Annotated in this window: 58 protein-coding genes and 1 pseudogene (1 of these 59 running past the window's edge); 30 read left to right on the top strand and 29 right to left on the bottom strand. The window is 65.3% G+C overall.

Annotation, left to right across the window (positions count from 1 at the left end):
- On the top strand, nucleotides 1–383 hold the 3' portion of the coding sequence (locus tag Q0964_RS03715; RefSeq protein WP_299263549.1) for a DUF555 domain-containing protein. The gene continues 115 nt to the left of window position 1, outside the view; 383 of the gene's 498 nt are visible here — the last part of the coding sequence; its start codon lies off the left edge, out of view; it ends in the stop codon at nucleotides 381–383.
- Between the two features lie 101 nt (nucleotides 384–484).
- Here the strand turns inward: Q0964_RS03715 and Q0964_RS03710 are convergent, their stop codons facing one another.
- Nucleotides 485–721 carry a UPF0058 family protein gene (locus Q0964_RS03710; protein WP_299263547.1) on the bottom strand — a complete coding sequence of 79 codons (237 nt, stop codon included), beginning with the start codon at nucleotides 719–721 and terminating at the stop codon, nucleotides 485–487.
- 222 nt (nucleotides 722–943) lie between these two features.
- Between Q0964_RS03710 and Q0964_RS03705 the strand changes: the two genes are divergently transcribed.
- A complete protein-coding gene (locus Q0964_RS03705; protein WP_299263545.1) occupies nucleotides 944–1348 on the top strand; it encodes a translation initiation factor IF-2 subunit beta in 405 nt (134 codons plus the stop codon).
- Here the strand turns inward: Q0964_RS03705 and Q0964_RS03700 are convergent.
- The 6 genes from Q0964_RS03700 to Q0964_RS03675 form a co-directional block, all read right to left on the bottom strand.
- Entirely contained in the window at nucleotides 1345–1524 is a 180-nt protein-coding gene (locus Q0964_RS03700) for a DUF7836 family putative zinc-binding protein (RefSeq protein WP_299263543.1), read from the bottom strand. The two genes, Q0964_RS03705 and Q0964_RS03700, sit on opposite strands and share 4 nt — an antisense overlap.
- Before the next feature lie 83 nt (nucleotides 1525–1607).
- Nucleotides 1608–2588 (bottom strand): transcription initiation factor IIB, encoded by a 981-nt coding sequence (locus Q0964_RS03695; RefSeq protein WP_299263541.1) that lies wholly within the window; start codon nucleotides 2586–2588, stop codon nucleotides 1608–1610.
- A 228-nt stretch (nucleotides 2589–2816) separates the two neighbouring features.
- Nucleotides 2817–3626: a DUF4397 domain-containing protein gene (locus Q0964_RS03690; protein WP_299263539.1), complete on the bottom strand. Its 810-nt coding sequence runs from the start codon at nucleotides 3624–3626 to the stop codon at nucleotides 2817–2819.
- A gap of 120 nt (nucleotides 3627–3746) precedes the next feature.
- The gene (locus Q0964_RS03685) at nucleotides 3747–4049 is read right to left on the bottom strand and encodes a DUF8036 family membrane protein (protein WP_299263537.1); all 303 of its coding nucleotides are present in this window, start codon (nucleotides 4047–4049) and stop codon (nucleotides 3747–3749) included.
- 54 nt (nucleotides 4050–4103) lie between these two features.
- Complete coding sequence (locus tag Q0964_RS03680) at nucleotides 4104–4379, bottom strand: ArsR/SmtB family transcription factor (protein ID WP_299263567.1); 276 nt, start codon at nucleotides 4377–4379, stop codon at nucleotides 4104–4106.
- Between the two features lie 479 nt (nucleotides 4380–4858).
- Complete coding sequence (locus Q0964_RS03675) at nucleotides 4859–5140, bottom strand: DUF357 domain-containing protein (protein ID WP_299263535.1); 282 nt, start codon at nucleotides 5138–5140, stop codon at nucleotides 4859–4861.
- 120 nt (nucleotides 5141–5260) lie between these two features.
- Between Q0964_RS03675 and Q0964_RS03670 the strand changes: the two genes are divergently transcribed.
- On the top strand, nucleotides 5261–6313 hold the full coding sequence (locus Q0964_RS03670) for an NAD(P)/FAD-dependent oxidoreductase (RefSeq protein ID WP_299263533.1): 1053 nt from the start codon (nucleotides 5261–5263) through the stop codon (nucleotides 6311–6313).
- Nucleotides 6314–6552: 239 nt separating this feature from the next.
- Nucleotides 6553–6843, top strand: a complete 291-nt coding sequence (locus Q0964_RS03665; RefSeq protein ID WP_299263531.1) for a DUF7545 family protein — start codon at nucleotides 6553–6555, stop codon at nucleotides 6841–6843.
- 28 nt (nucleotides 6844–6871) lie between these two features.
- Here Q0964_RS03665 and Q0964_RS03660 read toward each other — a convergent pair whose 3' ends face one another.
- Both Q0964_RS03660 and Q0964_RS18560 read right to left on the bottom strand, forming a co-directional pair.
- Nucleotides 6872–7534 carry a 2,5-diamino-6-(ribosylamino)-4(3H)-pyrimidinone 5'-phosphate reductase gene (locus tag Q0964_RS03660; RefSeq protein WP_299263529.1) on the bottom strand — a complete coding sequence of 221 codons (663 nt, stop codon included), beginning with the start codon at nucleotides 7532–7534 and terminating at the stop codon, nucleotides 6872–6874.
- Nucleotides 7535–7565: 31 nt separating this feature from the next.
- A complete protein-coding gene (locus Q0964_RS18560) occupies nucleotides 7566–7970 on the bottom strand; it encodes a DUF7513 family protein (protein ID WP_422653634.1) in 405 nt (134 codons plus the stop codon).
- 146 nt (nucleotides 7971–8116) lie between these two features.
- Between Q0964_RS18560 and Q0964_RS03655 the strand changes: the two genes are divergently transcribed.
- From Q0964_RS03655 to Q0964_RS03625, 7 genes are all read left to right on the top strand, one after another.
- Complete coding sequence (locus Q0964_RS03655) at nucleotides 8117–9391, top strand: Single-stranded DNA binding protein (protein ID WP_299263527.1); 1275 nt, start codon at nucleotides 8117–8119, stop codon at nucleotides 9389–9391.
- Nucleotides 9388–11016, top strand: a complete 1629-nt coding sequence (locus tag Q0964_RS03650) for a hypothetical protein (RefSeq protein ID WP_299263525.1) — start codon at nucleotides 9388–9390, stop codon at nucleotides 11014–11016. The genes Q0964_RS03655 and Q0964_RS03650 overlap by 4 nt, the downstream gene beginning before the upstream one ends.
- On the top strand, nucleotides 11016–11762 hold the full coding sequence (locus Q0964_RS03645; protein WP_299263523.1) for a metallophosphoesterase: 747 nt from the start codon (nucleotides 11016–11018) through the stop codon (nucleotides 11760–11762). Before Q0964_RS03650 ends, Q0964_RS03645 begins: the two co-directional genes overlap by 1 nt.
- Before the next feature lie 611 nt (nucleotides 11763–12373).
- Complete coding sequence (locus Q0964_RS03640; protein WP_414652128.1) at nucleotides 12374–15208, top strand: DEAD/DEAH box helicase; 2835 nt, start codon at nucleotides 12374–12376, stop codon at nucleotides 15206–15208.
- A 30-nt stretch (nucleotides 15209–15238) separates the two neighbouring features.
- Entirely contained in the window at nucleotides 15239–15736 is a 498-nt protein-coding gene (locus tag Q0964_RS03635; RefSeq protein WP_299263520.1) for a macro domain-containing protein, read from the top strand.
- A 70-nt stretch (nucleotides 15737–15806) separates the two neighbouring features.
- Nucleotides 15807–16373 (top strand): DUF8121 family protein, encoded by a 567-nt coding sequence (locus Q0964_RS03630; protein ID WP_299263518.1) that lies wholly within the window; start codon nucleotides 15807–15809, stop codon nucleotides 16371–16373.
- 25 nt (nucleotides 16374–16398) lie between these two features.
- The gene (locus tag Q0964_RS03625) at nucleotides 16399–16665 is read left to right on the top strand and encodes a DUF8145 family protein (protein WP_299263516.1); all 267 of its coding nucleotides are present in this window, start codon (nucleotides 16399–16401) and stop codon (nucleotides 16663–16665) included.
- Here Q0964_RS03625 and Q0964_RS03620 read toward each other — a convergent pair.
- Nucleotides 16648–17757, bottom strand: coding sequence for an alpha/beta hydrolase (locus tag Q0964_RS03620; RefSeq protein ID WP_299263514.1), 1110 nt, complete (start codon nucleotides 17755–17757; stop codon nucleotides 16648–16650). The two genes, Q0964_RS03625 and Q0964_RS03620, sit on opposite strands and share 18 nt — an antisense overlap.
- Complete coding sequence (locus Q0964_RS03615) at nucleotides 17754–18728, bottom strand: aldo/keto reductase (RefSeq protein ID WP_299263512.1); 975 nt, start codon at nucleotides 18726–18728, stop codon at nucleotides 17754–17756. Before Q0964_RS03615 ends, Q0964_RS03620 begins: the two co-directional genes overlap by 4 nt.
- A gap of 46 nt (nucleotides 18729–18774) precedes the next feature.
- Here Q0964_RS03615 and Q0964_RS03610 point away from each other — a divergent pair, with 46 nt between their 5' ends.
- Both Q0964_RS03610 and Q0964_RS03605 read left to right on the top strand, forming a co-directional pair.
- Nucleotides 18775–19275 (top strand): hypothetical protein, encoded by a 501-nt coding sequence (locus Q0964_RS03610; RefSeq protein WP_299263510.1) that lies wholly within the window; start codon nucleotides 18775–18777, stop codon nucleotides 19273–19275.
- Between the two features lies 1 nt (nucleotide 19276).
- Nucleotides 19277–19687: a hypothetical protein gene (locus tag Q0964_RS03605; RefSeq protein WP_299263508.1), complete on the top strand. Its 411-nt coding sequence runs from the start codon at nucleotides 19277–19279 to the stop codon at nucleotides 19685–19687.
- 5 nt (nucleotides 19688–19692) lie between these two features.
- Here Q0964_RS03605 and Q0964_RS03600 read toward each other — a convergent pair whose 3' ends face one another.
- From Q0964_RS03600 to Q0964_RS03590, 3 genes are read right to left on the bottom strand one after another with little or no spacing between them, the layout of a single operon-like run.
- On the bottom strand, nucleotides 19693–20751 hold the full coding sequence (locus tag Q0964_RS03600) for an ABC transporter permease (protein WP_299263506.1): 1059 nt from the start codon (nucleotides 20749–20751) through the stop codon (nucleotides 19693–19695).
- A complete protein-coding gene (locus Q0964_RS03595; protein WP_299263504.1) occupies nucleotides 20738–22594 on the bottom strand; it encodes a PrsW family intramembrane metalloprotease in 1857 nt (618 codons plus the stop codon). The genes Q0964_RS03600 and Q0964_RS03595 overlap by 14 nt, the downstream gene beginning before the upstream one ends.
- Entirely contained in the window at nucleotides 22591–23466 is an 876-nt protein-coding gene (locus Q0964_RS03590) for an ABC transporter ATP-binding protein (protein WP_299263502.1), read from the bottom strand. Before Q0964_RS03590 ends, Q0964_RS03595 begins: the two co-directional genes overlap by 4 nt.
- 93 nt (nucleotides 23467–23559) lie before the next feature.
- Between Q0964_RS03590 and Q0964_RS03585 the strand changes: the two genes are divergently transcribed.
- On the top strand, nucleotides 23560–23982 hold the full coding sequence (locus tag Q0964_RS03585; protein ID WP_299263500.1) for an SRPBCC family protein: 423 nt from the start codon (nucleotides 23560–23562) through the stop codon (nucleotides 23980–23982).
- Between the two features lie 20 nt (nucleotides 23983–24002).
- On the opposite strand, the gene Q0964_RS03580 is transcribed toward Q0964_RS03585, so the two are convergent.
- The 5 genes from Q0964_RS03580 to Q0964_RS03560 all read right to left on the bottom strand — a co-directional run bounded on the left by Q0964_RS03580 (nucleotide 24003) and on the right by Q0964_RS03560 (nucleotide 29826).
- Nucleotides 24003–24239, bottom strand: a complete 237-nt coding sequence (locus Q0964_RS03580; RefSeq protein ID WP_299263498.1) for a transcriptional regulator — start codon at nucleotides 24237–24239, stop codon at nucleotides 24003–24005.
- A 192-nt stretch (nucleotides 24240–24431) separates the two neighbouring features.
- Nucleotides 24432–26657 (bottom strand): PAS domain S-box protein, encoded by a 2226-nt coding sequence (locus Q0964_RS03575; RefSeq protein ID WP_299263496.1) that lies wholly within the window; start codon nucleotides 26655–26657, stop codon nucleotides 24432–24434.
- A 105-nt stretch (nucleotides 26658–26762) separates the two neighbouring features.
- Nucleotides 26763–27632 (bottom strand): succinate--CoA ligase subunit alpha, encoded by an 870-nt coding sequence (gene sucD / locus Q0964_RS03570; protein WP_299263494.1) that lies wholly within the window; start codon nucleotides 27630–27632, stop codon nucleotides 26763–26765.
- Between the two features lie 73 nt (nucleotides 27633–27705).
- The gene (sucC, locus tag Q0964_RS03565; RefSeq protein ID WP_299263492.1) at nucleotides 27706–28851 is read right to left on the bottom strand and encodes an ADP-forming succinate--CoA ligase subunit beta; all 1146 of its coding nucleotides are present in this window, start codon (nucleotides 28849–28851) and stop codon (nucleotides 27706–27708) included.
- 321 nt (nucleotides 28852–29172) lie between these two features.
- Nucleotides 29173–29826: a DUF7979 domain-containing protein gene (locus Q0964_RS03560; protein ID WP_299263490.1), complete on the bottom strand. Its 654-nt coding sequence runs from the start codon at nucleotides 29824–29826 to the stop codon at nucleotides 29173–29175.
- Between the two features lie 176 nt (nucleotides 29827–30002).
- On the opposite strand from Q0964_RS03560, the gene Q0964_RS03555 reads away from it, so the two are divergent.
- On the top strand, nucleotides 30003–30971 hold the full coding sequence (locus tag Q0964_RS03555) for a transcription initiation factor IIB (RefSeq protein ID WP_299263488.1): 969 nt from the start codon (nucleotides 30003–30005) through the stop codon (nucleotides 30969–30971).
- A 10-nt stretch (nucleotides 30972–30981) separates the two neighbouring features.
- On the opposite strand, the gene Q0964_RS03550 is transcribed toward Q0964_RS03555, so the two are convergent.
- The 3 genes from Q0964_RS03550 to Q0964_RS03540 form a co-directional block, all read right to left on the bottom strand.
- Nucleotides 30982–31695, bottom strand: coding sequence for a bacteriorhodopsin (locus tag Q0964_RS03550; protein ID WP_299263486.1), 714 nt, complete (start codon nucleotides 31693–31695; stop codon nucleotides 30982–30984).
- Nucleotides 31696–31697: 2 nt separating this feature from the next.
- Nucleotides 31698–34001: a methyl-accepting chemotaxis protein gene (locus Q0964_RS03545; RefSeq protein ID WP_299263484.1), complete on the bottom strand. Its 2304-nt coding sequence runs from the start codon at nucleotides 33999–34001 to the stop codon at nucleotides 31698–31700.
- A 618-nt stretch (nucleotides 34002–34619) separates the two neighbouring features.
- Nucleotides 34620–35282 carry a glycerophosphodiester phosphodiesterase gene (locus tag Q0964_RS03540; RefSeq protein WP_299263482.1) on the bottom strand — a complete coding sequence of 221 codons (663 nt, stop codon included), beginning with the start codon at nucleotides 35280–35282 and terminating at the stop codon, nucleotides 34620–34622.
- A gap of 127 nt (nucleotides 35283–35409) precedes the next feature.
- Here Q0964_RS03540 and Q0964_RS03535 point away from each other — a divergent pair, with 127 nt between their 5' ends.
- Nucleotides 35410–36117 carry an SDR family NAD(P)-dependent oxidoreductase gene (locus tag Q0964_RS03535; RefSeq protein ID WP_299263481.1) on the top strand — a complete coding sequence of 236 codons (708 nt, stop codon included), beginning with the start codon at nucleotides 35410–35412 and terminating at the stop codon, nucleotides 36115–36117.
- Between the two features lie 52 nt (nucleotides 36118–36169).
- Here the strand turns inward: Q0964_RS03535 and Q0964_RS03530 are convergent, their stop codons facing one another.
- A complete protein-coding gene (locus Q0964_RS03530) occupies nucleotides 36170–36448 on the bottom strand; it encodes a zinc ribbon domain-containing protein (RefSeq protein WP_299263480.1) in 279 nt (92 codons plus the stop codon).
- Here Q0964_RS03530 and Q0964_RS03525 point away from each other — a divergent pair.
- The 8 genes from Q0964_RS03525 (at nucleotide 36386) to Q0964_RS03490 (ending at nucleotide 45780) form a co-directional block, all read left to right on the top strand.
- Nucleotides 36386–36685 carry a hypothetical protein gene (locus Q0964_RS03525; RefSeq protein WP_299263569.1) on the top strand — a complete coding sequence of 100 codons (300 nt, stop codon included), beginning with the start codon at nucleotides 36386–36388 and terminating at the stop codon, nucleotides 36683–36685. The two genes, Q0964_RS03530 and Q0964_RS03525, sit on opposite strands and share 63 nt — an antisense overlap.
- A 13-nt stretch (nucleotides 36686–36698) precedes the next feature.
- Complete coding sequence (gene acs / locus Q0964_RS03520; protein WP_299263478.1) at nucleotides 36699–38660, top strand: acetate--CoA ligase; 1962 nt, start codon at nucleotides 36699–36701, stop codon at nucleotides 38658–38660.
- A 124-nt stretch (nucleotides 38661–38784) separates the two neighbouring features.
- Entirely contained in the window at nucleotides 38785–40605 is a 1821-nt protein-coding gene (locus tag Q0964_RS03515) for a bacterio-opsin activator domain-containing protein (protein WP_299263476.1), read from the top strand.
- Nucleotides 40606–40848: 243 nt separating this feature from the next.
- Nucleotides 40849–42828: an acetate--CoA ligase gene (gene acs, locus Q0964_RS03510; protein ID WP_299263474.1), complete on the top strand. Its 1980-nt coding sequence runs from the start codon at nucleotides 40849–40851 to the stop codon at nucleotides 42826–42828.
- A gap of 79 nt (nucleotides 42829–42907) precedes the next feature.
- On the top strand, nucleotides 42908–43378 hold the full coding sequence (locus tag Q0964_RS03505; protein ID WP_299263472.1) for a DUF4212 domain-containing protein: 471 nt from the start codon (nucleotides 42908–42910) through the stop codon (nucleotides 43376–43378).
- Nucleotides 43375–45012, top strand: coding sequence for a VC_2705 family sodium/solute symporter (locus tag Q0964_RS03500; RefSeq protein ID WP_299263470.1), 1638 nt, complete (start codon nucleotides 43375–43377; stop codon nucleotides 45010–45012). The genes Q0964_RS03505 and Q0964_RS03500 overlap by 4 nt, the downstream gene beginning before the upstream one ends.
- 4 nt (nucleotides 45013–45016) lie before the next feature.
- A complete protein-coding gene (locus tag Q0964_RS03495) occupies nucleotides 45017–45499 on the top strand; it encodes a universal stress protein (protein ID WP_299263465.1) in 483 nt (160 codons plus the stop codon).
- A 65-nt stretch (nucleotides 45500–45564) separates the two neighbouring features.
- Complete coding sequence (locus Q0964_RS03490; protein ID WP_299263460.1) at nucleotides 45565–45780, top strand: DUF8119 family protein; 216 nt, start codon at nucleotides 45565–45567, stop codon at nucleotides 45778–45780.
- A gap of 189 nt (nucleotides 45781–45969) precedes the next feature.
- Here the strand turns inward: Q0964_RS03490 and Q0964_RS03485 are convergent, their stop codons facing one another.
- Nucleotides 45970–46848 carry an isocitrate lyase/PEP mutase family protein gene (locus Q0964_RS03485; protein ID WP_299263458.1) on the bottom strand — a complete coding sequence of 293 codons (879 nt, stop codon included), beginning with the start codon at nucleotides 46846–46848 and terminating at the stop codon, nucleotides 45970–45972.
- 187 nt (nucleotides 46849–47035) lie between these two features.
- Between Q0964_RS03485 and Q0964_RS03480 the strand changes: the two genes are divergently transcribed.
- Both Q0964_RS03480 and Q0964_RS03475 read left to right on the top strand, forming a co-directional pair.
- Entirely contained in the window at nucleotides 47036–48586 is a 1551-nt protein-coding gene (locus Q0964_RS03480) for an acyl-CoA carboxylase subunit beta (protein ID WP_299263456.1), read from the top strand.
- Nucleotides 48567–48890: a DUF8022 family protein gene (locus Q0964_RS03475; protein ID WP_349254427.1), complete on the top strand. Its 324-nt coding sequence runs from the start codon at nucleotides 48567–48569 to the stop codon at nucleotides 48888–48890. Before Q0964_RS03480 ends, Q0964_RS03475 begins: the two co-directional genes overlap by 20 nt.
- A 1-nt stretch (nucleotide 48891) precedes the next feature.
- Here the strand turns inward: Q0964_RS03475 and Q0964_RS03470 are convergent, their stop codons facing one another.
- Together Q0964_RS03470 and Q0964_RS18425 are read right to left on the bottom strand one after the other, a co-directional pair.
- On the bottom strand, nucleotides 48892–49140 hold the full coding sequence (locus Q0964_RS03470) for a hypothetical protein (protein WP_299263454.1): 249 nt from the start codon (nucleotides 49138–49140) through the stop codon (nucleotides 48892–48894).
- A gap of 73 nt (nucleotides 49141–49213) precedes the next feature.
- Nucleotides 49214–49333 (bottom strand): annotated as a pseudogene (locus Q0964_RS18425) (cupin domain-containing protein); the annotation flags it as partial.
- Between the two features lie 317 nt (nucleotides 49334–49650).
- Between Q0964_RS18425 and Q0964_RS03465 the strand changes: the two are divergent.
- Nucleotides 49651–51504, top strand: coding sequence for an acetyl-CoA carboxylase biotin carboxylase subunit (locus Q0964_RS03465; RefSeq protein ID WP_299263452.1), 1854 nt, complete (start codon nucleotides 49651–49653; stop codon nucleotides 51502–51504).
- A 10-nt stretch (nucleotides 51505–51514) separates the two neighbouring features.
- Here Q0964_RS03465 and Q0964_RS03460 read toward each other — a convergent pair whose 3' ends face one another.
- Nucleotides 51515–51955 (bottom strand): MaoC/PaaZ C-terminal domain-containing protein, encoded by a 441-nt coding sequence (locus Q0964_RS03460; RefSeq protein ID WP_299263450.1) that lies wholly within the window; start codon nucleotides 51953–51955, stop codon nucleotides 51515–51517.
- Between the two features lie 102 nt (nucleotides 51956–52057).
- Here Q0964_RS03460 and Q0964_RS03455 point away from each other — a divergent pair, with 102 nt between their 5' ends.
- Nucleotides 52058–52993 carry a biotin--[acetyl-CoA-carboxylase] ligase gene (locus tag Q0964_RS03455; protein WP_299263448.1) on the top strand — a complete coding sequence of 312 codons (936 nt, stop codon included), beginning with the start codon at nucleotides 52058–52060 and terminating at the stop codon, nucleotides 52991–52993.
- Here the strand turns inward: Q0964_RS03455 and Q0964_RS03450 are convergent.
- Both Q0964_RS03450 and Q0964_RS03445 read right to left on the bottom strand, forming a co-directional pair.
- Nucleotides 52990–53463 (bottom strand): universal stress protein, encoded by a 474-nt coding sequence (locus tag Q0964_RS03450; RefSeq protein WP_299263446.1) that lies wholly within the window; start codon nucleotides 53461–53463, stop codon nucleotides 52990–52992. The two genes, Q0964_RS03455 and Q0964_RS03450, sit on opposite strands and share 4 nt — an antisense overlap.
- Before the next feature lie 118 nt (nucleotides 53464–53581).
- The gene (locus tag Q0964_RS03445) at nucleotides 53582–54799 is read right to left on the bottom strand and encodes an HD domain-containing protein (protein WP_299263444.1); all 1218 of its coding nucleotides are present in this window, start codon (nucleotides 54797–54799) and stop codon (nucleotides 53582–53584) included.
- A gap of 504 nt (nucleotides 54800–55303) precedes the next feature.
- Here Q0964_RS03445 and Q0964_RS18295 point away from each other — a divergent pair.
- Nucleotides 55304–55507, top strand: a complete 204-nt coding sequence (locus Q0964_RS18295) for a hypothetical protein (protein ID WP_157688186.1) — start codon at nucleotides 55304–55306, stop codon at nucleotides 55505–55507.
- A 16-nt stretch (nucleotides 55508–55523) separates the two neighbouring features.
- Nucleotides 55524–55871 (top strand): hypothetical protein (locus tag Q0964_RS03440; RefSeq protein ID WP_299263442.1); only part of this gene is annotated, 348 nt, incomplete at its 3' end.

The raw sequence follows: 55871 nt of genomic DNA, 5'->3' as shown, positions 1-55871 counted from the left end.
ACTACGTCGAGATTAATATGGGACAACGTTCCTGTCCGCACTGTGGGGAGGAGCAGGAACCGGCGTTCATCGCCGCAGACGAGAGTCTGGTCGCCCTCGAACTGGAGATGACCGTGTTCAACGTCGAGCGGGAGGAACACGCCGCCCGGATCGCTCGCAAAGAGATCGGCCAGCGTCTGGAGAACATCCCGCTCGACGTTCTCGAAATCGAGCCGATCGACGAGGAGTCAGAGGACGACGACACGGCAGAGACGGAAGACGAGACGGCGGAGAGAGAGGCCGAGACCACGATCGACGAGATCACGTCGGACACGGAGACCGGAGAGCGGGAGGAAGAAGACGGCGAAGTGCTGCCGGAGTTCGAGGAACTCATCGACGAGTAACGCTGCCTTCGACGGATTTCCAGCTACTCGGGCACGTGACGGGACGACCCGTGGCCAGTGCTGTCCGTGTACGGGTCGTCGCGAGAACGGAGAGAGACTGTTCAGTCGGCAGCGGCTGGAACCTGTTCGGACTTCTCTTCGCCCATTTCCGAGGTGATGCCCCCGGCCAGCGCGAAGACGGCGTCCTTGTGGTCGTCCTTGGACATGTGGATCGAGGTCGGCTGAACGCTTACACGCTCGTACTCGTCGTGCTCGACGTCGTTCCCTGTTTTTTCTTCGTAGTGGTTCTGCACCTGTGCAAGCAGGCCGTGAAGATGGATGAGCTCCTGCTTTTTCATAGTCACCAATTCGTAACATCTGAAGAGTTATAGTACTACTCTGAGTCTCGTTAACATACGGCCCTGCGGTAGCGCCGTCCATGCACGGGTTTTCAAATATTTTGCAGCCGGGACGGAACCAGTAACGAGTTGTTTACTCTCCGACAATGAGTGTATTTTTGTGTTCGACGCTGGCGCGCGCTCGGCTGAAAGGTTTTTGACTCGCGCACGGCAACCCCGGATATGGACTACGAGGACCAACTCGACCGGGCGATGGAACGGACACCCGACATCGAGGGGAGCAGCGACCGGTTCGACGTCCCCGAACCGGAGGTCCGCCAGGAGGGGAACATGGCCGTCTACGAGAACTATCAGGACACGACAACACGTCTGGGGCGCGAGGACGACCACGTCATGAAACACCTGCAGAACGACCTCGGGACCAGCGGACACATCGACGAGAGCGGGCGTGCGCGACTGACGGGGGAGTTCGGTCAGCGTCGCATCCAGGAGGCACTCGACGAGTACGTCGACGAGTTCGTCCTCTGCTCGGAGTGTGGACTGCCAGATACGAACCTCGAACGCGAACGTGGGGCACTGGTCCTACGGTGTGAGGCCTGTGGCGCGATTTCTGCCACGAGCGGCTAACCCAGTGTTTTCAGTGTCTCCAAGTCGTGCTCCGTGCGCGTGAACTCCGCGAGTCGCCGACTCGCGCGGCAGTTCGGGCAGTGAAACGTCCGCTTGTGCGGGGGGAGGTCCTTCGGAGACGACTCCCATTCCTTCTTACACTCGGGGCAGAGCAACCGGACGTAGGTCTCGGTCATATGTGACCTGTTGACAAGCGGCAGGGGCAAAAAAGTTGCCGCTGGTTCGCACGCTGTGTCTGCCCCAGGAGCGAAACGGCCGTTCAGGCCGCCGTCAGGTCGTGTTCGGCTTCCAGCAGTTCCTTGTACCGATTACGGATAGTTACCTCGGAGATGCTGGCGACCTCGGAGACTTCCGACTGGGTCACCTTCTCGTTGGTGAGCAGCGAGGCGGCGTAGACGGCGGCGGCCGCCAGACCGACCGGTGACTTCCCGGATAGTAGACCGGTTTCGCGGGCGCTGTCGAGTAGCTCCCGTGCGCGACGCTCCGTCTCGTCCGAGAGGTCGAGGTCGGACGCGAACCGTGGAACGTAGCTCTCGGGGTCGGCGGGCTGGATTTCGAGGTTCAGTTCGCGGACGATGTAGCGGTACGTCCGGGTCATCTCCATCTCACCGACCCGGGAGACCGTGATCATCTCGTCGATGCTCCGGGGGGTGTTGGCCTGGCGGGCCGCCGCGTACAGCGCCGCGGTGGCGACGCCCTCGATGGAACGGCCAGGCAGGAGGTCCTCGTCCAGCGCGCGTCGGTAGATGACGCTGGCGGTCTCGCGGACGTTCTTTGGGAGGCCGAGCGCGGAGGCCATGCGGTCGATCTCGCCCAGTGCCTGCTTGAGGTTGCGCTCCTTGGAGTCGCGGGTCCGGAACCGCTCGTTCCAGGTGCGCAGCCGCTGCATCTTCTCCCGCTGGCTCGAGGACAGGGAGTTTCCGTAGGCGTCCTTGTCCTGCCAGCCGATGTTGGTCGACAGCCCCTTGTCGTGCATCATGTTCGTGGTCGGGGCGCCAACGCGGGACTTCTCGTCGCGTTCGCTGGCGTCGAACGCCCGCCACTCCGGCCCGCGGTCGATTTCGTCCTCCTCGACGACCAAGCCGCAGTCCTCACAGACCGTCTCGCCGTGTTCCGTGTCGTTCACGAGATTCCCACCACACTCCGGGCAGGTCGTGGTCGACTCGGTCTCACTGGTTTCGTCTGTGACCTCTTCGTCTGTGCGTTCATTCGGTATCGTCCGGGTTGTAGTGTCGCTCATGGGGGATTTACGCTGGGTTGCCGGCGGCAGAAGCAATAAGAAGTTGCCGGCGACTTCCTAACCTACCGTAAGTGCGAAAACCTTATAAATTTTTCCCTGTTTCGAGCCCGCGGTTGCGGCCGTGTGGGCATCGTTACCGTGGTTTTGTCGGGCGGTTTTGCTCGGGTCAGTATCGCTGATAGGTCGTCCGGTTATCGATGCGTGGACCTGAGTGTGGCGGCGCGTGCGCTACATCGACCCGGTGTCCTGCGCGAGGACCAACTGGAAGGCCTCGTCACCGGGTTCGTCGTCCGGTGACAGGTAGCCGGCGGCGAAGACAGTGTAACCGGTCTCGCCGTTCACCGAGATATCCCGTTCCAGAACGACGTCTCCGTCGTTGGTGTCGGTTTCGGGCCGGACCTGAACGGTGTAGTCGTTAGCTGCGACGGTCGCCGTTGCCGTCTCACCGAAGGCGACGTCGTCGAAGATTGCGCTCCCGGTCGCGCTGACGGTGACATCGACTGCCGGGGCGTCCGGCGATGCGTGGACCAGACGGACGCGTGACTCGCCGCTGCCGGGCGCACTGGTGTCGTCCTCCAGCACGAGCGGCGAGAACGCCTCCCCATCCTCGGCCAGTTCACCGGCGGCGGCGATGGTGTAGTCGGTCGCGGCGAGTTCAAGATCCTGTTCGAAAACGGAGGTGCTCATGTCGCCGGCCGCGGTGATCTCGACGGTGTGGGTTCCAGCCGAGAGTTCGAGATAGCCGCTCACGTCGGTAAAGGCCACGTCCTCGAGGACGGCCGACCCGTCGACGTACACGTCGACGTTGGGCGCGTCGGGTGAGAGGTGCGCCACGCGAACCATGGCGGTGCCGTCCATACCGGAATCCGTCGTCTCCTCGTCCATTCCCTCGGTCATCTCGTTGTCCTCGGTCATCGTGTCTGTGTCCGCCTCCGTGGGCGTCTCCCCGGAATCGCCGCCCTGGCTACACCCCGCCAGGCCGACCGCGACGGTTCCACCGAGTGCTGCGATGACGCGTCGGCGTGTTCTGTCTGCCATCACCAGAGGAGAGCGAAGACACATAAAAATGGATTTGCCGGAAATCCACCGCACTCTCACCCAAATTCGTGCCGAAACCGTCGGGAACGACAGAGAAGTGGACACTGCGTGCAGAGTGGCTCAGTCGAACGCCGACCAGGTGAGCACGACCAGAGCGCCGAGCTCCAGCACCTGCACGAACATCATCGCGCGGCCGGCGACGGGCGCGGCGTTGTTCAGCAGCGTCGCGACCTGAGGGTCGAGGACGTAGTAGTAGAACGCGAGAGCGTTCTCCGCGAGCAGGAGGGCGGCAAACAACGAGAGCGCAAGCGCGTGTTTCGAGCGGAACTGCCGATAGTTACGACCCCAGATCACGAGCAGGGCCACGAGCAGAACGATGTTCACCGCGGTAGCAGCGCCCGCCGCCGTCAACCAGACTCCCATCTGTTCCTCCGTTCGTCCCGTCGGTGAATATACTCTTTCCCAAATCCGGCCATACTAATCGACCTCCGCGATAATTTCCTCGACAGTGTCCCAGTGGTGGCGCGCCCGGTCGGTCAGAAGGTAGACCGCGCCGTAGTCGTCACCGCTTTTCTCTACGACACCGTTGTCCGTCAGCACGTCCAGATGGTGGCGGACGGTTTTGTAGTCCAGGTCCAGTTCCTCCGCCAACTGATTCGCGTTCCGTGGACGGGCCTCTATCGTCTGGAGGATGCGTGCCCGGTTCGCACCGCCACGCGTCCCAGTCAGCACGTACCACAGAACACCCTCCATTCCCTCAGGCAAAGTGCCCCCACGCGTGTTAATAATACCGACACGCGCCGGCCTCGCCCGAGAAGAGCCCGACCGGGACCGCATACCACCCGCGCTTTTTCGACCGAACCGGTCAGACAGCGATGCCACGTCCGCTGCCAGCACCACGTCGAACGCCCGCCCGTCGGTGTCTTCGGGTGGTTCGAGGAGGCCGACCGCGAGGGCAGTGTAGGTCGCACCGACTTCGGTATCGTCTTCCCCGTCTTCGTCGTCGCCGAATCGCGCGCTCGCGGTCCCGGTGAGACCTGTAACAGCTGCCGTTCCTGTGCCCATCCACCGCAGTGTCTCGCGCCGTGTCTGCTACATCTGAATCCCGGGCCGAGTCCGATTCGTGTCGGACAGTCACTACTTTCTCGATGCTCACCAACATTCCGCTCGGATGGACCAGAAGACTACTTCGGGTTGGTGCCCGCTCGGTGCCTGGCTGTCGTGGGATGTCGTCACACCGTGAATAGGTGTCCCTCCTCAGGCACGTCGAAGAGGCCGATCCGTGCGCCGGCATCGAGCCAGGCGTGACCGTAGGAGAACGCGGCGAGAGCGTTGACGGGGTCGTCGTCCCGGAAGTGACGGCCGTCTTCGAGATACGAACGAGCCATCTCCTCGCACTCGGCGGCGGCCTCGCCCAGCGGCGAATCCGGTGGGGCGGTCACCTCCGCAGCGGCGAGCGCTTCGGCCAAGAGGTCTTCGTAGCGGTCGGTCTTCTCGTCGAGATCGGCGGGCATGTTCAACCTATCTCGGCGTCCGGTCCTAAGGGTGTCGCCGTGTCCGGGAACCGGGACGGCCGTGTCCGGGCTACACAGGACAGCGTAGAGTTAATACGCGGCCCTCGACTATCTTTTCGTATGACTGACGAAGCTGTCGAACACCGGAGACTCATCATCGCTGGCTCGGGAATTGCGGGCCTGAGCGCCGCGATCTATGCAGCTCGATCGAACAACGACCCGCTCGTTCTGGAGGGCGGTGAGCCGGGCGGGCAACTCACGCTGACTACCGACGTGGCCAATTACCCCGGCTTTCCCGACGGGATCAGTGGCCCCGATCTGGTGAACAACATGAAAGAACAGGCCAGACAGTTCGGCACTGAGATCGACCATGGGGTCGTCACCGAGGTGGAAGCCGACGACCGACCGTTCCGCGTCGAACTGCGCGACGGGACGGTTTACACCTGCGACGGGCTGATCGCCGCGTCGGGCGCGAGCGCCCGCACCCTGGGAATCCCCGGCGAGGACGAACTCATGGGCTTCGGCGTCTCGACCTGTGCGACCTGCGACGGCGCGTTCTTCCGCGGCGAGGACATGCTGGTGGTCGGCGGCGGTGACGCCGCGATGGAGGAGGCCAACTTCCTCACGAAGTTCGCCGATACCGTCTACATCGCCCACCGGCGCGAGAACTTCCGCGCCGAAGACTACTGGGTCGACCGTATCCACGAGAAAGTCGACGACGGCGAGGTAAAGATCCTGAAGAACACCGAAGCCGTCGAGATTCACGGCACCGAGGAAGACGGCGTCGACCACGTGGACCTGGTGCGTCATCACGAGGGCCACCCGACCAACAAGCTCGACGACCCCGGCACCGAGCAGCTGCAACTCGACGTCGGCGCAGTGTTCCTCGCCATCGGCCACACGCCCAACACGGAGTATCTCGACGGCACGAGCGTCGAGATGGACGACGCCGGCTACCTCCAGACACAGGGCGGTGACGGCGGCGGCCAGACGAAAACTGCCATCGAAGGCATCTTCGGCGCTGGCGACGTGGTGGACCACCACTACCAGCAGGCCGCGACCGCAGGCGGCATGGGCGTGAAGGCCGCGCTCGACGCCGACGACTATCTCGAAGAGGCAGTGACGGCGGCGCCGGCCGAGGCCGAAAGCGCGAGCGCCGAAGCCGACGACTGACGGGCGTTAGGCGGTGTCTTTTTTCCCGGCTCCTCCCCGTCGCGGAGCAGGCGGTGGTCGTACCAGAACACGGGGTAACGACGAGCGTGGAGGCGACCCGGACCGCGTGTCCGGCACCCCTCGGCGCGACCCCCGAGTGCCGGGACACGGGCCCGAGGACCGCGACTGCCGGGGGGAGATACGCTAGAGCGGCGTACTCAACCCAACAGATGCTTTAGCACGCTCTGCCAATGGAAGCTATGGCAGGTCAGGACACTACGACGCTCACGATAGAGACGGAGACTGGAACAAGCGACGAACTCGAGGTCCCGACTGGACTGCTCGAGATGCTCCGTGAGGACGCGAAGACGGACCCGGAAATCGTCGGCGACATCGCGATGATCGGGATGGCCCAGCGCATCCACGGCGCGATCCACCACGCGGAAGGTGAACCCGGCGAAGACGTAGCAGCCGCCGAACACGTGACGATGGACCTGTTCGAGGAGCGGTTCGGGCAGACGTTCGCCGACATGACCGGTCACGACCACTGAGCGGCCGGGCTTCGACGGCAATCGCCTCTCAACGCACGGCCCACTCGAGCAGTGCGCCCGCGTCCAGTCGCTCGACCGACCGGAGTTCCAGTTCCGGGAAGTCCCCGGTGAAACCGTCACCGTCGGCCAGCGTCGGGGCGTCGCGGCCACCGATGAGCTTCGGGCCGACGAACACCGAGAGTTCGTCGACCAGTCCCGTCTCGAACAGCGAGAAGATGAGTTCGCCGCCGCCTTCGACCATCAGCTGCTCGACCCCGTCACCCTCCAGTTTTCCGAGGGCGGTCGTCAGGTTCACGCGGTCCTCGCCGGTGGCGATGACGGTCGCGCCGACGTCTTCCATCTGCTCGACGAAGTCCGTCGGCGCAGCCTGACTAACCAGCAGATAACTGTGGGCCGCGTCGTTCAGAACCGTGGCGTCCGGCGTCGTCCGGACTCGGGAGTCGGCCACGACGCGCGCAGGGTTCTTCGGCTCGCCGCGCTCCCGGCGTGCCTGCCTGCGTTCCTCGCTGTCGATGGTCAGCGACGGGTCGTCGGCCAGCACCGTGCCGACACCGACCATCACTGCGTCGCTCTCTGCTCGCAGCCGGTCGACCCGGGCGAAGTCGTCGGGCCCGCTAATCTCGATCTGTGTCCGCTCCCGCGAGGAGAGCTTGCCGTCGGCACTCATCGCGGCGTTGACGACTACGTGCATACCCTCCGTTCCGGGGGCGTAGACAATTCGCTTACGGAACAGCAGACAGACAGGTCGGCTCCTGCGGAGGTCCGGGCCACCCGTGGTGACGCTGACGGTGGTCTCGATACGTCACCTCCGCAGCAGCCCCGTCCCGAGAGTCCTGCTGGTCGAACAAGGCGCGTGACCGTCTGCGTCCCGCCCGCACAGAGCTGGCCGACCCGAGCGAGGCGCCGCAGAACGTCGCGGTCCCGAGGGCATCCAACAGTTCCGCCTCGCCCCGGTGGGTATCGTCGTCGAACGCCGTGACACGGACGCGAACCGTGATGTCGGCCGGCATTACCTCGATCTTATTCCGTTCGAGCCGTGCGTCACCGATTCTGCGGACGCTGGCGTCGCCGTCGCTGCCGGTAACGCAGGCAACGAGTTCCCCTCCCGGCTGGTGCCACGGGGTCACCGCCGTCTCTCTGTGCCATCGAGGGTCGTCCTCGGACCGCCGACGCGGGCCTGACGGTCGGTGCGGGTCGGGCGCAGAGCAGCCGAGGGCCGGGGCCGCACCCGGGCACGCCACGATTTTTATTCCACCCTCCCGAACGGGCGTGCATGGAGTTAGACGAGCATGCCGAGGACCTCGCCTCCGACCTCGGTGTCGACACAGAGGAGGTCAAATCCGATCTCGAGAACCTGGTGAGCTACAGCGTCCCGGTCGACGAGGCCAAACAGAGCCTCCGCCGGAAGTACGGCGACGGCGCCGCGGGCTCGACGGGCGCGCCCAGCGCCGTCGACGTAACCGACGTTTCACCCGGGGACTCGAACGTGACAGTGACAGCGCGCGTCCTCACCGTGGGGAAACGCCCGATTCACTACCGCGGCGAGGACCAGGTCATCTTCGAGGGTGAACTCGCCGACGAAACCGGGAAAATATCCTACACTGCATGGGAGGATTTCGACCTCGAAGCCGGCGAAGTCGTCGAGATGGGTAACGCCGGCGTCCGCGAGTGGGAGGGCAGTCCGGAACTGAACCTCGGGGAGAGCACGACCCTCTCCCGGGTCGACGAGGACCTCGCCGTCGAGTATCCCGCTGGCGGAGACGCGGACCTGTCGTCGCTCTCGCCGGGTGACCGCGGGGTCAACGTGGAGGTGCAGGTCGTCGAGTGTGAGCGCAAGACCATCGACGGCCGTGACGGCGAGACGGAGATTCTCAGCGGGACGCTGGCCGACGAGAGCGCCCGGCTTCCCTTCACAGACTGGGAACCCCGAGCGGACCTGCAGACGGGCGCCACGCTCCGCATCGAGAACGTCTACGTCCGGGAGTTCCGCGGCGTCCCATCGGTGAATCTCTCCGAGTTCTCCCGCGCCCAGTCGCTTTCAGGCGGCGTCGAGGCTCGGGACGACCCCGAGCGGCTCCCGGTCCGTGAGGCAGTCGAGCGCGGTGGCGCGTACGACGTGGAACTCGTGGGCAACGTCATCTCCATCCGCGACGGGTCGGGGCTCATCGAACGCTGCCCCGACTGCGGCCGCGTCGTCCAGAAAGGGCAGTGCCGGAGCCACGGCGCGGTCGAGGGCGAGGACGACCTGCGGACCAAAGCCATCCTCGACGACGGGACCGGCACCGTGACCGTCGTCCTGGACGACGAACTGACCGCGGAGGTGTACGGTGGCGGACTGGCGGACGCGAAGGAACACGCCCGCGACGAGATGGACCAGTCCGTTGTCGCCGAGACCATCGCGGATCGCGTCGTCGGCCACGAGTACGCGGTCCGGGGCTCGCTGTCGGTCGACGAGTACGGCGCGAACCTCGACGCGACGACGTTCGCCAGGAGTGCCGACGAACCCGCCGAGCGTGCGCGGGCCCTGCTCGCCGAGGTGGACGGATGAGCGGAGACGAGTCGGACCAGGGCGGCGCAGGCCGTCGCGAGGTCGCATACCGAATGTTCGCCGCCGAGTACGACGACGCCGACTTCTCCTACTCGGAGAGCGACGAGGAGCGTGCCCCGAACTACGTCGTCACGCCGAGTGGGGCGCGCGTCAACCGCCTGTTCGCCGTCGGCGTCCTCACCGAGGTCGAGCAGGTCAACGACGACGTGCTGCGCGCTCGTGTCGTCGACCCCACCGGGGCGTTCGTGGCCTACGCCGGTCAGTACCAACCCGACGAGATGGCGTTCCTCGACCGGGCTTCGCCGCCAACCTTCGTGGCGCTCACCGGTAAAGCTCGTACGTTCCAGCCCGACGACTCGGACACCGTCTACACGTCGGTCAGGCCAGAGAGTATCAACGAGGTGGATGCCGAGACCCGTGACCGCTGGACCATCGCGACGGCCGAGCGGACGCTCTCCCGCATCGAGACGATGGCTGGCGCGCTCGACCGGGAGGAACGTGGCGACGACCTCAGGGACGCCCTCGCCTCGGCTGACGTCGACGAGGGGCTGGCCGCCGGCACCGCGCTCGCGCTGGACCGCTACGAGACGACGCCGACGTATCTCGACGCGCTCAGGGAGGTCGCGCTGGACGCGACCCGCGTGGTCGCCGGCGAGGTCGACGAGGTCGACCCGCTCGTCACCGACCCCAGTGGTCAGGGGAGCGTTACGGTCGCCGACCTCGGCGGACTGGACCTGTCGGCCGGTGAGGCCACCGAACCGACGGAGACCGCCGAGCCCGAAGCGGAGACACCGACCGCGACGACCGACACGGACGGTACTACATCGACGGCCGACACGGACGCATTCGACCCCGCGACGACTGACGGCACCGAACCGCCGACGGCCGACGAGACTCCGGCTACCGAGCCGGTCGAGACCGACCCACCGGAGCCCTCCGGCGAAGGAGTTGCCTCGGCGGACGCGGAGCCGGAATCGAACGATACGGACCCGTCGACCGACGATATCGGCGACGTTGAGTCGACCGGTGACGTCGCCCCCGCCGCCGACGAGACAGACGAGGAGGTCGGCGACTTCGACCCCGGGGAGTTCGAACTCGATGCGGACGAACGAGAGGAGATAGAGGAGGAGTACGGCACCGACTTCTCGACCGGAACCGAAGTCAGCGAACCCGGCGAGGCCGACATCGAAACACCCGACCCGGAACCGGCGACGGACGGCGCGGCACCCGAACCCGACTCCGAGCCAGCGGAACCGGCCGGAGACACAGTGCCCGCGACCGAGACGGTCGAGTCAGTGTCCGCAGAAGAGCCCGTCGAGTCCGCCGCGGAGACGGCCACAGCGTCCACGGAACCCTCCGGCGCGGTCGAGGCCGACGAAACGGCCGACACAGACGCCGACGAGACGGCGGTCGACGAGTCCGCCGAGGACGTGGCCCTCGAAGACGCCGTGATGGACGCGATGCGGGACCTAGACGGCGGTGACGGAGCCGACCGCGCGGCTGTGCTGGAGCAGGTCGCCGACCGCACCGGGGCTACTCCGGACGAGGTCGAGGACGCGGTGCAGGACGCGCTGATGGACGGGCGCTGTTACGAGCCCGACGAAGCGACGCTCAAACCGATCTGATGACGGTCGAACCGGTACCGGATGCGCCGGCCGCCGTCGCCACCCTGCCAGACGGGCAGGCGCTCGTCGTCGCCGACTACCACGCCGGCCTCGAGGTTGGCCTGCGCTACGACGGCGTCGAACTCCGGAGCCAGGCCGGCGACCGCCGCGAGGCCGTGTTGGGCCTTCTCGAACGGACGGCGGCCGACCGGCTGGTCCTGCTCGGCGATTTCGGCCACGCCATCGGCGACCCCGGCGGCGAGGAACGTGAGGAGCTCGAGGCACTGCTCGACGCGCTGCCGGTGCCGGTAACGGTGGTCAAGGGTAACCACGACGGCGACCTCGACGACCTGCTGGCCGACCGTGACGGAGTCGACGTGACGCCGGGCCACGGTCGGCGGTTCGGCGGGGTCGGATTCGTCCACGGTCACACGTGGCCGTCGCCGGACGTCCTGGCCGCCGACGTGGTCTGTATGGGCCACGAACACCCGATGGTCCGGTTGGAAGACGAAGTCGGTGGGGCGCGGGCTGAGCGGGCGTGGCTTCGCGGGCCGCTCGACCCCGCGCCGTTCGCGGAGTTTCACGACGCCGACATCGCCATCGACGGCGAACTCGTCGTCTTCCCGTCGTTCAACGACCTGACCGGTGGCACGTGGGTCAACGTCGAGGAACAAGGGTTCCTCGCACCGTTTCTCCCGACCGGCGTCGACGAGGCCCAGGCGTACCTGCTAGACGGGACGCGACTGGGTGCGTACCGGCAGGTCTGAAAACAGTTACGCCTTCGCACAGGCGAGGGCCTCCTCGGATTCCTCGAACTCCTCGCCCTCCGTCCCGGGTGCTGTGACGTTGGACTTCACCGACGTAGGCCGCTTTTTCGAGCTCGACGATCCGTGTGAGGTGTGACCACGTCTTGTTGATGCGGTCCTTGACCTCACCACTCGGACTCCGCGCACCGTCGAACACGACGATCGTCGCCGTAATCTCGTCACGGCCCGACTCCTGCTCGTGCCAGGCTTCGCCACGGTCTATCCCCTCCTCGAACAGTGTCTCGAAGCCGTGAATCCGCCAAATTCCGACATTGTCGCTCTCCTCGTGACGCAACACGGAGAACTTCTCCTCTGTCGACACGCGGGTAGTAGTACGTGTACAAATGTCAAAGATACCGGAGCGTACACTCTATTTGGATACTGGAGGCAGGCAACTGGCGATGCTCAGTTCCTATCGAGTGTGCGACCGGTGCCGATGCGGAACGCTTCGTGGGGTGCGTCGGTCGAACCGGTCGGTGCTACACACGGCACGGACCGGAGCGGTGTGTTCGGATGCCGGAATGGGAGGGCGGGATGGCAAAAACAGTGTGTTTAATCGGTTCGCTCCGCTAATGCAGGTGATGGTAGAATCGGGGTCGGTGGCGGCCTTCGCCGAACTCGGCTCGGCGGTCCGGGCGGCACTCTCAGAACGCGGCTTCTCGACACCGACGGAGCCACAGCGCCGCGCGATTCCACCGCTTGTCAGGGGCGACCACGGTCTCATCGTCGCGCCCACCGGGACGGGAAAGACAGAGACCGCGATGCTCCCAGTGTTCGACGCGCTCGAAGGAAGCGAGCGGTTCGGTATCGGCGCGTTGTACGTGACGCCGCTGCGAGCGCTGAACCGCGACATGCGTGACCGATTGGAGTGGTGGGGCGATACGCTGGACCTGCGAGTCGACGTGCGACACGGAGACACGACGGACTACCAGCGACAGAAGCAGGCCAACGATCCGCCGGACGTGCTGGTGACGACGCCCGAGACGCTGCAGGCGATGCTCACCGGAGAGAAATTGCGGGTCGCACTGCAGGATGTCGACCACGTCGTCGTTGACGAGGTCCACGAACTCGCGGCTGCCAAGCGTGGCGCACAGTTGACGCTCGGGTTGGAGCGACTGCGCGAGGTTTCGGGGCCGTTCCAGCGGATCGGGCTGTCCGCGACCGTGGGCGACCCCGGCGAGGTCGGGAAGTTCCTCACCGGTGACCGGGGCTGTACGGTCGTAGAGGTCGATGTGGGCAACGAACTGGATATTGCAGTTCGGGAACCCCGGACGACCGACGACGACGAGGGGTTGGCCAGCGAGTTGCTGACGAACGTCGACGTGGCGAGTCACGTCAGAGCGATCGACGAGATCGTCAGTACCCACGAGTCGACGCTCGTGTTCGTCAACACCCGCCAGACGGCCGAGGCGCTCGGCTCGCGATTCAAGGAACTCGGCACGGACATCGAGGTTCACCACGGCTCGCTGTCGAAGGAGGCCCGGGTCGAGGTCGAAGACCAGTTCAAGACTGGCGAACTCTCGGGGCTGCTCTGTACGTCCTCGATGGAGCTGGGAATCGACGTTGGTAGCATCGACCACGTCGTTCAGTACCAGAGTCCGCGCCAGGTCTCGCGGCTCCTTCAGCGCGTGGGGAGAGCGGGCCACAGCCGCGACGAGACGTCCTCGGGGACGGTGATTACGACCCGACCGGACGACACCTTCGAGGCGCTGGCCATCGCCCGGCAGGCACAGGCTGGCGCCGTGGAACCGGCCAACATCCACCACGGCAGTCTCGACACCATCGCCAACCAGATCGCCGGCCTCGTCATGGACTTCGGAGAAATCTCGGCGGTGGAGGCCTACGAAGTCCTCACCCGGGCGTACCCGTTTCGGGAACTGGCGGCGGACGAGTTCAAATCAGTCGTCCGTGAACTAGCCGAGAACCGCGTCGTCTGGCTCGACGCGGATGCAGACCGTATCGAGAAGCGCCGCGGAACGTGGCAGTACTTCTATCACAACCTCTCGATGATCCCCGACGAGGCGACCTACGAGGTCGCTGACATGGCCAGCGGCAGACAGGTCGGCACCCTCGACGAGCGGTTCGTCGTCAACTTCGCCCAGCCCGGCGAAATCTTCATTCAGCGCGGCGAGATGTGGCGCATCACCGAGGTCGACGAGGACGAGGAGGAAGTTCTCGTCACGCCCGTCGAGGACCCCGCCGGCGAGGTCCCGTCCTGGGTCGGGCAGGAGATTCCCGTCCCACACGAGGTCGCCCAGGAAGTGGGCGAAGTTCGGGACGTCGGCGCCAGCCAACTCGACGGCGCGGTCGGAACCGAGGCCGTCGCCCGCGACCTCTCGCGCAGGTACCCGGCCGACGAGTACACTATCGCGGAGGCTCTCGACCAACTGGACCGTCACGACGCACCGGTCCCGTCGGGGGACCGGATCCTCGTCGAATCACACGGGCGTGACGTCGTCCTGAACGCCCACTTCGGGCACACAATCAACGAGACGCTCGGTCGGGTCCTCTCGGCGCTGTTGGGCCAACGAACGGGCTCGTCGGTCGGGATGGAGATCGACCCCTACCGGATCGAACTCGAAGTTCCCAGGGGGATCACGGTCAACGACGTGCTAGCGACACTGCGCGAGACCGACCCGGAACACGTCGCGGGAATCGTTGAGCTCTCGCTGAAGAACGCCGACGCGCTGAAGTTCAAGCTCGCACAGGTCGCCGCGAAGTTCGGCGCACTCAAAAGCTACCAGCGTGGCTCTAGTGGCGGGTTCGGCAAGCGCCGGCTGCTGGAGGCCCTGGAGGACACGCCGGTCTACGACGAAGCCCTGCGCGAACTACTCCACGAGGAACTGGCCGTCGAGGGAGCCAGCGACACTCTGGCGGCGATCCAGTCCGGCGAGATCGAGATCGAGACCGTCCCCGAGCGCACGCCGGTCGGCCTCGGCGGTCGCTCGTCGGGCCAGGAGTTGCTCGCGCCGGAGAACGCCGACGCCAGTGTCATTCAGACGGTCCGTGAGCGCATCCGGAACGACCGCATCCTCCTCTTCTGTCTCCACTGTCAGGACTGGGAGACCAAGCGGCAGGTTTCCCGCGTGTCCGACCAGCCGAACTGCCCGGGTTGTGGTTCGACCCGCATCGCCGCGCTGAATCCGTGGGCCGACGAGGTGGTGTCGGCGGTCAAGCAACCAGAGAAAGACGACGAGCAGGAGAAACAGACCCAGCGGGCGTACAAGGCGGCGAATCTCGTCCAGAGCCACGGAAAGCAGGCGGTCATCGCCCTGGCTGCCCGGGGCGTCGGCCCGCACAACGCCGCCCGGATCATCAGCAAGCTCCGCGAGGACGAAGACGAGTTCTACCGGGACATCCTCGCACAGGAACGGCAGTATGCGCGCACCCAGTCGTTCTGGGATTGATTTTTCGGGCTGGCACCCCACAGTCCGTATATGCACTTCGAGGCCGTGCAAGGCGACATCGCGGCACAGGAGGCGGATGCACTCGTCAATGCGGCCAACACGAGCCTGCGGATGGGGTCGGGCGTCGCCGGCGCGCTCCGCAGGGCCGCTGGCGACGAACTGAACGAGGAGGCTGTCGCGAAGGGGCCTGTCGATCTCGGCGGCGTGGCGACGACCGAGGCCTACGAGTTGAATGCCGAATACGTGATTCACGCGGCGGCGATGCCGGCGGGCGGGCAGGCGACGGCGGACTCGATTCGGGCGGCGACCTGGAACACGCTCGAAGAGGCCGACGCGCTCGACTGCGAGAGCCTGGTGTTCCCGGCGCTTGGCACCGGTGTCGCAGGCTTTTCACTGCGGGAAGGGGCGAGGATCATCTGCGAGGAGATCAAGGCGTTCGCACCAGCCACCCTGCGTGACGTCCACGTCATCGCCTACAGCGACGAGGACTACGAGACGATACAGTCGGTCGTCGAGTCGGTGCGATGAGGGTGTGACCGGTGTTGGCCGGCGACAGTTCGCCAACAACGTCTTTACGATACCGGCGATACGGGGTGGTATGGACAGACGACGGGCGCTCGCCACAGTCGGGAGCGGGCTCTCGCTCCCGCTCGCAGGGTGTGTCGTCGGGGGTGAACCAGTCGTGGGGACGACGGCGCTGTCGGGACCGACACGGCGCAGCGACGGCGCGAAGACTCACTCCGGGTTCTCCCGCGAGGGTGCGACAGTCGCGAGAATAAGCCTCCTAAAGCGTAGGTTCGACCCCGGCCCCGGAGACGGTGCGGGACGGTTTCGGCTCTCGGTGTCTCACGGTGCCGAGCTACGGACCGAGCGCCTGCGGTATCGGCTCCGGGCACCCGCGGGTGACCTGCGAGCGGCCGGCGGGGACGCCCTGGTCGCCCATCACGTTCCAGCGGGACGACGAGCAGCCACAGACGCTCGTCGAAGTCACGGACCTCGGACGGCAGGGGGTCGGAAGGTCACACTCGATTTTTTGACCGACACCGCAGCAGAGGCCGATGGCTTCGGCCTCGCCGTCGACGCCATGGCGACGTTCTCCGGGCCCGGCGTGGGGCAGTTCCGGGCCACTGGCTCTCTCGACCGCCGGCTGGAGCGCAACGCATGAGTGGCCGGCGACCTATCACTCGACGATGAACGTCCCGGACGAACCGCCCGTCGACTGCCCCGTCTGTGAGACGGCCTACGAATCGGTATCGGTCCACGAAAGGGGGCTGATGGTCAACCTGACCGCCAACGAGCGGTACCGACGGGTCTGCTTCGAGCCGGTGGCCCGTGACGGCCGCTCTGTGGTGCGGTTCTACCACCACACACACGAACAGGCCGACACCGCGAGCGGTGAGGGCGCTGCCGAGGGGCCACACCGAGGCGTGCCGGCCGACTCAAATACCGGCGGCTGACCGGATGGCCGACGCGACCGCTCGCGGTCGCTCCTCCTCAACGAAGTGACCCACGTCCTCGAAGGCGGTGACGTGGCCCGACAACTGTGGGAGCCCCTCCTGCCAGCGCCCCAGCACAGAGGGCTTCCCGCAGGGGTCCCAGCGACCGACGACGGCGCGGACCCCGACATCCCGCCCGCGCGGGCCCCAGGCCGCTCCGAGCGACCGGCGGATGCGCCCGTAGAACGGGCCGGTATCGCGCAGTCCCAGGTCCGAGTCCTCGTAGACGTTGCCGTGGCCCCAGTAAGGCGTTTGCCTGACGAGTCGCTTAGAACTGCGGACGTTCACCGGGTCGCGAAACTGCTGTCTGAACACCCGATGCGCCGGGGCGTCTCTGGACGGGGACAGCCCGAGCCTCCTCGCTGCGACGTACCGCGTCCACCCGCCGTAGAGCCGGGCGGGACGCGTCGGCGAGGCGTGAAACAGGACGTAACTCGCCAGGTCGCCCCAGAGCGTGTCGGGAATCACGTCCGGCGTCCGGGCCCACGGCAGCCACCAAGCAGGATAGGTCGTGTAGGTCGGCCGGTCGGCCGGCATCGGGAGTACGGTGCTGTTGCAGAGAACGAGGTTCGAGACCAGTTCGGGGTACTGGAGGAACGCACCGACGCCGATGGGGCCACCCCAGTCGTGAACGACCAGTGTCACGTTCTTGAGGTCGAGTGCCGGCACGAGGGCGGCGAGGTTCTCGGCGTGATCCATACACACCATCTCGTGGTCGGCAGTGTCCGAGAGGCCGAAGCCGACGTGGTCCATGGCGACGACTCGTACCGTCTCGTCCGTCTCGTTCAGCAGATTCGTGATTACGTGCCGGTACGTGTAACTACACTCGGGGTTGCCGTGGACGAAGACGACGGTGTGGTCCGGGTCGGCGTCGGCGCTCCGGCTCGGTTCGATGCGCCCGCCGCCGTGAACGCTGTCCCGGACGAACAGCCGCTTGCCCGCGTCCCTGCCGTCGGGAACCTCGAACCACGAGCCACAGCCGGTGGGGTAGTAGTCGGCCGGCACGTCCGCGACTGGCGTCTCGCCGGGCTGATCGTACCAGACCGACGTCACTCGTGGCCCGACACCGGCACCGGTTCGTAGGGCTCCTCCAGCCACGCCGCGTCGCTCTCGACGAGGTCGATATCGAGCGCCTCGACGGCCTGTTCGAGGTGGTCGATGCTCGTCGTACCGATTATTGGCGCGTCCACTGCGTCCTTGTCCAGAATCCACGCCAGCGCGATTTGGGCCATCGTCACGTCGTACTCGTCGGCCAGTTCCTGCACCCGGCGGTTGATCTCCGGCCCACCGCCCTGCATATAGGGGTGTTCGTACAGGTACTCCTCGTTCTCCCCGCGAGCAGTGGCGCCGACGTCCTCGTGTGGGCGCGTGAGATACCCCCGTGCCATCGGACTCCACGGGATGACGCCGATGCCCTCTTTCTCGCAGTAGGGCAACATCTCGCGTTCTTCCTCGCGATAGACGAGGTTGTAGTGGTTCTGCATCGTAGCGAACCGGTCCAGCCCCAGCCGGTCGCTCGTGTGCAGCGCGTCGGCGAACTGGTGGACCCACATGGAACTCCCGCCGACGTAGCGGGTCTTCCCGCGCCGCACGGCGTCGTCCAGCGCCCGCAGAGTCCCCTCGATCGGCGTGTCGTAATCCCAGCGGTGGATCTGATAGAGGTCCACCGTGTCCATGCCCAGCCGGTCCAATGAGGCGTCGAGTTCCTGTTCGATCGTCTTCCGGGAGAGGCCGCTCGAGTTAGGGTCGTCCTCGTCCATCTGGAAGAAGACCTTCGTGGCGACGACGTTCTCCTCGTGGCGGCCCTCCAGCGCGTCGCCGAGCACGCGCTCGGACTCGCCCGTCGAGTACATGTTGGCCGTGTCGAAGAAGTTGACCCCCAGGTCGATGGCGCGGTCGATGATGTCGTGGGCCGCGTCGTCATCTAGCATCCACTCCCGCCAGTCCGGATCGCCGAAACTCATACAGCCCAGACAGAGCCGGCTGACCTCCATCCCCGTCGATCCGAGGGTCGTGTACTCCATGGCGGGCCGTCGGGTTGTGGCGTAAAAAAGCTATCTCGTCGGTGGTATGGCCAACGGGAGTCGTCGCTTCGGCGGTGGGAGCAACCGGCGGCTCGCCCGCTTCAACGCGAGTGGTGACGTGCAGTGGTCACGGGTCTCCCAGTCCTGCAGCGGTTGGGACCGGGTCGAAGAGATGGTGGCGACGGGCGACGGTGCGGTGCTGGCCGTCGGTGGACCGATGGCGTTGCGTGTCGATCCGAGCGACGGGAGCGTCGTCTGGCGACGACCGTACGCGGCTGTCGTGACCGGCGTCACACCGAACGCGGACGGGTTCGCCCTCGGAGGAACGAGTGCGCCGAGAGCGACGTACTCGACGGCTGGCTCGGTCGGATTGCCAGCGACGGTTCACTGCAGTGGTCGGAACACTACGTCCGCGAGGGATTCAACCGACCGGAGGCACTCGCCGCCACGACCGACGGTGGGTTCGTCCTCGGCGGTCGCACGGATGCCGGTGGCACGTCCGAACTCCCCGCGCGGGCCGTCGGGACGGACGCCTCGGGCGACCTGAAGTGGAGCGCAAACTCCAGGACCCGACCATCGACAGTTGGATTTACGGGATAGCGGCCGCCCGCGAGAATCACGTTGCTGTCGCCGGGAAGTCGGTCCCCGGAAGCGGCTGCATCGTCCTACTCGACGGCGAGGGCCAGACCGTCGCCGAACACAGTGTCGGCGAAGTCGCACAGGACGTCACCAGTCTCGAAGATGGGGACTTCCTGGCAGTCGGTGCGTCGGGGGGTGACGACGCGACTGTGTACGCTCCGGAGTACCCGCAGTTGGAAGCCCCGTCCGAACCCGGCAACGAAACGACTGACCGAGGACGACCGCCGACAACCTCCGGACCCGGGTCAGGGTTCGTGGTCGACGCGGCAGTGTTCGCGCTCGCTCTGGTCGCCGCCAGGGTCACGCTCTGTCGTCGATAGCCGTCTCACAGACTCTCCACGTCCAGCCCGCGCGTGTACCGCCGTGCTAGCCCGTACAGTCCGACCGCCACCGCGACGTACACCACGACCAGCACGTAGGTCGTCGTCGTCGCACTGTCGACGGCCAGTTTCGCCACCGTCGTCGCGGGGTGTTCGGGCAGGAACACCGCCGAGGCGAACAGGCCGAGCACGCCGATGGAGTAGAGCAACTGGGCCGACCGACGTTCGCCCATCACGAGCCCCAGCGTCACGCCGACCACGACGACGATGCTGGCCATCGCGCCGACGGTGACGAGCAAGAGCGGGACGTTCGAGACGTTGATTCCGTTGAAGGAGAGCAGGACGATCCACAGGAGCGCCTGCACGGGCGCGAGCGCGGCCATCGCCGCGGCCTTGCCGTCCACGATGTCGACCAGATCGAGCGGTGCGACGCGCAACAGATCGAGCGTGCCGCGTTCGATCTCCTCGGTGATGGCGTCGACGGCGACGGAACCGCTGATGAACGGTGGCAGGAACAACAGGAGGGGCAGGAGGATAGTGTAGGTGAACCCGAAGTAAGGGCTAGCCGACACCTCGCCGGGGAGCGGGACGGGCGGAGTCTCCAAGAACGCCTCGCGGGCGTTGCGTTGCTGGCGCTCGAAGGTCTGAAGCACTTCCCGCAACTGGACGACCACCAGTGTCGTCCGGATGCTTCCCTCCGGCGCGGTGGCCTGGATTGAGATGCGGCTATCCGGCTGTCTGGTTGCGATCATCACCGCGTCGACCGCGCCGTTCTGGAACCCTTGGAAGGCGGTCGCGTTACTCCGGTACACCGTCGCCTCCGCACTGTCGGTCTCCTCGATGGCACGCAGGAGGCTCTCGTTTGCCTCGCCGGTGACGCCGACTTCGACCCTGCCGGAAGCGCTGGCTCCAGGGTCGTACAGCGAGGTCAGACCGACGACGAGGAACGACGAGAACGCCGCCACGAACAGTTGGATGAGCAACGCGAGGACGATGGTCTTCTCGCGGGACAGTGAGGCCAGGTCTCGTCGCGCGATGGCGACGCGTGGGTCAGATGAGGCCACTGATACTCACCACCGCGTAGTTGTAGACGAAGTGAATCGCCATCGCCACCACCAGTGCGGTGGCGTACGCCCGTTTGTTTCGGCTGGCACCGACTGCCGAGATGGCCGCCGTGACCACGTGCAGTGCTAGCGGTGCCAGCAGTAACCCGATGGCGAGTGGAATCGTCGGGAGCCCGGTACCCGTCGCGAACAGTGCCTGGCTGGACGGCAGTTGCTGCGGGAGACCGACCAGTTGGATGATCAGCGAGAGCTTCTCGGCGAGGAAAAAACCGAGGCCGCTGAACGTCCCAATGACGAGGGCAGGCCGGAGTCCCGACCCGAACCGCCTGTGTGTGTACCCTGCGTAAACGTGCAGGCTCTTCGCGGCCTCCTCTATCACGACGACCACGACGAGGACCATCGGGACCGAAATCTCGATGGGAAACACCAGCGTCAACATGTACAGCACCGCGACGCCGAGGAGTTCGGCCACCAGGACGAACGGGATCAACAGTGCGGTCGTCAGCCCGACCGTCCACTTGCCGCGGACGCGGGCTGCGAGCGCGTCCAGCGTTTTCAGCGGAATCGACCGCTGCGTGAACATATCCTCCTCGCGATAGATGCCCGCACCGAGGGTGAACAGGACGCCGGCGGTAAGGAGTGGTGGGACCAGCGAGAACGCGATCTCGCCGAGACCGATGGCCTGGCCCTGCAGGTTCCGGACGATGATGGTCAGTGGCGAGATGAGCGCGATGGCCCCGGCGTCGGTGAAGATGGCCGGCACGAACGCGTATGTCGTCAGCGACACGGTGACGGTGACCGTCACGAACGTCAGCTCTTTGAACGAGCGAGCGAACATCGCGCCGACGAACGTCGCCCCCAAAAACAGCAGGGCGATCGGCGTGACGGCCAGCACCGAGATGCCGACCGAAACCGGATCGACGGCCGGCAACTCCAGCGCGGCGGCTATCACCGCCGCGATGCCCACGGCCGCACTCAGGTACGGCAGCGTTTTCCCGCCGATGATGTCGAACCGTGAGACCGGCGCCACAAGCAACAACTCCCCACGACGTTTGAGCCGTTCCGACAGCATCGTACTCCCGTAGGCTTGGATGATGAAGTTCAGCGGGAGGACGAAGAGGAACGCCAGGACGAGCGACTGAAAGGGGAACGGCGGGGAGATATCCGCCGGCGTTCCTGAGGCGTTGCCGCCGGCGAGTCGGCCCGCGATACCGCCGACGCCGCCCGCGCTGCTCGCCGCATCACCGATGTTTTCGCCGCCCCCACCGCTGACTGTCCCGTCGGTCCCGTTCCTGGCGGTCGGCTCGCCGTCGGTGCCGTTACCGCCGCCCTGGGTTCCGTTGGCCGACCCCTCGCCGCCCGTTGAATCCTGTCCGGCGCTGGTCGAGATTACCTCGCGGACCTGCGTGCGCTCGGCGTAGCCCAGCGAGACCTGAACGGGGAAGGCCGCGGACTGGTTTTCCTCCTGGCGCATCTGCCGGTTGTTGTACGCTCTGACCGACGAGCGCAACTCCGTCTGGGCTGCCGCGGCTTTGCTCGTCGGTGCGCCGTCTATCGCCAACCCGTCGAACCTGAGATCGATGTCCTGCCCGAGGGCCGCACTCGGCTCTCGGACGGCGAAGGTGGGGTCTTCGGCCACGACGGGGTAGTAGTCGCTGCTGTTGGTGACGCCGGCGCGGTAGATACCACTGTCGACGGTCACGCCGGAGGTCGCTGCGTATGGGGCGGCGACCCCCACGGCCAGCAACGCCAGTGCGCCGACGACGACCGTCCGCCGGTCGACACCGCCTGCGTTCTTCGTAATTTCCCACCGTGCGATCCGCAGGAGTTTCCGTGGATTCACGTCTTGGCCCCCGACTCCGCCAGGTCGAGGAACACCTCTTCGAGGCTGGACTCCTCCGTTCGGATGTCAACCACAGAGCCCTCGGCGTTCTGGGCGTCGGTCCGAACCCCTTCCACACCGTCCATGGAGTCGACGACGGTCCGGTAGCGACCGTTCTCTTGGACACTGCCCGGCAGTTCGACGGTCGTGAAGACGTGATACTCCGTCTCGCCGTGTTTGGCCTGCAGGTCTTCGAGAGGGCCCTGTGCGACGACTCGCCCCTCGTTCATGATAGCGATCCGGTCACAGATACTCTCGACGTGGTAGAGATTGTGTGCGCTGAACACGATGGTCTTGCCTTGTTCGGCCAGACTGCTCGTGAAGTCGATGACGTAGTTGGTCGTCAGCGGGTCCAGACCGCTGGCGGGTTCGTCGTAAACGAGGACGTCCGGGTCGTTGATGAGCGAGCGCGCGATGGCGACTTTCCGCTTCATGCCCTTGGACATGTCGCCCAGTTGGCGCTCGCGGTGTTCGAGGTCCAACTCGTCGAGGGTGTCGTGGATGCGGCGGTCCGCGACGCCGTCGTCGACATCGTAGAGGTCGGCGAAGAAACCCAGGTACGACAGCGGCGTCATCTCCTCGTACAGCGGTGACTCCTCCGGGAGAAAGCCCAACCGGCGGCGCATCTCGTTGGTCCCGGCGTCGTGGCCGGCGACGGAGACGTCGCCGGCGGTCGGTTCGAGGAGGCCGGCGAGCATCTTCAGCGTCGTCGTCTTGCCGGCGCCGTTCGGGCCGATGATTCCGTACACTTCGCCCGCGTCCACGGAGAACGTGCTGCCCTCGACGGCGGTGAACCCGCCGTACTCTTTGCGCAGGTCCCGAACCTCGATCATTCCACTGCCGCTAAGCAAGCCGACATTGTATAAGTTGGCACCCGATTATCAGAGGCTGGAAAGCGTTTTTGTCGTGGGGACCTCCGGTTCGGTATGCTCGGCCGCGAGTTCGCGGACGTGACTGCCGGTATCGAGCGGACGCCCGACGGACGACGGCTCTGTGTGGCCCGCGAGCTCGACGCGCCAGCAGCGGTGCTGTGGGACTTCCTGACCGACACCGAACGCTGGCCGGAGTGGGGCCCGTCGGTCCGAGCCGTCGACTGTGAGAGCCGGCAGATTGCAACTGGGACCACGGGCCGGGTCGAGACGGTAGGGGGGCTTCAGGTGCCATTCGAGATCACGAGTTGCCGGAACAGACGCTGGACCTGGCGTGTGGGAAAGATACCGGCGACCGGTCACCGCGTCGAGGGCGAGCGCCCCTGCCGTGTGGTGTTCGAGATACCGTTGCTCGCGAGCGGGTACGCGCCGATGTGTGCACGGGCGCTCAAGGACTTGGCGCGGCTATCCGATGAGTGAACCGCAGAACGAACCGGTGGTTACTGTTTCGCGACTCGGGCGTTCGATACTTTATGTATGTCCTCGCCGATACTGTCGCCCTCGCAGTCTTCTGTCGGGCAGCGATAGTGCCATCCGTCGGTCGTTGCCGCTCGTTCGGCAAAGCGCTCGCCACAGTTATCACAGAACAGCTCACCTTCTGAACAGGTGTCTCGGTGGAGGTCGAGTTCGAGTTCCGTGGCGAACGTGCGCTTGCAGTTCCTGCAGGTGTGAGCCATGCTAGAAACAATTTGAATCAAACCTTATATCTGCACCGGAACGTTCATTCACCCTGATTCGAAGCGTGAGTGCCGTCTAATCACCGGACAGCGTCGAGATTGCCGTGGACAACTCGGGTAACGGTCACTCGCCGGGGTCCAGAACGAGTAGTTCACCCGACCGATACGTGATGGTACGTACTGCTCTGTTGTCTACTTACCGTCGGTCCAGTCGATACCGAAGACCTCGAACCGCGCTCCGGAGGCGGATTCACGCTGTTTTTGCCCCGAGCCACCGCTCGCTTCGCTCGCGGTCACCCGGAGGGTCCAGCCGTGGGCCTCTACGATGTCCCGGACGATCACCAGCCCGAGACCGGTCCCCTCGTCGGACGTCGAGTAGCCCGAGTCGAACACGTCGTCACGCTGCGAGTCCGGAATCCCCGGCCCATCGTCCTCGACGTAGAAGCCCGACTCTGCCTGCCCGCCGTCGGCGGCACTCTCCGCGTCACAGATTGAACCGATTGAGACGGTGACCGTCTCCCCGCCGTGTTCGACCGCGTTGCGAAAGAGGTTCTCCAGCAGGGACGCCAACCTGGCGTGGTCGGCTCGAAGCACCCCGAGGTCGTCTTCGAGGTGGAGCGACGCCTCGTAGGTCTCGACGTTCCGCCAGGCACGCCGTGCTGCCGACTCCAGGTCTACCGGCTCCATCTCGCCGACTGTCTGTCCGTCTCGGGCCAGCGTCAGCAGGTCGTCGATCATTCGCTGCATCCGCGACGCTGACCGCTCGATGGCGTCGAGGTGCTCCTCGCCTGGCCGCTCTCGCGCGATTTCGACCCGGCCCAGGATGACGTTCAACGGGTTGCGGAGGTCGTGAGAGACGACCGAAGCGAACCGGTCGAGGCGCTCGTTCTGGCGACGCAACTGCTGTTCGCGGGCCTTTCGTTGGGAGACGTCTCGGACGACGCCCGCAGTCCCGCGGAACTCCCCGTCGGACATGAGAAGCGCCATGTTGTCCTCGCAGGCGTGGTGTGAGCCGTCCCTGCCGATGGCCTCCATCTCGAAGGTAGCACGCGTTCGCTCCTCGCTTTCGAGTAGCTCTGTGATGAGTTCGCGAGCCGTCTCCACGTCCTGCCGGCGCATCACTTTCCCGACGAACTCGCCGAGCAGTTCCTCCTCCCGATAGCCCGTCACCGACAGCAGAGCGTCGTTGACGAAGGTAATCTGCCCCCGCTCGTCGAGCGTATACACGGCGTCCCCGACGGCTTCGACGATAGTCTGGTACTGAACGAGCTCCTCCTCGCGGGCCAGGCGGTCGCTGATGTCCCGGGCGACACCCGCGATAGCGTCGATTTTGCCGTCCTCGTCGAACAGTGGTGCGCCCCGGAACTCGAAGGGGAGCCGCCGTCCGTCCTTGGTTCGAACTTCGGCCTCGATCACCGCACTCCCGGTCGTGACGGCATCGCGGACCTTCTGGACGGCCTCGTCGTAATGCTCCTCGGGGAGCAGGTCGAGGGCGTCCATCTCGTTTAGTTCCGCGTCGGTGTAGCCGGTCACCGCACAGAGCTGGTCGTTCCAGCGCACCAGTCCGCCATTCAGCGAGAACACGAAAATCACGTCCTCGAGGGTGTCCAGAATCGTCTCGGTGAACGCTTTGGTCTCGGCGAGCTCCCGCTCCTGACGGCGGCGCTCTGTCACGTCACGGACCGACCCCAGTACGGCTGCCTTGCCATTGTACCTCGTCGTCTGGACCGAAAACTCCAGGTGTCTGGTCTCGTCGTCCTCGCGCAGGACCCTGGCCTCGTATGTGTTGGGCGCCTCGTCGCCGGAACGGCGACGACGGGCGCCGACCGATTTCACCCACGCTCTGTCTTCGGGGTGGACCAGGTCCCAGATGTCCATCTCGTACAGTTCGTCTGTGTCGTAGCCGGTGATCTCGGAAATCCGGTCGTTGACGAACAGGAGCTGGTCGTCCTGATAGATGTAGATACCGTCGTGACTGCGCTCGACCAGCGTCCGGTAGCGCTGTTCGCTCTCGCGTAGAGCCTGCCTGCTCTCGTAACTTTCGACGCCATCGGCGATGGCCGTGGCCAGTGCCTCGGGCGGATTCGTCCCGTCGCGCCTGACGTAGTTTGTCACACCGGCGCTGATAGCCTCGCTCGCGACCCTGTCGTCGGGCTGGTCGGTGACCAGAACCACCGGAAAGTCGGGATACTCCGAACGGAGTCGCTCGGTCAACGCGACGCCGTCAGTGTCGGGGAGCGCATACGTCGTCACCAAGCAATCGGCGTCCGGGACGTGCGTCAGTGCTTCGGCCCCGGTTACGACGGTCTCGACGTCTGCCGCTCCCGACGAGGCGACACGGGACGTGGCCACGTTCAGCAACCGGTCGTCGGTCCCAACCGCCACGACCGAAAGCGACTCTACAAACGAGGCTGTCATGATGCTTCAATTGGTAACCAGATTGTTAATCTATCACCTAAAACTACCGGAAACTTTCAGCGCGCTCGGACGTGACCGACCCGGGACGGAAACTGGGGTGCGGGCTTACACGATGTCCGCGATGTGGTCGGCGACTTCCTCGGGGGTGTCACCGACGGGTGTGCCAGCGTTTTCCAGCGCGTCGATCTTCGATTGTGCAGTTCCGGTCCCGCTCCCGGAGACGATGGCCCCGGCGTGACCCATTCGCTTGCCCGGTGGGGCCGTCCGACCGGCAATAAAGCCGACGACAGGGGTGTCCATGTTCTGGCCGATGTACCGGGCGGCCTCCTCCTCGTCTTCGCCGCCAATCTCGCCGCACATGACGATAGCGTGGGTGTCTGGGTCGGCCTCGAACAGTTCGAGAGTATCGACGAAGTCCGTCCCGATAATCGGGTCGCCGCCGATACCGATGGCGGTGGTCTGACCGAGGCCACGTTCGGTGAGGTTGTCGACGACCTGGTAAGTCAGGGTGCCCGACCGCGAGACCAGGCCGACGTTACCCGACGAAAAAATGTTACCCGGCAGGATGCCGAGTTTGGCGACGCCGGGGGTGATGACGCCGGGACAGTTCGGGCCGACGAGGTGGGTGTCGGTCTCCTGCAGTTTGCGGTAAACCCTGCTCATGTCCTGGGTCGGGATGCCCTCGGTGATGGCGACCACGAGGTCGACGGGGGCGTCCAGCGCCTCGAAACAGGCGTCGGCCGCGAACGCGGGCGGCACGAATACGACGGCCGCGTTGGCGTTTTCCTCTCGGGCCGCCTCGCCGACAGTGTCGTAGACGGGCACGCCGGCGACGTTCTGGCCGCCTTTGCCCGGCACCGCGCCGGCGACGACGTTCGTGCCGTAGTCGAGCATCTGTTCGGTGTGGAACTTCCCTTCCCCACCCGTGATACCCTGCACCACGACGCGCGTCTCTTCGTCGACGAGGACACTCACGCGAACCACCCCGTGGCGAGCGTGCGGTCGATACTCGGGAGCGAACCACCGGTGAGCGAGCGTGTAACAGAACTCATGCTGAATCTTCCTCCGCGTATTCGACCGCGCGCTGAACGGCGTCCTCGAGCGTCCTCTCGACGGTCACGAGGTCCGTGTTCAGAATCTCCATGCCCTCCTCGGCGTTGGTGCCGGCGAGTCGGACGACGACCCGCTTAGGAATCTCGTCAAAGGCCTCCAGAGCCTCGTTGATTCCCCGTGCCACTTCGTCGCCGCGGGTGATGCCACCGAAGATATTGAATACGACGGCGTCGACGTTCTCGTCGGAAAACACCATGTCTAGAGCGTTCGTGACGCGCTCGGCCTTCGCCCCACCACCGATGTCGAGGAAGTTGGCAGGCTGGCCGCCGTAATAATCGACTATGTCGAGTGTCGTCATTACCAGTCCCGCGCCGTTACCGATGATGCCAACGCTGCCGTCGAGACTGACGTAGTCGAAGCCGTAGTCGTTGGCCTTCGCTTCGAGGCCATCCTCGGCGGCCTCTTCCTGCATTTCGGCGAGATCTGGCTGGCGGAACAACGCGTCACCGTCGATGTTCATCACCGCGTCCGCGGCGATGACCTCGTCGTCCGCGGTAATCATGAGGGGGTTGATCTCCGCGTCGGAGCCGTCTTTCGCCGCCCAGAGGTCGTACAGCGTCGTCAGGACACCAGCGACGTCGTTCGCGACCGTTCGGTCGACGCCGGCGTCGTAGACGGCTTTGCGAGCCTGATAGGGGTGCATACCGAACGCCGGGTCGACGTGTTCGCGGGCGATAGCGTCTGGGTCCTCGGTTGCAACCGCTTCGATGTCGACGCCGCCGCGTGTCGAGACCATGGCGACGGGTTTGCCCTCGCCGCGGTCCATCGTGACACCGACGTACAGTTCGTTGGTGAAGTCGACGGCTTCCTCGACCAGCACGCGGTCGACGAGATAGCCTTTGAGGTCCATCCCGAGGATCGCGTCGGCGGCCTCGCGGGCTTCCTCGGCGTCGTCGACGAGCTCGATTCCGCCGGCCTTGCCGCGCCCGCCGACCTGTACCTGTGCCTTGATTGCGACCGGATAGCCGATGCGCTCGGCCGCGTCGACCGCCGCGTCGACGGTCTCTGCGAGCTCCGCGTCGGGGGTGGGAACCCCTGCGTCCGCGAAGACCCGTTTTGCCTGGTACTCGTGGAGCTTCATTACCACCGTCAACCGTGCCCGCAAACCGCTTAAATCCACACGGTCTCTATCCGCTGTCTCCACGCTCCGACGCGTCTCAGGTGCCGATCCGTCACCCACTCGCCCTATTATTTGTGGTTATGCATAAATTCAATAGTGATAATTTGAACCCAGCATTGAAATCAAATAGAGACGTATCACTTCGTGCTGGCACGTAACAGTGCCACACCCCACCTTCCCACCCCCCGTTTCCCACCCACTTTTGATCGCTCGTCGTACACCGACCGGTCAGTTCCCGCCGTTTACCGACGCGACCGGCCGGTCGCTGCTGGCAACCCGGCCTCAGAACTCGCCGGCCAGCCGCCGCTCTCGCATCGTTCGGTAGAACAGATAGCCCAGACTGACGATGGCGGCTATGAGTATCAGGAGGATGACGATCCACCCGCCGAGGAAGCTCAACCCACCGAGCAGTTCCGTGTACCGGTAGTCGAGGTTGAACACGAGCAGGAGGACACCGGCGCTCGTCATGCCGCCACCGATGTCGAGTGGCTGCGGTCGCCAGACGTAGAGTGCGCCCATGGCCGCGAGAACGAACCCGAGTCCGAGCAGGCCCTGCGACCGGTTCGACTCGGTGCTAAACTCCGGCCGACTCAGCGTCCAGACGTGGAACTGCTCGTCGCCGCGCTCGATCCGATAGACTTCGCCCTCGACGCGGACCGCCCGGTCCGCCTGGACGAACGTGAACTCCGCCGGCCGGTTCTCGTCGCCGCGGAAGGTGATTCGGCCAGACCCGGCTCTTCGTGCCCGGTCGACGAGGTCCTGTGCAGGGTCGGACAGGTTCTCGTAACTGTAGTTCGCCGCGGTCGTCCCGTTGTACGAGTCGAACACTCGTACCTCGTTCACCTCGTCCGGATTCTGATAAACGTACAGCGGATTCGCCAACAACAGCACAGCGATTATCAGCATCCCCACCCCGAGCACCCGATGATCCTCCATTTATCAGCAGACATTTTTGTCCGTGGACGTAAACTTTTCGTGCAGTAAATCGGCCGCATGCGGACGTCTACTCCCGATATACTCCCGCTGGGACCCGTGACAGGCAGGGAGTTCGTTCCAGTTGGCTGACGTACCGAAGGGTATTTATATGCTCCTGCTTGTTCTATATAAGAACGATGGTTCGTCCGAGTCGCCAGCGGGAGCGCGAGCAGGACCGAGCGACCGAGAAAGAGACCGGGGACGACGAGGAGATGCAGAGTTGCCCCGAGTGTGAGTCAGCAAATCTGGTTTCGAGCGCTGACGGGGGTGAAATCGTCTGTGAGGACTGCGGACTGGTGATCGAGGAAGAGAACATCGACCGGGGTCCCGAGTGGCGCGCGTTCAACCACAGCGAGCGACAGAACAAGTCCCGCGTGGGCGCGCCGACGACACAGACGATGCACGACAAGGGACTGACCACCCAGATCGACTGGAAAGACAAAGACGCCTACGGTCAGTCGCTGTCCTCGGAGAAGCGAAGTCAGATGCACCGGCTGCGGAAGTGGCAGGAACGAATCCGGACGAAAGACGCCGGCGAGCGCAACCTCCAGTTCGCGCTCTCGGAGATCGACCGGATGGCCTCGGCTCTCGGGGTTCCCAGGTCCGTACGGGAGGTCGCCTCCGTCATCTATCGGCGAGCACTGAACGAAGACCTCATTCGTGGCCGCTCCATCGAAGGTGTCGCCACGTCCTGCCTGTACGCCGCCTGTCGGCAGGAAGGAATCCCACGTTCCCTCGAGGAGGTCTCCGACGTGTCCCGAGTCGACCAGAAGGAGATCGGCCGCACCTACCGGTACGTCGCACAGGAGCTCAGCCTGAAGATGGAACCGGTCGACCCCAAACAGTACGTGCCTCGGTTCGCCTCGGACCTGAACCTCTCCGAGGAGGTCCAGTCGAAAGCAAACGAGATAATCGACGAGACTGCCGAGAAGGGTCTGCTCTCGGGGAAGTCACCGACCGGCTACGCGGCCGCCGCCATCTACGCTGCCTCGTTGCTCTGTAACGAGAAGAAAACGCAGCGCGAGGTCGCCGACGTGGCACAGGTCACCGAGGTCACCATCCGAAACCGCTACCAGGAACAGATCGAAGCGATCGGCGTCCGGTAGAACCCCCCTCTCAGTCCGCCGCCGACGGCTCCCCAGCCTCCGGTTCTGTGTCAGTGACCAGCGACGCGACCGCACGACCGTTCAGCGCGATCAGCCCGAACCCGACCTTCGCGGCAACGTCGATGTACGAGATGACGAGCGCCTGTGTCTCCAGGTCTAGGAAGTTGAGCCCGCTCTGTGCCAGGAGCCAGACGACCGGGTAGATCAGCCACAGAACCGCGATGAAATTCAACAGCGTTCGGTACGTCCCGGCTACCGCCTCGGTCTTGGCGCGGGCCGCGTCGCTGACCGGTCCGTACAGCACGTAGAGCACGCGGAGAAACCCCAGGCTACCGGCCCCGAACAGGAGCCACTTCAGCGGGCCGTCGGCCATAGAACCGCCGAGCCCGAGGGCGATCGTCGCTGCCTGTACGACCGACACTTCCCAGAGGTACCGCCCGGTGACGCCGACGAGCAAGGCGAGGTACGCCACGTGCATCGGCGTGGTCACCAGCCAGTCGATGTAGCGGACGAGATACACCGTGTGGCCGTCCGCGGCTTGAATCGTCAGGATTTCCGTCGACAGCAGGGCGTACGCGACAGCGGCGATAGCACCGACGCCGATCAGCAGCCAGTCCTCACGGGCGTTCTCGCCGGGCACGCGCCACATTGCGTACCCCATCGCGAGTGTCCCGCCGATCAGTCCGAGCGTCCCGAGCTGGAACCAGGTTGTAATTTCGGTCATTGTTAGTCGTCAGTCGTCGCGCGGTTGTTCGAGCGTCCTGCAGCCGCATTGAGTGCTTCGGCCTCGAACCGAGAGAGGAGGTTCGACAGCTCCTGGGCTCGCGCCTGGAGCGCTTCCGCGTTCATCCCGACCTCGTCGATGGAGTCGGTCTGTTCGTCGGCCGCTTCGGCCACCGTGTTGGCCTCCGAGGAGGTTTGCTGGCTGATCGCCGTCAGATGGTCGATCGTTCCCATCACCTCCTGTGCAGTCCGTGCCTGTTCGGCCGTCGCGTCGTCGATCTCTTGGATACCCGTGTCGAGTTCCTCCGTGTACTCGACGATGGTTTCCAGCGCGTCGACGGCGTCTTCGACCGTCGCCACGCCGTCGGTAATCCGGTCCTGGGTCTGTTCCATCGTCTCGACGGTGTCGCCGGCCTGGCTCTGGACGCGGTCGATTCGTTGTTCGATATCGCTCGCGGCGTCTTTGGTCTCCTCGGCCAGCTGTTTGACCTCGTCCGCGACGACGGCGAACCCTTCACCCGCCTCACCGGCCCGGGCGGCCTCGATGGAGGCGTTGAGTGCCAGCATGTTCGTCTGCTCGACGATTTCGGTGATCACGCCCACGATGTCGCCGATCTCGGAGAGTTCGTCGTCGAGAGCGCTCATCTCCTCGACGGTACGGTCGGTCTCGGCTTCGATAGCACTCATACCCTGGATGGCTTCTCGTGCGGCCTCTCGTCCGGTCTCGCCGACCTCGGCGGCCTTCTGGGAGGTGTCTGCGACCTCCTGAGCCGAGGAGGCGACCTCTTCGGCCGTGGCCGAGAGGCTCTCCATCTCGCTGGCGGCGCCCTGTAGCGAGTCGGACTGTTCGCTCGCACCGTCGTAGATCTCCCCGATCGACTCCCGAACCTGCTGGCTAGCCGCTTCGACTGACGCGGCGCTCTCGTCGACCTCCCGACTCGACCGGAGGACGTTGTCGGCGAACGCCTGTGTGTTTGCGACGGTCGCCTCGATGTCGGTGATCGCCTTGTTGATCGCCACGCCGATGTCCGCCATCGCATCGTTTTCGGTGTCGGTGTCGGCCCGCGCGGTGAGGTCACCGTCCGCGACGGCCCCGAGAACGGCCCCGTACTCCTCGGCTTTCCGCTGGAGCTGAGCGTTCATACTCTGAGCGTCCTCGCGCTCGCGCTCGGCGTCCTGGCGAGCCTGCTCGGCCTCTTGTTTGGCCGTCTGTGCTTCCGCCGTCGCCGCCTCTGTCTCCCGAATCTTCGACCGGAGTGACTCGCGCATCCGGTCGAACGACTCGTAGAGCGTCCCGATCTCGTCGTTACGGACCGACTGCAGGTCCACGTCTAGGTTCCCGTCCGCCATCGTCTCGGCCCGGCCGGCCAGCCGACGCAGCGAGACGGCCGTCCCGCTCCCGATGGTCACCCCGACCAGTCCGAGGTTGATGACGGCGAGTAGAATCAGCCCGATCAGATCGGAGCTGATCTGATCGCCGAGCGCGTAGGCCTGTTCGGCCGGACTGTGGACCATCACGATCCAGTCCTGGCTGGACATACCGGCCATTCCCATCACGATCCGCTCGCCGTGCATCTCCCGCTCCATGAACTGCATCTCACCGCTCATACCGGTGTGTTCGCTCATGATCCTCGACGTGTTCGGATGGGCGACGTACCGGCCCTGCTCGTTGACGACGACGGTGGTTGTGTCTCCCTTTGCGTCCGAGAGAGTTTGGGTCCGGCCTGCCAGGTCAGTCATGTACACGAGTGCCCTGTCCTCCACACCTGGAACGGGCGTCACGACCGCCAGGATCGGGTGATCGACGATTGGAACCCTGAACGGTTCGGAGACGTACACGTCCGAGGCGCTCTCGAAGTTCGGTGGATCGTCGGCGAACGGCGCGCCCTGCTCGGCCGGGCTGACGCCGACGAACTGCTCGTTCGAACTCGCCTCGAAGGTCATACTCGACGTGTTCAGATAGTGAACGGCGACTACGTCCTGTGGGACCCGGTCGTCCGTGACCCGCGACTCGAGTGCGTTGTTGATCGCCGTCCGATCGCCGGTCTCGAACACCGGTAGTTCGCCGGTCGTGCGGGCGCTGTTTTTAACCGAGCTCATCCAAGTGTCGAGTTGCTGTGCGCGCGTTTCTCCGTTCGTCACTAGCTGTTCCTGAACGTCGTCCCGAAGAGTCTCCTGCGCCTGTGCGTTGATTACAGCCCCTGAAACGACCACTACGAAGATGGCGAGCGCCAGCGCGATTCCGAGTCGCCTCGCGTATCGCTCGCTGACGAAGGCCGGTAAAAGTGTGTCCCGATCCGCTGCCATTATCAAAGTAAGTGCTGTGCCAGTACTAAGCCTTCCTCCGTAGTTATCAGAACTGATGACTGACACGCCGGTACTGCGGTGGTTCGGCCCCGATGAACACGCCCGAGCGACGGGCGAGACCGGACACCGGCAAAACAGTCGTGCCGGGCGGTACCGACCTCACGACAAACCGAGACGTTCGATGCCAGAGGTCGGAGAAAACGCACCGTCGGAGAGCAGAGCCGCCGTTCCGGCGGGACTCGAGGGCCCGGCAACAGTGCCGGATTTCGGCGGTTTTAATCCTGCTGGACGGAGACGACCCGGAATTGTGACTCGCGGCTGCCTGGCCACTGAGGCTCGTGGCGGTCACCGGTTCGGCCGACGTCGTCCGGCATACTCAGGTCGTGTTCGTCAGCACGACCGCGACGGGGCTGATGACCGCGATAGTAAATCCCCGACAGAGCGTGGCAGGCCTCCGAAACGTTTGTTCGGTTTCGGTGAGCGATAGTTTCATATACTTTTCGTCGTTTTTGCCACGGATTTCTGTGCCACCCCCACCATCCCCCACCTCTTTCTGAACTCGATACGCGCAGTGACGGTTGCTCTCGTTCTGTGCGTTCACTACACAGTCGTCGCGTTTCAGTCGCCACAGACGGCCGGTCGGTCGACGATGACGCCGTCGACGCCGACCTGTGCGAGCGCGTCGGCGTCGTGTCGTGACGGCACCGTCCAGGCGTTGACGTCCAGCCCTGCCTCGTGGGCGCGGTCGACGAATTCGTCGACACAGAGCTGCCAGTGAAGGTGGATGGCTTCACATCCCACGTCTCGAGCCACGTTGAGTATCCCCGCCTCGTCACCTGCCGCGGCGAGAAGCGCGAACCGGTCCGCACCTGCCTGGTCGGCGGCCTCGAGGACGTCAGTCGAAAACGCCGAGACGGCGGCCTCGATTCCCGCGTCGTCGGCAGCGTCGAGCGCGTCTGCCGCGACGCCTGGTTCTTTGAGGTCGAAGACGAGTTCCACACCGTCGGTCGTCGCGTCGAGGAGCGACACGAGCGTCGGGACACCCTCGCCCGAATCGAGTACGTCGAGAGCGGCCAGTTCGTCGGCTCGCAGGTCGTCGACACGGCCCGTGGCGTCGGTGACCCGTTCGACGGTCTCGTCGTGAATCACGACGAGGTCGCCCGAACCACACCGACGCACGTCGATCTCGATTACGTCGGCGTGTTCGGCCGCGGACCGGACAGCCGTAATCGTGTTCTCCGGGTAGGTCTCGGCGAACCCCCTGTGGGCAATACAGCGCACGGAGCCCAATGGGGGCGGCACGAAAAAAGCGCTTTCCCTGTTTCCAGAAGCGCCACCCGCCCGCCTCGAACCGGTAGCCCCGTCGTCCACTGGTGGTTTTTTGCCTCTCGGGACGGTACCCCGTTGCATGACAGTTGAGTTCGACTTCGACGGCGAGACCGCCCTGGTGACGGGTGCGGGGGGTGCGCTCGGCAGTGCAGTAATCGAAGCCTTCCACGGGGCCGGCGCGGACGTCTGTGGTGCCGACATCGTCGGCCCGGACAGCGAAGACTTTCTGGCCGACCCCGACCCGGTCTGTCACCACCAGGCCGACTTCAGTGCGGAGGCCGAGGTGGCCGAGACAATCGAGACCGTCGTCGATGAGAACGGCGGCCTCGACTACCTCTGTAACGTCGCGGGCACCTGGCGGGGCGGAACTCCCATCGAGGAGACCGACGTCGACGAATTCGATTTCCTGTTCGACGTGAACCTGAAGACGATGTTTCTGGCCTCGAAACACACGCTCCCGCATCTGCAGGACTCCGGCGGTGCCATCGTCTCGGTCGCCTCTCGCTCCTCGCTGGAGGGTGGCGAGGGCGACGGCATCTACCGCGCCAGCAAAGCCGGCGTGCGCCTGTTGACAGAGACCGTCGCCGAAGAGAACCGCGGGACCGTCCGAGCCAACGCGGTGCTGCCGAGTGTTATCGACACGCCGATGAACCGTGAGATGATGCCGGACGCCGACTACGATCAGTGGGCCGACCCAGCGGACATCGCCCAGACGGTCCTGGCACTGTGTTCGGAGGCAACGAGCGTGACAAGCGGCGCAGCGGTACCAGTGTACGGCGAGGTGTAGCAGGTCAACCGCCTCGGGGTCAAGCCCCGAGGCTTGTCAGTGGACTCCCGTTCTAACCGAGTAATTCGGCAGGTGTGTACTCACCATTCACGTTCAACGCCCCTGAGTTGAGGGCCAGTTGACTGGTGGCCCATCCACCGCGAGACTTCTGCCCGCGATGGATATACCCGCAATATCGGTTGGCAATGTTCTTCGCCGCGTTGTAATCTGCATTTGCCTCGTACCCACAGTCCTGACACGCGAACGCTTTGTCCTCACGGTTATCCTCGTGAGTGAACGCCGGAACGGAACGACACTCGAAGACGTCGCGCTTGGGTTCGGTGCGGTACACTGGCCACAGTCGTCGGCAAAGTCGACGCCCCAGGAAGCGGTCGCCGACGGCGTAGAGGTGCGCGCTGACCTCGCCGTGGGCCGGCCGCTTGCGAGAGACGTCACCTCGAACGGACTCGATAGGCGGCCCGTGGTGTCTTCGACACTCGCTCACGGGGCGGCCGTGGAACGAAACAACCGCCCGGCGGTGGCTCACTGGCGGCCAGAAGTGCCAACGTTTATTCACACCAGCACGTAGTTTCGACTGACGAATGCCCTCTGAGGATTCGGCCGAGCGGTCGGCACGTACGGCTGTCGGGGAGGCCGTCGACCCCCCGCCGTTGTTCGTCGAGCAGGCCAACGTCTCCGAGCCAGGCGTCTACGACACGTTCGCGGAGCACTGGCCGGCGTGCTGGGACCGGGCCGGGGACATGCTTTCGTGGGCCGAGCCTTACGACGAGGTTCTCTGCGGGGCGGGGCCACCGTTCCGCTGGTTCGACGGCGGGACGCTGAACGCGTCGTACAACTGTCTGGACCGCCACGTGGAGAACGGCCGGAAGAATCAGGTCGCACTGACTTGGGAGGGACGACTCGGCGAGTCCCGGACCTACTCGTACCTGGAGTTACACCGGGAGGTTAACGAGTTCGCGGCCGCGCTCCGAGACATCGGCGTCGAGGAAGACGACGTGGTGACGCTGTATCTGCCGATGATTCCGGAACTGCCGGTGGCGATGCTGGCGTGTGCCCGCATCGGCGCGCCGCACTCGGTCGTCTTCGCGGGCTTCTCCGCGGACGCGCTCGCCGCGCGGATGGACGACGCCGACTCGGAGTATCTCGTCACCTGTGACGGCTACTACCGCCGGGGCGCGCCGGTCCACCAGAAGAGCAAAGCCGACAACGCGGCTATCGACCTCGAACAGGACGTCACGACCGTCGTCGTCGACCGTCTTGGACAGGAAACACCGCTGGCCGAGGGGGAACACGACTACGAGGAACTGGTGGCGACCCACCGCGGGGAGACGGTCGAACCCGTCGCCCGAGACGCGACCGACCAGTTGTTTCTCATCTACACTTCCGGCACGACCGGGGAACCGACAGGGGTGCGTCACACGACCGGGGGGTACCTAGCCCACGTCGCCTGGACCGCCCACGCCGTGCTGGATATCAAACCAACAGACACCTACTGGTGTTCGGCCGACATTGGCTGGATTACTGGTCACAGCTACACCGTCTACGGGCCGCTTGCCCTCGGGACCACGACGATGCTCTACGAGGGCACCCCCGACCACCCCGAGAAAGACCGGGTGTGGGAACTGATCGAGCGCAACGCCGTCGACGTGTTCTATACCGCACCCACCGCAATTCGTGCGTTCATGAAGTGGGGGGAGAAACACCCCGAGCGCCACGACCTGTCGAGTCTGCGGCTGCTCGGTACTGTGGGGGAGCCAATCAACCCTCGCGCGTGGAACTGGTACCGTGACCACATCGGAGACGGCGAGTGCCCGGTGGTCGACACCTGGTGGCAGACCGAAACCGGGGGGGTGATGGTCTCGACGCTCCCCGGCGTCGACCGGATGAAACCCGGCGCGGCTGGCCGCCCGCTCCCGGGAATCGGCGCCGAAGTCGTCGACGGCGGGGGCGAACCGGTCGAGGCCGGCGAATCCGGCTACCTCGTTCTCACCGACCCTTGGCCGGGGATGCCGCTGTCGATGGTCGAGGACGAGGACTGGTTCGCGGCGCGCGAACCGTCACAACCGGCGCTCGACGGCTACGACTGGGCGTACTTCACCGAGGACGGCGCGACCGTCGACGAGGACGGGTACGTGACGTTGCTCGGCCGGGTCGACGACGTGCTCAACGTCTCGGGCCACCGCTTCGGCACCATGGAGATCGAGAGCGCCATCGCTGACGTGGCCGGCGTCGCCGAAGCCGCCGTCGTCTCCGGCCCCCACGACCTGAAAGGCGAGGCCGTCTACGCCTACATCAGTCCTGCGGAGGAGCAGGCGGACGCCGCGCTCCGCCGACACGTCGACGACGCCGTCGAGTCGGCTATCGGCCCCGTCGCCGTCCCCGACGAAGTCGTGTTCACACCCGCCCTGCCGAAAACCCGCTCCGGGAAGGTGATGCGCCGCCTGCTGGAGTCGGTCGCACACGACGAAGACCTCGGGAACATCAGCGCACTCCGCAACCCGGAGGTCGTCGGTGAACTCGAATCCGCCCTCGACGACGGCTGACGTTTCGGGAACAACAAGATCGACGAAACGGTTGAACCGAGATTCGCGCGGCAGATTCGAACCTCTCCACAGATCGCATCCCGGCGCAAGGTTAATGTTTCGCGTTTCCAAAGAACGACGAAATATGTGTGCCACGGAGACCGACGCCGGAATGACGGTGACGGCCTCGTCGTACCGTCGACTCCGGCGGGCGACCGAGACGTTCCGCGCGGAGTTGGTCGTCCGGTTGGCCGGTGAGGTCGGCCTCCGACCGGCGGAAATCGCCCGCCTGCGACCCGGCGACGTGGGCACGTACGACCGCGCCGGGACCGATCACTACTTTCTCACGGTGGCCGGCGAGGACGGCGGGACGGCCAGGCGGGCGTACCTCCTACCGGACGTGGAACACGACGTGCGACAGTTCGCCCGCGTCAAAGACGTGGACGACGGGGAGCGACTCGTGCCGGTGTCGCCACGGCGGGTGCAGATGCTCGTCGCGGAGACGGGCGAACGTGCGGCCGACCGGACCGGTGACGAGCGGTTTCGCGCCGTCTCCTCGCGGACGCTCCGCCGGTTTTTCGCCCGGCGACTGCTCGCCGAGGAGGGCGTCGACCCGCACGTCGTTGCGACCGTCGGTGGCTGGCGGAGCATCGAGAGCCTCGAGCGGTTCCTGCCCGAATTAAACAGGGCGGACCTGGCGGCGGCGTTCGAGCGGACCTCGCTCGTGGCTGGCGCGGACGGGCCGACCGCCGGTGGGGCGACCGTCGGGTCCCGATTCGACGCCACCTTCGAGCGAATCCGGGCCGCCGCCGACGCGCTCTCGGCCGCGTCGACGCGTGGCGAGGTCGAGCGCCGTGTCTGCCAGCGCCTCGTGGACGGCGAACCCTACGCCGTAGCGTGGATCGGCCAGCACCGCGGTGCGTCGGTATGCGTCACAGCGCAGGCCGGAGTTGGCGCGGCCGAACTCGGCGGACTGTCGCCCAACCGCGGCGCCACTGGGGAGGCACTGACGAGAGACGAGGTCCGGACGACCGACGACGTCCAGTCGGACTCGGCCTTCGCCGCCTGGCGCGACCACGCCGACGCGACCGGCTACCAGGCGGCGGCGGTCGTCCCGGTCGGCGACGGCGAACCGAACGACGGCGTCCTCGGTATCGGAACGACCGCGCCCGTGACCGACCGCGAGCGCGCGCTCCTGTCTGACCTGGGTCTGCGGATCGGCCAAGCTATCACCGTCGTCGAACAGCGCAAACTCCTGGTGGCCGACACCGTCGTCGAACTGACCTTCGAGAGCGGCGACCGGGACTCGTTTTTCGCCGGGCTGTCGGCCGAACACGACTGTGCCGTGACTCTCGACGGGGTCGTCCCCGGCGAAGCGGGCACACTGGTCTACTTCGTGACGCTCTCGGACGCCAGTGCCGAGCAGGTCCTCTCCTGGGTGACAGACCGCACCGCGGTCGACGACGCACGACTCGTGCGTGACTACGGCGAGGAGTCGTTGCTAGAACTGACCGTGTCCGGTCACGACGTCGCGACGACGCTCGTCGAACACGGTGCGACGGTCGGGGAGATGGAGGCCACAAGCGGGACAGAGCGGGTCGTCGGCCAGGTGTCGGCCGAAACCGACGTGCGACGGCTGGTCACGACGGTGACCGAGGCCTTCCCGGAGACAAAATTGGTCACGAAACGCGAACGCGACCGACCGCCCGAGACACCGACGGCGTTTCGCGCGTCGTTGCGCGACTCGCTCACGGAGAAACAGTCGGCCGTCCTCCAGGCTGCCTTCCACGCCGGTTACTTCGAGTGGCCCCGCGGCAGCACTGCCGAAGAACTGGCAGACGCTATCGGAATCACCTCGCCCACTCTCCACAACCACCTCCGGCGCGCACAGCAGAAGCTTCTCACCGCTTTCCTCACCGACGAGCAGCGACCGGGCGACCCTGGGTCACCCTGGGCAGAGGACTAATCCCCACCGGGTACACGGCCGTTGCTAACTGTTTAGTGAAACACCGCTATCGCCGAAAGCAGTCTTATCAGCGCCTGAGACGGACGAAAATCTAAAACTCTGGGACAGTTTACCCCGCTCGATGAACGCGACTGTCGTTCGTTATTGTTGTCGGCTGACGAATCGGCGCTGGACGGTCCGTCACGTGTTGGGATAATTAGAACCGTTGCTTTAGAATGCTGTCGTGAATGTTGATGATGGATTATGTCCGAGGAATCTGAGGGTGAACTCGAAGCGCGGTTACCGGAGGGAGAGAGTTTCGAGCCGCCCGAGTCGTTCGTCGAGCAGGCGAACGTCACCGACGAATCCATCTACGAGGAGTTCGAGGAGAACTGGCCCGACTGCTGGGAGCGGGCCGCAGATCTGCTGGACTGGGAGGCATCGTACGATCAGGTACTCGAGGACGGCGATGCCCCGTTCTACGAGTGGTTCGCAGACGGGACGCTGAACGCGTCGTACAACTGTCTCGACCGCCACGTCGAGGACGGCCGCGGCGACGAAGCCGCCATCGAGTGGGTCGGTGAACCGACCGACGAGACGCGTACCTACACCTACCAGGAGCTGCTGGACGAAGTTCAGGAGTTCGCGGCCGCGTTACGGGCCCTCGGCGTCGAGGAAGACGACGTGGTGACGCTGTACATGCCGATGATTCCGGAGCTACCGGTGGCGATGCTAGCGTGTGCCCGCATCGGCGCGCCGCACTCGGTCGTCTTCGCGGGCTTCTCCGCGGATGCACTCGCCACGCGAATGAACTCCGCCGACTCGGAGTATCTCGTCACCTGTGACGGCTACTACCGCCGAGGCGACCCGCTGAACCACAAGGACAAGGCCGACGATGGCCTCGGAAGCGTCGATCACGGCGTCGAGACGGTCGTCGTCGACCGGCTCGGCGACGAACTCGAACACGACCTCGGCGACAGACAGCGCGGTTACGACGAGTTGGTCGGTGAGCACGCGGGCGCGACGGTCGACCCGGTCACCCGCGACGCCGAGGACATGCTGTTTCTGATGTACACGTCGGGAACGACTGGCAAACCGAAGGGCGTGAAACACACGACCGGTGGGTATCTGTCCTACGTCGCCTGGACGTCCCACGCGGTGCTGGACGTCAAGCCCGAGGACACCTACTGGTGTTCGGCCGACATCGGCTGGATCACGGGCCACAGCTACATCGTCTACGGGCCGCTCGCGCTGGGCACCTCGACGGTGATGTACGAGGGGACGCCGGACTACCCCGAGAAAGACCGGCTCTGGGAGATCGTCGACGACTACGACGTGACCCAGCTCTACACCGCCCCCACCGCGATCCGGGCGTTCATGAAGTGGGGTGAGGACTACCCCGCTCGACACGACCTGTCGAGTCTGCGCCTGCTCGGCACCGTGGGAGAGCCGATCAATCCGCGCGCGTGGAAGTGGTACTACAAACACATCGGCGACGAGTCCTGCCCGGTCGTCGACACCTGGTGGCAGACCGAGACCGGCGGCATGATGATTACGACGCTTCCGGGCGTCGGCGACATGAAGCCCGGTTCGGCCGGGCCGCCCCTGCCAGGAGTCAGCGCCAACGTCGTGGACACGAACGGGGACGACGTCGAACCCGGCAAAGCGGGCTACCTCACCGTCGACAAGCCGTGGCCTGGTATGTTGCGGACCCTGTATCACAACGACGACCGATTCATCGACGAGTACTGGGAGGAGTACTCCGACGAGGCGGCCGGCGAGTGGGTCTACTTCCCCGAGGACGGCGCGAAGATCGACGACGACGGCTACATTACGGTGCTCGGCCGCGTCGACGACGTCATCAACGTCTCGGGCCACCGACTCGGCACGATGGAGTTGGAGAGCGCCATCGTCGGCGTCGAGGGCGTCGCCGAGGCCGCGGTCGTCGGCGGCGACCACGATATCAAAGGCGAGGCGGTCTACGCGTACGCCATTACAGAGGACGGCTACGAGGGTGACGACGACCTCCGCGAGCGAGTCGTCGAAGGCGTCGAGGACGCCATCGGCCCCATCGCTCGGCCCGAGGCGGTCATCTTCTCGCCCGAACTCCCGAAGACACGCTCGGGCAAAATCATGCGTCGTCTGCTGGAAGATATCGCCAACGGCGACGAACTCGGGAACACGAGCACGCTCCGTAATCCCGAAGTCGTCGACGATATCGCCGGGAAAGTCAGCGACGACTGAGAACTCCGGCGCTATCCACTCCACCCACACACGACACCACCGACACGAGCTACTGAAGACACCACCATACCACCGAAATATGACAGAGAAAGACACGCACAATTCGACGGACAGGGCGGCGGCCGGAGACGACGACGCTCCGGTGGCCGAGACAGACGGCGGCACGGTGACGCAGGCCGCGCAGGCCCACCGCCAGACCGATTACCTCGACAGCGAAGTCAACCTCCTCAAACCCAGCACGAGGTTCATGCGGGACCACCTGAAACTGGTCTGGGGAAGCTTCATTGCCTGGGTCCTCACTACGTGGGGTCCGGTCACTGCGACCTTCCTCGCCCCGGAGATGATGACCTCGTTCTCGATTCTGGGCTTCCCGGCACACTACTTCATGGTCGGCTTTCTCGCCCCGACCAGTTCGCTGGTTCTGGCGGCCATCTACGCCAACCGGCGTGACAAACTCGACGAGAAGTACGGCATCAACACGGCGACCGTGACGGAAGCACCGAGCGGGGCCGACGAAGCAACGGCGACCGACGGCGGGGTGCAAGAATGATTCTGCCGCTTCAGGCGGAGGCGCTCAACATTTCGTTCAAGCCGCTCGGCGCGGCTATCGTCTTCCTGATGATGGCCTCGTTCCTGGCTATCGGGTACCTCTTCAAAGTCGCCGATACCGAAGGAATGTGGGTCGCTGGACGCGGCATCGGCTACATCGAGAACGGGATGGCGATCGGTGCCAACTGGATGTCGGCCGCGTCGTACCTCGGCCTGGCCGGTCTGATCGCGCTGTCGGGATTCTACGGGTTGGCGTTCGTCGTCGGCTGGACGACGGGCTACTTCGTCCTGCTCATCTTCCTGGCCGCGCAGATGCGCCGGTTCGGGAAGTACACCGCACCCGACTTCGTCGGGGACCGGTTCAACTCCTCGACCGCCCGCGCCATCGCTGCGTTCACGACTCTACTCATCGCGTACGTCTACTCCGTCGGGCAGGCCAGCGGGATGGGGCTGGTCGGTCAGTACGTGTTCGGCCTCGAGTTCGTCCCGATGGTTATCCTAATGATGTCGATTACGGTCGGCTACCTCGCGCTCTCGGGGATGCTCGGCGCGACGAAGGGGATGGCCGTTCAGTACGTGATTCTCATCGTCGCGTTCCTGGTGGGTGTCTTCGCAGTGGGCTGGTACCACCAGGGGATGATCCTGCCCCAGATTCAGTACGGTGCGATGATCAGCGACCTGTCGACACAGTTCTCGGAGCCGTTCGCCAACGCTCCGTTCTACGTCTGGGTCGGAACCGCGTTCTCGCTCGTGTTCGGGACCTGCGGGCTCCCGCACGTCCTGGTGCGGTTCTACACGGTTCAGAACGAGCGGACCGCCCGCTGGTCGACCGTCTCCGGACTGTTCTTCATCATGCTCCTCTACTGGTCGGCCCCCGCGATGGCCGCGCTCGGCGTCGACCTGTTCTCGTCCGTCAACAACATCTCGCCCGATGCCGTCTTCGCCGGTGTCGAGGCCGGCGGGATGTCGGGCGCCGAGGGTGACGTCATCGTCGTGCTGGCCGCGCAGTTCGCCAACCTGCCTCAGTGGCTCGTCGGCTTCGTCGCGGCCGGTGCGATGGCCGCAGCGATTGCGACCACGGCCGGCCTCTTCATCACGGCCTCCTCGGCCGTCGCACACGACATCTACACCGAGCTGATCAACCCTGACGCGACCCAGCGCCAGCAGATTCTGCTCGGTCGGGCGACCATCGTCGGAATGGGCGCGTTAGTGACGCTCACCGCACTCGACCCGCCGGCGCTGATCGGCGAACTCGTCGCGCTCGCGTTCTCGCTCGCGGCGCTCGTGTTGTTCCCGATGTTCTTCCTCGGTCTCTGGTGGGAGAACACGAACCGACAGGGCGCACTCGCCGGGATGACGACCGGCCTGACTATCTGGATTCTCGCCGTCGTCAACGACCTCATCTTCCCGTTCAGCGAGGTGTACGGCGAGTTCGTGCCCGCTATCGGTGCGGCCCTGCCCGGGACACCGCTCGTGTTCGCCGTCACCATCGTCGTCTCCCTGGCGACCACCGAACCGCCGGCGAAGACCAAGAAGATGGTCCGGCAGTGTCACAGCCCGAAGCCGATGCGCCAGCAAGAGACCGCCGAAGACGTCGTGAGCGCCGACGGGGGCCAGACCCCCGCGGACGACTGACACAATGTACGACGACATTCTCGTTCCCACAGACGGGAGCAAGACAGCGCGGTATGCGGTCGACCAGGCGGTCGACGTCGCCTCGAAGTACGACGCGACGGTCCACGTCCTCTACGTCGTGGACGTGGACGCGACCAGTTACTCGCTGGGGACCGAACAGGTCGAACGGCTCAGGCAGGGCAACCTCGAAGACGCGCCCGAAATCAAGAAATCAGCCGACGAGGCGACGGGGTACGTCGCCGACGCCGCCGCAGAACACGGCCTGCCTGTCGAGGAGCACATGCGTATCGGCGAGCCCGCCCGCGCCATCCGGAAGTTCGTCGAGGACAGCGACATCGACCTCGTGGTCATGGGGAGCCACGGCCGGTCCGGGCTCTCGCGGGTCATCCTCGGGAGCGTCACCGAGAAGGTCCTGCGCCGGACCCGGCTCCCGGTCCTCGTCGTGGACGTCCACGGCGACGACGAAGACGAAGCACAAGCGGAATAGCCACACCACCCCTTACCACCGAGCATGACACAGCTGCACACGCCCTCGCTCCGAGGTGACCGGTCGTGAGTATCGTCGATTCCATCCGCGACCACGTCCGCGAACACCGCTCCGGGATGGTCTCGGACCTGTTGTTCGCTCTGGCGTGGGTGACGCTGGTCGAGGTGTTCTTCACCGTCGTCGACGGCCCACAGTGGGCCTACTACCTGTTCATGCTCGCCGGTATCGTCGCCTACTTCGGCTTCTTCTGGTCGCTCGAACGCGCCCGGGAAGCTCGGTGAGAGAGGGTCAGGCCTGCGGCACGGCCAGCACCGGCGCGCCCGCGGCGACTTTGCTCCTGTCCGTCGGCACGAGTCCCGTCTCGTACATACGAGAGCGGATTCTCCACGAACCGGTTTCATTCGAGAGTTCGGGTCCCGGATGTTGGGACCTCGCTCGGGAACAGCGCGTCCGTCGGCGCCAGTCGTGACTCACTCTTCGGGCGCGTACCGCCGCTCTAGCTCCCGGTACCCGTCGGCGTCGACCACCTCCTCGAACGCCTCGAATGAGACACCGTCGACGGATTCGGTCGTGCCCGCCTCGGCCAGCGTCTCGTAGGCGTCCTGCATCGCCCGTGTGGCCGCGAACAGCGCCGACAGCGGATAGACGGCGATGTCGAAGCCGATTTCGTCCAGCTCGTCCGCCGAGAGTTCCGGTGTCTTCCCGCCGTCGACCACGTTCGCGAACGTGGGTGCGTCGATTTCACCGGCCACGCGTTCCAACTCCGCCCGCGATTCGGGTGCCTCGACGAAGACCACGTCCGCACCGGCGTCGGCGTAGGCCCGACCGCGCTCGATGGCGTCGTCCAGTCCGTGGACCGCGCGAGCGTCGGTGCGGCCGACGATCACGAGGTCCTCGTCGCGCTCCTCGCGAACGTCGGCGGCGGCGCGAATCCGCTGGACCCCTTCCGCGGCCGGGACGACGCGTTTCTCGTCCATGTGGCCGCACCGCTTGGGCCACGCCTGGTCTTCGAGAATGATCCCTGCGACGCCGGCGTCGAGACACTCACCGACCGTTCGCCGGACGTTCACGGCCGACCCGTAGCCCGTGTCCGCGTCCGCGACCAGTGGCACGTCGACGCTGCCGGCGATCCGGTCGATCCGGTCGACGTTCTCGGCCATCGACAGCATCCCGAGGTCCGGGAGCCCCAGCGTCGAGGCGGCGATGCCGAACCCCGAGGTGAAGACGGCCTCGAACCCGGCCCGCTCCGCCAGGCGTGCCGAGAGGGCGTCGTGAACGCCCGGCAACGCCACGATTCCCTCGCCGTCGAGCACCGCCCGAAACTGCCCGGCTCGCAACTGCCCTGTCATAACTCGGCTCAGGGCACCCGCCGGCCTAAGCGTTCCTGTCGCTCGGCCTCCCTGCTCGCGGGTCGTTTCACTCCCCGCTCGCTATCACGAAGGCTCTCCTCTCAGTCGAGCCTCCCTACTCCGGAAAACATTTTTTACCCCGCTTCGTGTTCACTGTCAGAATGGACGACCGGGGACGTGATACGCGATGACGATAGAGGACCGCGTCGAAGAACTTCGTGAACGCAAACGCGAAGCTGAACTCGGCGGTGGGGAAGACCGCATCGAGGCCCAGCACGACCGCGGAAAAATGACCGCACGCGAACGCGTCGATCACTTCCTCGACGAGGGCTCGTTCAACGAGGTCGACACCCTCCGGGAACACCGCTCGACGAACTTCGAGATGGACGAGCGGGAGATGCCCGGCGACGGGGTCGTCACCGGCTACGGCGAGGTCGACGGCCGCAAGGTGTTCGTCTTCGCTCACGACTTTACCCAGATGGGCGGCTCGCTCGGTGAGGCCTTCGCACAGAAGGTGTGTAAGATTATGGACAAGGCCATCGAGACCGGCTGTCCGATAATCGGCCTCAACGACTCGGCCGGTGCGCGCATCCAGGAAGGCATCGACTCGCTGGCCGGGTACGCCGACATCTTCCACCGCAACCAGCTCGCGTCTGGTGTCGTCCCCCAGATTTCGGCGATCATGGGTCCCTGTGCGGGCGGCGCGGTGTACTCACCGGCCATCACGGACTTCATCCTGATGGTCCAGGACACCAGCCACATGTTCATTACGGGGCCGGACGTGATCGAGACGGTCACCGGTGAGGAAGTGGGCTTCGAGGAACTCGGCGGGGCACAGACCCACGCCACGGAGTCAGGGGTGTCACAGTTCACCGCCGCCGCCGAGGAGGAAGCGCTGGACGATATCGCCTATCTGCTATCCTTCCTCCCACAGAACAACGTCGAAGACCCACCCCGTGTCGAGCCGTGGGACGACCCGGAACGGGAACCCGACGATCTGATGGACATCGTCCCAGACCAGCCACAGAAGCCCTACGACATGCGCGACGTCGTCGCCCGAATCGTCGACGAAGGTTCCTTTTTCGAGGTGGCCGAGATGTTCGCGCGCAACCTCACTGTCGGGTTCGCCCGGATGGACGGGCATTCGGTGGGAGTCGTCGGGAACAACCCACACGTCAACGCGGGGACGCTGAATATCGACGCCTCGGTCAAGGGCGCACGCTTCGTCCGGTTCTGTGACGCGTTCAACATCCCACTCCTCACGTTCGTGGACGTCCCCGGGTTCATGCCCGGCACCGACCAGGAACACGACGGCATCATCAAACACGGTGCGAAGCTCCTCTACGCGTACTCGGAAGCGACCGTACCCCTGCTGACGGTAATCACCCGGAAGGCCTACGGCGGGGCCTACGACGTGATGGCCTCGAAGCACATCGAGGCGGACATGAACTACGCCTGGCCGACCGCCGAAATCGCCGTGATGGGACCGAAAGGTGCGGTGAACGTCCTCTACGACGACGAACTCGAGAGTGCAGCGGACGTAGAGGCCCGCCGGCAGCAGCTCATCGACGAGTACCGCGACGCTTTCGCCAATCCGTATACGGCGGCCGAACGCGGCTTCGTCGACGACGTACTGGAACCGCAGGACACGCGCGCCCGACTCATCACCGACCTGGAGATGATCCGGGGGAAACGAAAGAACACGCCCGACCGCAAACATGGCAACATCCCGCTCTGAGATGGCCGACGAGAACGCCCCGGCACAGGCCGAAAAAAAGAGGCTGCTCGCCGCGGTAGAGGCGGCGCTGGCCGACGACGCCGACGCCGACGAAGCGGCCGCCGTCGCCGCCGCCATCGGCGCGCACATGCGGGACCAGGAACTCGCGGCGGCCGCCGCCGACGGTGACAGCAGTCCAAACTGGGCCGACGGCAAGTGGACGTTCGCCAGCAAAGTGGCACGCAAGCGACGGCGCTCCGTCCGCGTTCCGACCGAGGCCCCGGACGACCCCTGGACGGCGGCGGGTCGCACGGATCGAATGTGAATCAGCCCCCGCGCTGTGCGTAGTCGACCGTCCGGTAACAGAGATACAGCACGGCGTTGAGGAGGCCCGTGAGCGCGAAGACGCCGCCGAGCACCCAGAAGACGCGGCCGAAAACGCCGAGTTCGGTGAGGCCGAACGCGAAAAGAAGGGAGACGAGCCCCCAGACCAGCAGGATTGCGGCGATACGCGCGCCTTCCTCGACGTACGTCGAGACCGACCGTGCCGGCGGAACGGCAGAGTTGTTCGTCACGCGACGACGGTTCCGACGGGAGTAACAAAAGTCGCCCGGAGACCCGAACGACCAGTGTGGCATACACACTCACCGTCTCGTCGCTCTCGTTCTCGTCGTGGTGGTAGTCACCGGGAGCGAAGCGGACCACCTCGCCGGCCGCGACCGCCTGTGCCCCCTCGTCGGTGTCGAACGTCACGGCCCCCTCCAGCACGTAAAAATCCCCTCCTGGTCGAGGTGTGTGGGGTAGCCACCTCGGGGGCCTCGCCCGGGGCCAGCGTGATGTGGTCCACTGCCACGTCGGTCGTGCCCGGCGCGTCCGCCAGCGTTTGTGCGCCGTCGGTCGCGTCCAAGGGGTGCGAGAACGTGCACAGTTCCTCGATAATAACGTATTCCATATCGACAGGATTCACCTGCCCCGAGAAACCGCTTTCGGGCTCGCGTGTTGGGTCGTTTATACAGACCGACCAACGCCGGTTTTCCTTTGCCGCGTGCGCATACCTTTATAAGCCGACCTCCGGTACAGATGGTATGTTCGACACGGTGCTGGTCGCGAACCGGGGAGAGATTGCGGTCCGGGTGATGCGTGCCTGTGAGGAACTGGGTATAGAGACGGTGGCCGTCTACAGCGAGGCGGACAAGCACTCGGGACACGTGCGGTACGCGGACGAGGCGTACAACGTGGGCCCGGCCCGTGCGGCCGACTCGTACCTCGACCACGAGGCGATTATCGAGGCCGCACGGAATGCTGACGCCGACGCCATCCACCCCGGCTACGGCTTCCTCGCGGAGAACGCGGAGTTCGCCCGCAAGGTCGAAGCCACGGAGGACGTCGTCTGGGTTGGTCCCACCGGCGACGCGATGGAACGACTTGGCGAGAAGACAAAGGCTCGTAACGTGATGAGCGACGCCGACGTGCCCATTATTCCCGGGACCGACCCGATCGAGGAACCCGATGCCGTCCGAGAGTTCGCCGAGGAACACGGCTACCCCATCGCGATCAAGGCCGAGGGTGGTGGTGGCGGCCGCGGCATGAAAATCGTCCGCGAGGAAAGCGAAATCGACGAGCAACTCGAGAGCGCCAAACGCGAGGGCGAGGCGTACTTCGACAACGATTCGGTCTTTCTGGAGCGGTATCTGGAGGACCCGCGCCACATCGAGGTCCAGATCATCGCCGACCACCACGGGAACGTCCGGCATCTGGGCGAGCGGGACTGCTCGCTCCAGCGCCGGCACCAGAAGGTCATCGAGGAGGGCCCCAGTCCCGCCCTCGACGACGAACTGCGCGAGCAGATCGGCGAGGCGGCACGCCGGGGCGTCGACGCCGCGGACTACTACAACGCCGGGACCGTCGAGTTCCTCGTCGAGGAGGACCCTGACCGCGACCCCGACGACGTGCTGGGTGTGGACGCGGACTTCTATTTCCTCGAAGTGAACACGCGTATCCAGGTCGAACACACGGTCACGGAGGAGATAACGGACATCGACATCGTGAAACATCAGCTGAGAGTCGCGGCGGGCGAGCAACTCGATTTCGCGCAGGACGACGTGGAGGTCGAGGGCCACGCCATGGAGTTCCGCATCAACGCCGAAAACGCCGCCGAGGACTTCGCGCCGGCGACGGGCGGCACGCTCGACGTGTACGACCCGCCGGGCGGGATCGGCGTTCGGATGGACGACGCGCTCCGGCAGGGCGACGACTTGGTGACCGACTACGACTCGATGATCGCGAAACTAATCGTCTACGGGTCGGACCGCGAGGAGTGTATCACCCGCTCACAACGAGCTCTCGGGGAGTACGACGTCGAGGGTATCCCGACAATCATCCCGTTCCACCGGCTGATGCTCACCGACGAGGCGTTCGTGAACGGCAAACATCACACGAAGTATCTCGACGAGGAACTCGACCCCGAGCGTATTGACGAGGCCCAGGAACGGTGGGGGACCGACGACGGCGGCAGCGACACCGAGGACGAGGAGGTCGTCGAACGGGAGTTCACCGTCGAGGTCAACGGCAAGCGGTTCAGTGTCAACCTCGAAGAACGGGGTGCACCGCCAATTCCGAACAGCACCGGCAACGGTGGCGGCGGGACCCAACCGCAGCGCCCCTCCGGCGGATCGGGTGGCGGCGGTAGCGGCAGCGGTGGCGGTGGACAATCCGCAACGGCCGAGGGCCAGCAGGTCACCGCCGAAATGCAGGGGACCATCCTGGAGGTCGACATCGCCGAGGGCGACGAGGTAGCCACCGGCGACGTGATCTGCGTGCTGGAAGCGATGAAGATGGAAAACGACATCGTCGCGCCCGCTGGCGGCACGGTCGAGCAGGTCGCCATCGCAGAGGGCGAGAGCGTCGACATGGGCGACCTGCTGGTCGTGATCGACTGAACGGCTGCCCTCAGTCGCCGCGCTGCCGGACGACTAGGTCGGTCACCATCGTCATTGCGGGTTCGTCGTCGACGTGCGCTGAGAGCTTGTAGTCGGCGTAGCCGTGGTCGTCAGTGTGGTCCGGGACCGTCTTCTCGAGCAGTTCGCCCTTCACGACGAGCGTGTCCCCCGGTCGGACCGGCCGGTGGAACTCGACGCGCTGGATGTAGCGGGCACCACGGTTGGCCACGTCGGATAGCCAGCCGTCGACCCAGTGGCGCATGGCGACCGCGATCGTGTGAAGACCGCTAGCGATGAGGCCGCCGTGGACCGAGTCGGCCGCAGCCTCCGCGTCGACGTGAAACCGCTGGGGGTCCCACTGTTCTGCGAACGCGACGATTTCCGCCTCGGTGAGTGCCCGCTCACCGAAAGTGTCCGATTCGCCGACCGAGAGGTTCTGGAAGTAACGCATGGCTAGGATTGTGCTCCAGCGCGTATAAATCCGGCCGGACCGGTCGAACACGAATGGCGACGCTCGCCGAACACTTACTATCCGTGGGGTGAAGATGCAGGTATGCAGGACACGCGCCACCGCGTTCTCGACGCCATCGCCGACGGGCCAGTGTCGGGACCGGCACTCGCCGACCGACTCGACGTGTCACGCGCCGCGGTCTGGAAACACATCGAGGCGCTCCGCGAGGCAGGCTTCTCGATCGACGGTGGTGGCGACGGCTACGAACTCGTCTCGACCCCCGATTTCGGCGGCGAAGCCGTCGCATTCGGGCTCGACGCGCCGTTCGACGTGGCGTACCACGACACGATTCAGAGTACCAACGACCGTGCCCGCGAACTCGCCGCCGAGGGCCGCGAGGACGTGGTCGTGCTGGCCGACGAACAGACCGGTGGTCGCGGGCGACTGGATCGCGAGTGGGCTGCCCCCGCCGGCGGCATCTGGCTCTCGATTCTTCTGCGGCCGACAGTGCCGCCCGCAGACGCGCCCGCGTTCACGCTCGCGGCCGCCGTGGCGACCACCCGTGCGGCCCGCGAGGCCGGTGTCGACGCGGCGATCAAATGGCCCAACGACGTGCTGGTCCCGGACGGCGACGGAGACCAGCGGAAACTCACAGGCATCCTCACGGAGATGGAGGGCGAGGCGGACCGGGTCGCGTGGATCGTCGTCGGCATCGGAATCAACGCCAACGTCGACGCCGCCGACCTCGTCGCGGACGCGACCAGCCTCCGCGAGGAGGGCGGGGACGTGAACCGGCGAGTGTTCACCCAGCGCGTACTGGAGGAGTTCCACGACCTGCGGTCGGAGCTGGATGCCGTGGTGCCGGCCTGGCGGGACCTAGCGGACACGCTGGGCCGACGAGTTCGGGTCGACACGCCTGGTGGCGAAATCGTCGGCGAAGCGGTGGACGTCGAGTTCCCTGGAACGCTCGTTGTCGAAACCGACGACGGGACCGTCCGTGTAAACGCGGGCGACTGCGAACACCTCCGGCCAGCTTAGGCGTTCACCTCGGGCTCTCGCTCCCGCTTGGCGGTGGGTCGTCTTTCGATGCGGAGCGTTATTACCGGAACGGTCGAGCACCGGACGACGCGCTCCGCGACGCTCCCGAGCAGGAGACGGTCGATGCCACCCCGTCCGTGTGTTCCCATCACGATCAGGTCACAGTCGGCTTCGGACGCGTGCTCGACGATAGTCGTGTTCGGTTTGCCCTCCGTGACTTTGCGTTCGACCGGAGCACGGTCACCGACGACGCGCTCGACCCCGTCCAACGCCGCCGCCCCCTCCTCGTACAGCAACTCCGAGACTCCCTCCCAGCCGGTCTCCATCGGCAGACTGGAGAAACTCCCCGCGTCGACGACGTACAACGCGTGGATTGGGGCGTCGTCCCGGGCCGCCAGCGCCGCCGCGTGGTCGATACCGTCCTCCATCTCCGCCGACCCGTCCGCCGGGAGGAGAATTCGATTGTACATTGTTATCTAGTCACAAACTTCGCTGTCGGGCGGTTTAACCGCAACTGAGAAGCGGCCGGGGTCACCTCGTCGGTCCGTTGTTTCGAGGACGGCCCGGCGCACGTTGTCGAAACTCGGCTCAAAAGTCGTCGAGCGTGGTGTGAACGCCGGGGCGCGTGTCGCTGACGAGCGAGCCGTCGATATCGAGGCCGAGAACGCGGCTGGCGGCGTGGCCTACGCGTTCGGTGACGTCCTCGGGGGCGTAGACGCCGAGTCGCCACTGGTCTTTCTGGACCGCGCGGAGCGCACCGACGAGTGTCGACTGGTCGCCCAGGGGACGAACCTCGCCGTTGACGACGACGCGGCTTGTCGTCTCTTCGATTTCGGGACGGCCGGGCACGTCGAGGATCACGTCCGTGGGTTCGACCTCGGCGTCGGTGGCGATGTCGCGCTCGGCCTCGACCGTCTCCGTGTGAGAGCGTTCGAGCAGGTCCGCCGACACGTCGCCCATCTCCGCCCAGACCGCCCGCTTGAGCAGGTCGCGTTCCGTGAGTCGGCGAGCGGTCTCGGCGGTGGCGTCACACCGACGCAGGCCGACGAGCAGGTCGTGGTCGTCCATCCGGCGCATCTCCTCGGCGGTCGTGTCGGTCTCGTCCAGCAGGCGCTCGGCACCACGCCGGAGCATCGACTTTGCGATCCGTGCGGTGTGGTGGCTGTACACCGTCGGCGTCATCAGCGCACGGGCGACCAGCAGGCTCTCGGCGGTCTGGACGTTCCCCTCCGCGAGGACGAGTTCGCCGTCGACGAATGAGAGTTCCCGAACCAGTCGCTCGTGGTCGATGGTGCCGTAGGGAACGCCCGTGTGGTGGGCGTCGCGGACGAGATAGTCCATCCGGTCCACGTCGAGTTCGCCCGAGACGAGTTGGCCGAATTTGCCGTCCCCCGCCACGAGGTCGGCCACGGCGTCGGGGTCGAGGTCGTGTTCCGCGAGGACCGCTGCGACCGCGCCCGACTCGAGCAGTTCGTGGACGTCGTCGTGCCACTTTCCGGTGTGGCGGTGGACGACCGACTCGACGTTGTGGCTGAACGGTGCGTGGCCCACGTCGTGCAACAGGGCGGCGGCGCGTACCCGCTCTGCCTGCTGGCCCTCGACGTTGAGCTGCGCCAGTGCCTCGTCAGCGAGGTGATAGACGCCGAGGCTGTGTTCGAAGCGCGTGTGGTTCGCGGAGGGATAGACCAGCGTGACGGTGCCGAGTTGACGGACCTGCCGGAGCCGCTGGACCGGCGGCGTATCGAGCAGGTCCATCGCGACCCCACGCACCTCGACGTGGTCGTGAACGCTATCCTTGATGTCCATTGTGCCTGAGTTGGAGCCGCCGGCACTTTACTCCCCTTCACCAGCGGGCCGAAGCCGCCCGTTTCAATACGGGTGCTGTCCCGTGAGCGGACCTAAACCGTTACGTGGTCGCTCTGTGTTCGCTCGCCACCATGGTGGCCCTGGCGGGATGTGGCGGCCCGGTGGCACCGGGACGCCGACACAGTCCCCGGCGGCTGTGTCGAACGTGACCGACAGCCGCCCGTACGACGTGCCGCTGAACGGGACCGTCGTGACCGAGGGCCACCGGGCCGCCATTGAGGACATGGGGCGATTCCGCTATCGACAGTCCACGACCGTCCGAGTGGTCCTGTCCGACGTGTTCCTCCAGTATCGGTCTTGTCGAACCCCTCAGCAGGTGATAGTAACGGTGTGGCGAATACAGAAGGTGGATTCAACGGAGAGAGACACCGATAGTAGCACTTCGGCCGATGAAACAGCGGCCAGGTATTTTTGAGTATGACCAGCGAAGCACGATACTGAGTCATGCGCGAGCGACCCTGTCCGGATTGTGATGTCCAGATGGAACAGACGAACGTAACCGCTGAGGGCGTCGGTGACCTGTACATCGAAACTGAGAGAGACGGCGGTATCCTCGACCGCCTCGGCGTCGGGTATCAAACTCCACTTTCTGCCTGTCTTTGTCCGGAGTGTGGGCTCACTCGACTCTATGCGGACCTCTCTGAGTAGTCAGGGGCGAAGACGTATGCCTTCTATCGAGTCGTTCCCGACGAAACGCGGTACAGTACGGTTCACTGAGGAGTACGTGTACTTCGAGGAGTCCTTTTTGGGGTATGCTAAATCACTCTACCGAGACTATTGCCAGCGCGGAACGTGGTGGTCTAATACTGCCCTTGTCGCCTACGCGCTTGCGCTTCCAATCGGCGTCTGGTGGGTACTCAGCACGGTCCGCGATGGTAACTTCCTCCACATCGCTGCCGTTGGTGGATCGATGCTCGTGCTCCGGGTAGTGAATTTCGCACGCGGGTTCCGATCGCCGGACCAAATTCGACTTGATACAATCGAGCAGGTCTCTGCAACAGATGGTATAAAA

The organism is Halorientalis sp. (assembly GCF_028275115.1).
Lineage (GTDB): Archaea > Halobacteriota > Halobacteria > Halobacteriales > Haloarculaceae > Halorientalis.
Note: the sequence above shows the minus strand (reverse complement) of the source record. Positions and strands in the feature narration are given on the sequence as shown.

Bases quoted from the DNA above. Each gene is read 5' to 3' on its own strand.
- Q0964_RS03710 (WP_299263547.1), bottom strand. From the start codon at position 721: ATGAAAAAGCAGGAGCTCATCCATCTTCACGGCCTGCTTGCACAGGTG.
- Q0964_RS03705 (WP_299263545.1), top strand. From the start codon at position 944: ATGGACTACGAGGACCAACTCGACCGGGCGATGGAACGGACACCCGAC.
- Q0964_RS03700 (WP_299263543.1), bottom strand. From the start codon at position 1,524: ATGACCGAGACCTACGTCCGGTTGCTCTGCCCCGAGTGTAAGAAGGAA.
- Q0964_RS03695 (WP_299263541.1), bottom strand. From the start codon at position 2,588: ATGAGCGACACTACAACCCGGACGATACCGAATGAACGCACAGACGAA.
- Q0964_RS03690 (WP_299263539.1), bottom strand. From the start codon at position 3,626: ATGGCAGACAGAACACGCCGACGCGTCATCGCAGCACTCGGTGGAACC.
- Q0964_RS03685 (WP_299263537.1), bottom strand. From the start codon at position 4,049: ATGGGAGTCTGGTTGACGGCGGCGGGCGCTGCTACCGCGGTGAACATC.
- Q0964_RS03680 (WP_299263567.1), bottom strand. From the start codon at position 4,379: ATGGAGGGTGTTCTGTGGTACGTGCTGACTGGGACGCGTGGCGGTGCG.
- Q0964_RS03675 (WP_299263535.1), bottom strand. From the start codon at position 5,140: ATGCCCGCCGATCTCGACGAGAAGACCGACCGCTACGAAGACCTCTTG.
- Q0964_RS03670 (WP_299263533.1), top strand. From the start codon at position 5,261: ATGACTGACGAAGCTGTCGAACACCGGAGACTCATCATCGCTGGCTCG.
- Q0964_RS03665 (WP_299263531.1), top strand. From the start codon at position 6,553: ATGGCAGGTCAGGACACTACGACGCTCACGATAGAGACGGAGACTGGA.
- Q0964_RS03660 (WP_299263529.1), bottom strand. From the start codon at position 7,534: ATGCACGTAGTCGTCAACGCCGCGATGAGTGCCGACGGCAAGCTCTCC.
- Q0964_RS03655 (WP_299263527.1), top strand. From the start codon at position 8,117: ATGGAGTTAGACGAGCATGCCGAGGACCTCGCCTCCGACCTCGGTGTC.
- Q0964_RS03650 (WP_299263525.1), top strand. From the start codon at position 9,388: ATGAGCGGAGACGAGTCGGACCAGGGCGGCGCAGGCCGTCGCGAGGTC.
- Q0964_RS03645 (WP_299263523.1), top strand. From the start codon at position 11,016: ATGACGGTCGAACCGGTACCGGATGCGCCGGCCGCCGTCGCCACCCTG.
- Q0964_RS03640 (WP_414652128.1), top strand. From the start codon at position 12,374: ATGCAGGTGATGGTAGAATCGGGGTCGGTGGCGGCCTTCGCCGAACTC.
- Q0964_RS03635 (WP_299263520.1), top strand. From the start codon at position 15,239: ATGCACTTCGAGGCCGTGCAAGGCGACATCGCGGCACAGGAGGCGGAT.
- Q0964_RS03630 (WP_299263518.1), top strand. From the start codon at position 15,807: ATGGACAGACGACGGGCGCTCGCCACAGTCGGGAGCGGGCTCTCGCTC.
- Q0964_RS03625 (WP_299263516.1), top strand. From the start codon at position 16,399: ATGAACGTCCCGGACGAACCGCCCGTCGACTGCCCCGTCTGTGAGACG.
- Q0964_RS03615 (WP_299263512.1), bottom strand. From the start codon at position 18,728: ATGGAGTACACGACCCTCGGATCGACGGGGATGGAGGTCAGCCGGCTC.
- Q0964_RS03610 (WP_299263510.1), top strand. From the start codon at position 18,775: ATGGCCAACGGGAGTCGTCGCTTCGGCGGTGGGAGCAACCGGCGGCTC.
- Q0964_RS03590 (WP_299263502.1), bottom strand. From the start codon at position 23,466: ATGATCGAGGTTCGGGACCTGCGCAAAGAGTACGGCGGGTTCACCGCC.
- Q0964_RS03585 (WP_299263500.1), top strand. From the start codon at position 23,560: ATGCTCGGCCGCGAGTTCGCGGACGTGACTGCCGGTATCGAGCGGACG.
- Q0964_RS03580 (WP_299263498.1), bottom strand. From the start codon at position 24,239: ATGGCTCACACCTGCAGGAACTGCAAGCGCACGTTCGCCACGGAACTC.
- Q0964_RS03575 (WP_299263496.1), bottom strand. From the start codon at position 26,657: ATGACAGCCTCGTTTGTAGAGTCGCTTTCGGTCGTGGCGGTTGGGACC.
- sucC (WP_299263492.1), bottom strand. From the start codon at position 28,851: ATGAAGCTCCACGAGTACCAGGCAAAACGGGTCTTCGCGGACGCAGGG.
- Q0964_RS03560 (WP_299263490.1), bottom strand. From the start codon at position 29,826: ATGGAGGATCATCGGGTGCTCGGGGTGGGGATGCTGATAATCGCTGTG.
- Q0964_RS03555 (WP_299263488.1), top strand. From the start codon at position 30,003: ATGGTTCGTCCGAGTCGCCAGCGGGAGCGCGAGCAGGACCGAGCGACC.
- Q0964_RS03550 (WP_299263486.1), bottom strand. From the start codon at position 31,695: ATGACCGAAATTACAACCTGGTTCCAGCTCGGGACGCTCGGACTGATC.
- Q0964_RS03545 (WP_299263484.1), bottom strand. From the start codon at position 34,001: ATGGCAGCGGATCGGGACACACTTTTACCGGCCTTCGTCAGCGAGCGA.
- Q0964_RS03535 (WP_299263481.1), top strand. From the start codon at position 35,410: ATGACAGTTGAGTTCGACTTCGACGGCGAGACCGCCCTGGTGACGGGT.
- acs (WP_299263478.1), top strand. From the start codon at position 36,699: ATGCCCTCTGAGGATTCGGCCGAGCGGTCGGCACGTACGGCTGTCGGG.
- Q0964_RS03515 (WP_299263476.1), top strand. From the start codon at position 38,785: ATGTGTGCCACGGAGACCGACGCCGGAATGACGGTGACGGCCTCGTCG.
- acs (WP_299263474.1), top strand. From the start codon at position 40,849: ATGTCCGAGGAATCTGAGGGTGAACTCGAAGCGCGGTTACCGGAGGGA.
- Q0964_RS03505 (WP_299263472.1), top strand. From the start codon at position 42,908: ATGACAGAGAAAGACACGCACAATTCGACGGACAGGGCGGCGGCCGGA.
- Q0964_RS03500 (WP_299263470.1), top strand. From the start codon at position 43,375: ATGATTCTGCCGCTTCAGGCGGAGGCGCTCAACATTTCGTTCAAGCCG.
- Q0964_RS03495 (WP_299263465.1), top strand. From the start codon at position 45,017: ATGTACGACGACATTCTCGTTCCCACAGACGGGAGCAAGACAGCGCGG.
- Q0964_RS03485 (WP_299263458.1), bottom strand. From the start codon at position 46,848: ATGACAGGGCAGTTGCGAGCCGGGCAGTTTCGGGCGGTGCTCGACGGC.
- Q0964_RS03480 (WP_299263456.1), top strand. From the start codon at position 47,036: ATGACGATAGAGGACCGCGTCGAAGAACTTCGTGAACGCAAACGCGAA.
- Q0964_RS03475 (WP_349254427.1), top strand. From the start codon at position 48,567: ATGGCAACATCCCGCTCTGAGATGGCCGACGAGAACGCCCCGGCACAG.
- Q0964_RS03465 (WP_299263452.1), top strand. From the start codon at position 49,651: ATGTTCGACACGGTGCTGGTCGCGAACCGGGGAGAGATTGCGGTCCGG.
- Q0964_RS03460 (WP_299263450.1), bottom strand. From the start codon at position 51,955: ATGCGTTACTTCCAGAACCTCTCGGTCGGCGAATCGGACACTTTCGGT.
- Q0964_RS03455 (WP_299263448.1), top strand. From the start codon at position 52,058: ATGCAGGACACGCGCCACCGCGTTCTCGACGCCATCGCCGACGGGCCA.
- Q0964_RS03450 (WP_299263446.1), bottom strand. From the start codon at position 53,463: ATGTACAATCGAATTCTCCTCCCGGCGGACGGGTCGGCGGAGATGGAG.
- Q0964_RS03445 (WP_299263444.1), bottom strand. From the start codon at position 54,799: ATGGACATCAAGGATAGCGTTCACGACCACGTCGAGGTGCGTGGGGTC.
- Q0964_RS18295 (WP_157688186.1), top strand. From the start codon at position 55,304: ATGCGCGAGCGACCCTGTCCGGATTGTGATGTCCAGATGGAACAGACG.